Annotated in this window: 54 protein-coding genes and 1 riboswitch (1 of these 55 cut by a window edge); of the genes, 25 read left to right on the top strand and 29 right to left on the bottom strand. The window is 52.1% G+C overall.

The window, feature by feature from the left end:
* Positions 1-665, bottom strand: the 5' portion of a protein-coding gene (locus FUA23_RS14130; RefSeq protein ID WP_147931401.1) for a DHH family phosphoesterase. The gene continues 364 nt to the left of window position 1, outside the view; the window shows 665 of its 1,029 coding nt (coding positions 1-665); its start codon is at positions 663-665; the stop codon falls past the left edge of the window.
* 257 nt (positions 666-922) lie between these two features.
* Between FUA23_RS14130 and FUA23_RS14125 the strand changes: the two genes are divergently transcribed.
* Together FUA23_RS14125 and FUA23_RS14120 are read left to right on the top strand one after the other, a co-directional pair.
* Complete coding sequence (locus tag FUA23_RS14125; RefSeq protein ID WP_147931400.1) at positions 923-1,345, top strand: nucleoside-diphosphate kinase; 423 nt, start codon at positions 923-925, stop codon at positions 1,343-1,345.
* Between the two features lie 103 nt (positions 1,346-1,448).
* Positions 1,449-2,387 (top strand): bifunctional heptose 7-phosphate kinase/heptose 1-phosphate adenyltransferase, encoded by a 939-nt coding sequence (locus tag FUA23_RS14120; RefSeq protein WP_147931399.1) that lies wholly within the window; start codon positions 1,449-1,451, stop codon positions 2,385-2,387.
* Between the two features lie 135 nt (positions 2,388-2,522).
* Here the strand turns inward: FUA23_RS14120 and FUA23_RS14115 are convergent, their stop codons facing one another.
* The 4 genes from FUA23_RS14115 to FUA23_RS14100 form a co-directional block, all read right to left on the bottom strand.
* Positions 2,523-2,882, bottom strand: coding sequence for a hypothetical protein (locus FUA23_RS14115; protein WP_147931398.1), 360 nt, complete (start codon positions 2,880-2,882; stop codon positions 2,523-2,525).
* Positions 2,882-4,054, bottom strand: a complete 1,173-nt coding sequence (locus tag FUA23_RS14110; RefSeq protein WP_147931397.1) for a hypothetical protein — start codon at positions 4,052-4,054, stop codon at positions 2,882-2,884. The genes FUA23_RS14115 and FUA23_RS14110 overlap by 1 nt, the downstream gene beginning before the upstream one ends.
* A 206-nt stretch (positions 4,055-4,260) precedes the next feature.
* A complete protein-coding gene (locus tag FUA23_RS14105) occupies positions 4,261-5,538 on the bottom strand; it encodes an HlyD family efflux transporter periplasmic adaptor subunit (protein WP_147931396.1) in 1,278 nt (425 codons plus the stop codon).
* 250 nt (positions 5,539-5,788) lie between these two features.
* Complete coding sequence (locus FUA23_RS14100) at positions 5,789-7,984, bottom strand: peptidase domain-containing ABC transporter (RefSeq protein WP_147931395.1); 2,196 nt, start codon at positions 7,982-7,984, stop codon at positions 5,789-5,791.
* Positions 7,985-8,402: 418 nt separating this feature from the next.
* Between FUA23_RS14100 and FUA23_RS14095 the strand changes: the two genes are divergently transcribed.
* Positions 8,403-8,777, top strand: coding sequence for a DUF2200 domain-containing protein (locus FUA23_RS14095; protein ID WP_147931394.1), 375 nt, complete (start codon positions 8,403-8,405; stop codon positions 8,775-8,777).
* Positions 8,774-9,802: a serine hydrolase domain-containing protein gene (locus tag FUA23_RS14090; protein ID WP_147931393.1), complete on the top strand. Its 1,029-nt coding sequence runs from the start codon at positions 8,774-8,776 to the stop codon at positions 9,800-9,802. Before FUA23_RS14095 ends, FUA23_RS14090 begins: the two co-directional genes overlap by 4 nt.
* 57 nt (positions 9,803-9,859) lie before the next feature.
* On the opposite strand, the gene FUA23_RS14085 is transcribed toward FUA23_RS14090, so the two are convergent.
* From FUA23_RS14085 to FUA23_RS14075, 3 genes are all read right to left on the bottom strand, one after another.
* On the bottom strand, positions 9,860-10,660 hold the full coding sequence (locus tag FUA23_RS14085) for a shikimate dehydrogenase family protein (RefSeq protein WP_147931392.1): 801 nt from the start codon (positions 10,658-10,660) through the stop codon (positions 9,860-9,862).
* A gap of 179 nt (positions 10,661-10,839) precedes the next feature.
* The gene (locus FUA23_RS14080; RefSeq protein WP_147931391.1) at positions 10,840-11,793 is read right to left on the bottom strand and encodes a DUF368 domain-containing protein; all 954 of its coding nucleotides are present in this window, start codon (positions 11,791-11,793) and stop codon (positions 10,840-10,842) included.
* Between the two features lie 100 nt (positions 11,794-11,893).
* The gene (locus FUA23_RS14075; protein WP_147931390.1) at positions 11,894-12,373 is read right to left on the bottom strand and encodes a hypothetical protein; all 480 of its coding nucleotides are present in this window, start codon (positions 12,371-12,373) and stop codon (positions 11,894-11,896) included.
* A 296-nt stretch (positions 12,374-12,669) separates the two neighbouring features.
* Here FUA23_RS14075 and recN point away from each other — a divergent pair, with 296 nt between their 5' ends.
* On the top strand, positions 12,670-14,331 hold the full coding sequence (gene recN / locus FUA23_RS14070) for a DNA repair protein RecN (protein ID WP_147931389.1): 1,662 nt from the start codon (positions 12,670-12,672) through the stop codon (positions 14,329-14,331).
* A gap of 70 nt (positions 14,332-14,401) precedes the next feature.
* Here recN and FUA23_RS14065 read toward each other — a convergent pair whose 3' ends face one another.
* From FUA23_RS14065 to FUA23_RS14050, 4 genes are all read right to left on the bottom strand, one after another.
* Entirely contained in the window at positions 14,402-15,187 is a 786-nt protein-coding gene (locus FUA23_RS14065; RefSeq protein ID WP_147931388.1) for an OmpA/MotB family protein, read from the bottom strand.
* A gap of 120 nt (positions 15,188-15,307) precedes the next feature.
* On the bottom strand, positions 15,308-16,321 hold the full coding sequence (locus FUA23_RS14060) for a Smr/MutS family protein (protein WP_147931387.1): 1,014 nt from the start codon (positions 16,319-16,321) through the stop codon (positions 15,308-15,310).
* Positions 16,322-16,456: 135 nt separating this feature from the next.
* Positions 16,457-16,675, bottom strand: coding sequence for a PspC domain-containing protein (locus FUA23_RS14055; RefSeq protein WP_147931386.1), 219 nt, complete (start codon positions 16,673-16,675; stop codon positions 16,457-16,459).
* Between the two features lie 104 nt (positions 16,676-16,779).
* Complete coding sequence (locus tag FUA23_RS14050; protein WP_147931385.1) at positions 16,780-17,382, bottom strand: pseudouridine synthase; 603 nt, start codon at positions 17,380-17,382, stop codon at positions 16,780-16,782.
* Positions 17,383-17,510: 128 nt separating this feature from the next.
* On the opposite strand from FUA23_RS14050, the gene FUA23_RS14045 reads away from it, so the two are divergent.
* From FUA23_RS14045 to FUA23_RS14025, 5 genes are all read left to right on the top strand, one after another.
* Positions 17,511-18,497: a mechanosensitive ion channel family protein gene (locus FUA23_RS14045; RefSeq protein WP_147931384.1), complete on the top strand. Its 987-nt coding sequence runs from the start codon at positions 17,511-17,513 to the stop codon at positions 18,495-18,497.
* Between the two features lie 79 nt (positions 18,498-18,576).
* Positions 18,577-19,041: a hypothetical protein gene (locus tag FUA23_RS14040; RefSeq protein WP_147931383.1), complete on the top strand. Its 465-nt coding sequence runs from the start codon at positions 18,577-18,579 to the stop codon at positions 19,039-19,041.
* Positions 19,042-19,153: 112 nt separating this feature from the next.
* A complete protein-coding gene (locus FUA23_RS14035) occupies positions 19,154-19,846 on the top strand; it encodes a hypothetical protein (protein ID WP_147931382.1) in 693 nt (230 codons plus the stop codon).
* Between the two features lie 81 nt (positions 19,847-19,927).
* Entirely contained in the window at positions 19,928-20,443 is a 516-nt protein-coding gene (locus tag FUA23_RS14030; protein ID WP_147931381.1) for a hypothetical protein, read from the top strand.
* Positions 20,444-20,446: 3 nt separating this feature from the next.
* Positions 20,447-21,709 (top strand): AI-2E family transporter, encoded by a 1,263-nt coding sequence (locus FUA23_RS14025; RefSeq protein ID WP_147931380.1) that lies wholly within the window; start codon positions 20,447-20,449, stop codon positions 21,707-21,709.
* Here the strand turns inward: FUA23_RS14025 and FUA23_RS14020 are convergent.
* Positions 21,590-22,708, bottom strand: coding sequence for a DUF819 family protein (locus tag FUA23_RS14020; protein WP_147931379.1), 1,119 nt, complete (start codon positions 22,706-22,708; stop codon positions 21,590-21,592). The two genes, FUA23_RS14025 and FUA23_RS14020, sit on opposite strands and share 120 nt — an antisense overlap.
* 138 nt (positions 22,709-22,846) lie before the next feature.
* On the bottom strand, positions 22,847-23,377 hold the full coding sequence (locus FUA23_RS14015) for a SixA phosphatase family protein (RefSeq protein ID WP_147931378.1): 531 nt from the start codon (positions 23,375-23,377) through the stop codon (positions 22,847-22,849).
* 1,521 nt (positions 23,378-24,898) lie between these two features.
* Here FUA23_RS14015 and FUA23_RS14010 point away from each other — a divergent pair.
* The 3 genes from FUA23_RS14010 (at position 24,899) to argS (ending at position 28,457) form a co-directional block, all read left to right on the top strand.
* Entirely contained in the window at positions 24,899-25,609 is a 711-nt protein-coding gene (locus FUA23_RS14010) for an HAD family hydrolase (protein ID WP_147931377.1), read from the top strand.
* A 196-nt stretch (positions 25,610-25,805) separates the two neighbouring features.
* A complete protein-coding gene (locus FUA23_RS14005) occupies positions 25,806-26,438 on the top strand; it encodes a hypothetical protein (RefSeq protein ID WP_147931376.1) in 633 nt (210 codons plus the stop codon).
* Between the two features lie 156 nt (positions 26,439-26,594).
* Positions 26,595-28,457, top strand: a complete 1,863-nt coding sequence (argS, locus tag FUA23_RS14000; protein WP_147931375.1) for an arginine--tRNA ligase — start codon at positions 26,595-26,597, stop codon at positions 28,455-28,457.
* 173 nt (positions 28,458-28,630) lie between these two features.
* Here the strand turns inward: argS and FUA23_RS13995 are convergent, their stop codons facing one another.
* Positions 28,631-30,544, bottom strand: a complete 1,914-nt coding sequence (locus tag FUA23_RS13995) for a TonB-dependent receptor plug domain-containing protein (protein WP_187271032.1) — start codon at positions 30,542-30,544, stop codon at positions 28,631-28,633.
* Between the two features lie 308 nt (positions 30,545-30,852).
* A riboswitch (cobalamin riboswitch) is annotated at positions 30,853-31,036 on the bottom strand.
* Positions 31,037-31,280: 244 nt separating this feature from the next.
* On the opposite strand from FUA23_RS13995, the gene FUA23_RS13990 reads away from it, so the two are divergent.
* Positions 31,281-31,877: an RDD family protein gene (locus FUA23_RS13990; RefSeq protein ID WP_147931373.1), complete on the top strand. Its 597-nt coding sequence runs from the start codon at positions 31,281-31,283 to the stop codon at positions 31,875-31,877.
* A gap of 195 nt (positions 31,878-32,072) precedes the next feature.
* Here the strand turns inward: FUA23_RS13990 and FUA23_RS13985 are convergent, their stop codons facing one another.
* The 6 genes from FUA23_RS13985 to FUA23_RS13960 all read right to left on the bottom strand — a co-directional run bounded on the left by FUA23_RS13985 (position 32,073) and on the right by FUA23_RS13960 (position 37,202).
* The gene (locus FUA23_RS13985) at positions 32,073-32,756 is read right to left on the bottom strand and encodes an Ig-like domain-containing protein (RefSeq protein ID WP_147931372.1); all 684 of its coding nucleotides are present in this window, start codon (positions 32,754-32,756) and stop codon (positions 32,073-32,075) included.
* 159 nt (positions 32,757-32,915) lie between these two features.
* Complete coding sequence (locus tag FUA23_RS13980) at positions 32,916-33,584, bottom strand: DUF4159 domain-containing protein (RefSeq protein ID WP_147931371.1); 669 nt, start codon at positions 33,582-33,584, stop codon at positions 32,916-32,918.
* 42 nt (positions 33,585-33,626) lie between these two features.
* Positions 33,627-34,331, bottom strand: a complete 705-nt coding sequence (locus tag FUA23_RS13975) for an RsmE family RNA methyltransferase (RefSeq protein ID WP_187271030.1) — start codon at positions 34,329-34,331, stop codon at positions 33,627-33,629.
* A 47-nt stretch (positions 34,332-34,378) separates the two neighbouring features.
* On the bottom strand, positions 34,379-34,627 hold the full coding sequence (locus tag FUA23_RS13970; protein ID WP_147931369.1) for a NifU family protein: 249 nt from the start codon (positions 34,625-34,627) through the stop codon (positions 34,379-34,381).
* 142 nt (positions 34,628-34,769) lie between these two features.
* Positions 34,770-35,495 carry a response regulator transcription factor gene (locus tag FUA23_RS13965; protein WP_147931368.1) on the bottom strand — a complete coding sequence of 242 codons (726 nt, stop codon included), beginning with the start codon at positions 35,493-35,495 and terminating at the stop codon, positions 34,770-34,772.
* A gap of 177 nt (positions 35,496-35,672) precedes the next feature.
* Positions 35,673-37,202, bottom strand: a complete 1,530-nt coding sequence (locus FUA23_RS13960; protein WP_147931367.1) for a sensor histidine kinase — start codon at positions 37,200-37,202, stop codon at positions 35,673-35,675.
* Between the two features lie 204 nt (positions 37,203-37,406).
* Here FUA23_RS13960 and FUA23_RS13955 point away from each other — a divergent pair, with 204 nt between their 5' ends.
* From FUA23_RS13955 to FUA23_RS13935, 5 genes are all read left to right on the top strand, one after another.
* Positions 37,407-38,162, top strand: coding sequence for a GLPGLI family protein (locus FUA23_RS13955; protein ID WP_147931366.1), 756 nt, complete (start codon positions 37,407-37,409; stop codon positions 38,160-38,162).
* A gap of 152 nt (positions 38,163-38,314) precedes the next feature.
* Positions 38,315-39,058 (top strand): GLPGLI family protein, encoded by a 744-nt coding sequence (locus tag FUA23_RS13950; RefSeq protein WP_147931365.1) that lies wholly within the window; start codon positions 38,315-38,317, stop codon positions 39,056-39,058.
* A 133-nt stretch (positions 39,059-39,191) separates the two neighbouring features.
* A complete protein-coding gene (locus FUA23_RS13945) occupies positions 39,192-41,918 on the top strand; it encodes a TonB-dependent receptor (protein ID WP_147931364.1) in 2,727 nt (908 codons plus the stop codon).
* Between the two features lie 149 nt (positions 41,919-42,067).
* Positions 42,068-42,259, top strand: a complete 192-nt coding sequence (locus FUA23_RS13940; RefSeq protein WP_147931363.1) for a cold-shock protein — start codon at positions 42,068-42,070, stop codon at positions 42,257-42,259.
* A 157-nt stretch (positions 42,260-42,416) separates the two neighbouring features.
* A complete protein-coding gene (locus FUA23_RS13935; protein WP_147931362.1) occupies positions 42,417-42,632 on the top strand; it encodes a hypothetical protein in 216 nt (71 codons plus the stop codon).
* Between the two features lie 308 nt (positions 42,633-42,940).
* On the opposite strand, the gene FUA23_RS13930 is transcribed toward FUA23_RS13935, so the two are convergent.
* The 7 genes from FUA23_RS13930 to FUA23_RS13900 all read right to left on the bottom strand — a co-directional run bounded on the left by FUA23_RS13930 (position 42,941) and on the right by FUA23_RS13900 (position 49,096).
* Positions 42,941-43,540 carry a tetratricopeptide repeat protein gene (locus FUA23_RS13930; protein ID WP_147931361.1) on the bottom strand — a complete coding sequence of 200 codons (600 nt, stop codon included), beginning with the start codon at positions 43,538-43,540 and terminating at the stop codon, positions 42,941-42,943.
* 24 nt (positions 43,541-43,564) lie between these two features.
* Entirely contained in the window at positions 43,565-44,656 is a 1,092-nt protein-coding gene (locus FUA23_RS13925; protein WP_147931360.1) for an arginine-tRNA-protein transferase, read from the bottom strand.
* A gap of 85 nt (positions 44,657-44,741) precedes the next feature.
* Entirely contained in the window at positions 44,742-45,356 is a 615-nt protein-coding gene (locus FUA23_RS13920) for an ABC transporter ATP-binding protein (protein ID WP_147931359.1), read from the bottom strand.
* A 5-nt stretch (positions 45,357-45,361) separates the two neighbouring features.
* Entirely contained in the window at positions 45,362-46,156 is a 795-nt protein-coding gene (gene lpxA, locus FUA23_RS13915) for an acyl-ACP--UDP-N-acetylglucosamine O-acyltransferase (RefSeq protein ID WP_147931358.1), read from the bottom strand.
* A gap of 2 nt (positions 46,157-46,158) precedes the next feature.
* Positions 46,159-47,550 (bottom strand): bifunctional UDP-3-O-[3-hydroxymyristoyl] N-acetylglucosamine deacetylase/3-hydroxyacyl-ACP dehydratase, encoded by a 1,392-nt coding sequence (locus FUA23_RS13910; protein ID WP_147931357.1) that lies wholly within the window; start codon positions 47,548-47,550, stop codon positions 46,159-46,161.
* 184 nt (positions 47,551-47,734) lie between these two features.
* Entirely contained in the window at positions 47,735-48,781 is a 1,047-nt protein-coding gene (gene lpxD / locus FUA23_RS13905; RefSeq protein WP_147931356.1) for a UDP-3-O-(3-hydroxymyristoyl)glucosamine N-acyltransferase, read from the bottom strand.
* A 24-nt stretch (positions 48,782-48,805) separates the two neighbouring features.
* Positions 48,806-49,096, bottom strand: coding sequence for a hypothetical protein (locus FUA23_RS13900; protein ID WP_147931355.1), 291 nt, complete (start codon positions 49,094-49,096; stop codon positions 48,806-48,808).
* Positions 49,097-49,267: 171 nt separating this feature from the next.
* Here FUA23_RS13900 and FUA23_RS13895 point away from each other — a divergent pair, with 171 nt between their 5' ends.
* The 3 genes from FUA23_RS13895 (at position 49,268) to FUA23_RS13885 (ending at position 51,562) form a co-directional block, all read left to right on the top strand.
* Positions 49,268-49,933: a class I SAM-dependent methyltransferase gene (locus FUA23_RS13895; RefSeq protein WP_147931354.1), complete on the top strand. Its 666-nt coding sequence runs from the start codon at positions 49,268-49,270 to the stop codon at positions 49,931-49,933.
* A 175-nt stretch (positions 49,934-50,108) separates the two neighbouring features.
* Positions 50,109-51,041 (top strand): glycerophosphodiester phosphodiesterase family protein, encoded by a 933-nt coding sequence (locus FUA23_RS13890; protein ID WP_147931353.1) that lies wholly within the window; start codon positions 50,109-50,111, stop codon positions 51,039-51,041.
* An 80-nt stretch (positions 51,042-51,121) separates the two neighbouring features.
* A complete protein-coding gene (locus tag FUA23_RS13885) occupies positions 51,122-51,562 on the top strand; it encodes a hypothetical protein (RefSeq protein WP_147931352.1) in 441 nt (146 codons plus the stop codon).
* Positions 51,563-51,569: 7 nt separating this feature from the next.
* Here the strand turns inward: FUA23_RS13885 and FUA23_RS13880 are convergent, their stop codons facing one another.
* Complete coding sequence (locus tag FUA23_RS13880) at positions 51,570-53,162, bottom strand: amidohydrolase family protein (protein WP_222707037.1); 1,593 nt, start codon at positions 53,160-53,162, stop codon at positions 51,570-51,572.
* 360 nt (positions 53,163-53,522) lie between these two features.
* On the opposite strand from FUA23_RS13880, the gene FUA23_RS13875 reads away from it, so the two are divergent.
* The 3 genes from FUA23_RS13875 to FUA23_RS13865 all read left to right on the top strand — a co-directional run bounded on the left by FUA23_RS13875 (position 53,523) and on the right by FUA23_RS13865 (position 55,779).
* The gene (locus FUA23_RS13875) at positions 53,523-54,422 is read left to right on the top strand and encodes a YHYH protein (RefSeq protein ID WP_147931351.1); all 900 of its coding nucleotides are present in this window, start codon (positions 53,523-53,525) and stop codon (positions 54,420-54,422) included.
* An 87-nt stretch (positions 54,423-54,509) separates the two neighbouring features.
* Positions 54,510-55,136 (top strand): toxin-antitoxin system YwqK family antitoxin, encoded by a 627-nt coding sequence (locus tag FUA23_RS13870; RefSeq protein WP_147931350.1) that lies wholly within the window; start codon positions 54,510-54,512, stop codon positions 55,134-55,136.
* The gene (locus FUA23_RS13865; RefSeq protein WP_246144227.1) at positions 55,126-55,779 is read left to right on the top strand and encodes an SCO family protein; all 654 of its coding nucleotides are present in this window, start codon (positions 55,126-55,128) and stop codon (positions 55,777-55,779) included. Before FUA23_RS13870 ends, FUA23_RS13865 begins: the two co-directional genes overlap by 11 nt.
* Positions 55,780-56,047: the final 268 nt, after the last annotated feature.

The raw sequence follows: 56,047 nt of genomic DNA, 5'->3' as shown, positions 1-56,047 counted from the left end.
TTCACCAGGCAATGACCAAGAATGCGCAGCTGCTTCTCGGTCATGCTGTTCCAGATGTTGTCCTGAATCTTGTAGTCGTCGGCTCCGGCTTCCAGAAGTTTGGCGACGGTGCGGAACAGAGCGGGGGAGGTGCTGAATTTGAAACCACCCGTGTCGGTAACGATGCCGGTGTACAGGCACTCAGCGATCTCTGGTGTCACCCAGCCGGCGTGGCCAAGGTCAGCGATGAATTTGTAGACCATCTCGCAGGTTGAACTGGAGGACGGGTCAGAGAACATGAAATCGGCGATAGGCTCAGGGAAAAGGTGATGGTCGATCATGATGCGGGGACGGGAGTCTTTGTCCAGTCCGGCGGCCACTTTGTCTATTCGGTCAAATGAATTGAGATCGAGAATAAAAAAGATGCCTGCATTGTCGATCGCCTTGCGGGCCAGCTCTTCTTCATCGTCATATATGATGATGTCGCTTACATCGGGCAGGAAAGCAAGAAAGTCTGGATAATCCGAAGGAAGAACAACTTTTACCTGATGCCCCTGGCTTTGCAGGTAATGGAAGAGGCCAAGGCTCGACCCGACAGCATCGCCATCCGGATTACGGTGACTGAAGATAACAACATCTTTCGGGCTGGCGAGCAGCGCTTTGACTTCATCTATGTTTGGTTCCATACAGGGGGTTCTTTCGCAAAAGACGGGCAAAGGTAGTCATTTAGTCAGTCAGTTATGTAGTCTTTGCGGTAGCAGGAACAGGTAATCATCAGTATTGGTGGTTTCTGAAGTAGTAGTTGTTGAATTATTAAATGCGTGCGGCGATTTTACGTTGCTGTTCGAGACTGTTCAGCTTAAGCACTCCTGATATTGGGTGCCTGAGTAAAAGACTAATTAACTACCTTTGCGGCCTCAAACCATAAAAACCAAAATTAACTATGGCTACCAACCGCACTTTCACCATGATTAAGCCCGACGCAGTTCGTAACGGACACATCGGTGCTATCCTCGAGCAAATCAACGCAGGAGGCTTCAAGATCGTGGCAATGAAGTACACCAAACTCAGCGCTGAAAAGGCTGGAGAATTCTACGCCGTTCACGCTGAGCGTCCGTTCTACGGCGAACTCGTTGAGTTCATGAGCAGCGGCCCCATCGTTGCGGCTATCCTGGAAAAAGACAACGCTGTTGCCGATTTCCGTACCCTGATCGGTGCGACCAACCCCGCTGATGCTGCCGAAGGCACCATCCGTAAGCGTTTCGCTACCAGCATCGGCGAGAACGCCGTTCACGGTTCTGACAGCGACGAGAATGCAGCCATCGAAGGCAGCTTCCACTTTGCCGGCACTGACGTGTTTGCATAAACCGTAAGGATCTGAAACCAGAAGTCATGAACCAGAAGACTATATCTCTGACTTCATGACTTCTGGTCCCTTGGCCCCTAAGCCCTGTTTCCTCTTAACCATTATGGACTTTTCTTCTCTCCGGATCCTCGTCCTTGGCGACGTAATGATTGATCGGTACCTGGACGGTAAGGTCGAGCGCATCAGCCCTGAAGCGCCGGTACCCGTTATGCGGTTGAGCGATGAAGAAAACAGACTGGGAGGAGCAGCCAACGTAGCGTTGAACCTGAAGGCCCTCGGCGCCACACCGTTGTTGGCGGGCCTGGTTGGCGACGACGCCAACGGCGTCGTTTTCCGGGAACTGATGGAAGGGCTTGGCCTTTCCTCCGATTTGATCGTTACCGACCCGGATCGCTGCACGACCGTCAAGACGAGGCTGGTAGCTGGAGGACAACAGCTTATGCGGGTCGACCGCGAGGATACGCACGACGTTCAGGGCGCGGCCGCAGGTGCACTGCAAGACGCGGTGAAAGCAATGCTGGCTGAGGGCTCCGTCGACCTCCTGTTGTTTCAGGACTACAACAAAGGCGTGCTCTCCGCCGATGTGATCAGGAGCGTTATTGCGCTCACGCAGGAACACAATGTTCCGACCGCGGTAGACCCCAAAGACCGCAACTTTATGGCTTTTACGGACTGTACACTCTTCAAGCCAAACCTCCGGGAAATACAGCAGCAGGTAGACTTTCCCGTTCGTCCTGTACTGGAGGACCTGGATAAGGCCGCCAACGTACTATTTGACCGCCTGCAATGCTCGGCGGTGATGATTACGCTTAGCGAACATGGCATCTACGTCAGCGCCGGAAAAAAATCCGCTATTTACCCGACCGACGCCAAAAAAGTCCGCGACGTGAGCGGAGCCGGGGACACCGTAATTTCCGTTGCCGCTTGTGGCCTCGCCGCAGGTATGTCGTTGGAGGATATCGCAAAGCTTTCTAATAAGGCTGGTGCTCAGGTGATTGCGAAGAGCGGGGTAGTAGCTGTTGATCTGGAAGGTTTAAAGTAGCCTCTTGAAGGGAACCTCCTTTACTATTCAAAATTTGTTGTGCGCACAATGGAGTGCAAAGACGAAAATCGGAAAGCCCGATTTAACGCGGCTTTCGCCGGATTAAAAGTATTGGTCAGCTACCGCTCCTTGCCCCTAAGCAACATTCATCCGGATGATACCAAACCACACAATTGCTGCCCAGCCCCAAAGCACAAAACCGTAGATGCACCGCAAAACGATAACGGAAGAAACGTGCGCCTCGAGAAAATGCCAGGCAAAACCCGCCAGGATAAAGCCGAAGGACCACATCATGCCCGCCATAATCATAGCTGGCCAAACCCAGTCTCCTTGCCAATCGTTCAGGGCGGGGTAGGCCCGAAACAAAAAGGATACCGGGTAGTACAAAGCAGCACCTAAAATCCCCATACTCACGAAGCCAAGGATGAAACTGCCGACAAACCCAATGGCGGAAAATTTCGTGGCGTAGGTTAGGTTAGTCCAGAATTCTACCATTATTGTTCAGGCTTTAGGATCATCCATCCTCCTTTCTCTTCTTCGGTATAAAGGCGGAAGCTGTCTCCGTAGGGAGGCTGCAGGATTTCGGATCGTTGCGTGCCAAGGTAGCCAACTACGGTGACTTTTACGGGCACCTGGTCTTCCCAGTCGGGCGAGAGGTTCACCTGGCCGGCTGATGGGAGGTATATCAGGTAACTCCCTTCGCCGTCCGTAGCGGCCATGGCCGCGGTATTGTCTTCCTGTAACAATCCGGGGGCGGGCCTCAATTCGTGGAACTTAAGGTGCCGCTCCACCACTCTGATGCCCCTGATACTGGCCTGTGCCAAACCGTTCAACCCGTTCCCGTTGGGCTTGGGACGATGGAAGGCGACGCTGGCCCCCTGCAGAATGCTTTGGTTAAAGGCAGCAACACTAATGCGCCTTTGCGGCACAATCCCGGCGTTGACGTTGGCTACCCGGCCCTGCTCCCGGGCATCAGCTTCGATGTATTTGGCCCAGTAGACCATCCAGGGGATGAGCGTGTTCTCGGGTACCTGAACGTTGTAGATGACGTTATGGGCAAACAGCGTTGCGGAAAGAAGCTGGTCGACAAAAAGAGTTTGCGTCGCTATGGTTTCAACGTAAATGTCTTTATATCCCATCGAGCCGGGTACAGTTCTGAAGAAAGGGTGTTCTCCTTCCAGATAATCCTTGCCAAGATAATCGAGTGCTCCGGCCCAAATGGTACTGTCCCACATAGTACTGATGTTATCGAGGTCCCAGACTGTTATCTCGACAACGACGCCTTTGGCCTCCGCGTAGCGGACAAACTCTTCGAGTTTGCTCCAGTAATCTTTCGCTCCGGCGGATGAACTGTCGGCCGCAAAAACGGGCGGGGCCTGCGGCCCGCTGAAGGCAGGTAGCGAAATCCGGATGTAATTGCCTCCTGCTTTATGAAGGTAGTTGAGGTCTTCTTTCCAGTTGTCTTCCAGGAAAGGAGCTTCGAAACTGCTACCACCGAGGAGCAGTTCGGGGTTTTCTCCGTCCCAGCTCCACCAATTTACGTCGCCCTGCCAGGGCTGAAGCATTCGCTCCGAAGTGCTGGCGGAGGGTTCGTCGGGAATTTCCGTGGCGGAGCAAGCGGTGAACAGAAATAACGAAAGAAGGAAGAGAAAAAAGTTACGGATCATAGCAGGTTGTAGGATGCAAGGTAGGGATGATCTGGTGGGCGGTGGGGCGTAGACCAAAACTACTGGACAGGCAAAAAGTTGGAAGAGGCCGCGAGGTGGCAGAGTTTCGCTCCGGTAATCTTTATCGATTTAATTATGCTATTGGAGGTTGCTGTTTTTGCTTGTTGCCAGATTGGGTTGAGAAGGCCGGGTTCACGGTAAACAGGCTACCAGCGTTTGAAAAACCGTTGTAACAACGACCGAGACTCAGTGATGATACTGGCTTCGCCTTCCATGAGCGGGCCGGGCTCGAGGTGGTTACCGGTAGTGGTGTTCAGTTCGTTAGGGAAGGTGACTTCCACCGTGGTGATGCCGCCGGTTGGCAGGCGTCCGATGCTGATGACTTCGCCCTCAACGGAGCCGTACTCGAGGTAAGGATAGCTATCGAAGCGGACGAGGACACGCTGGCCAACGGCCACCGCTCCCGAGCCTTTATTGGGCAGGTCGATCCGGCCGATGATGCCGCCGGCGTTGGCTGGCAGGACCATGCCGATGCTTGTGCCGCGCAGGAGGGTCCGCCCCGGGCGGATGTCGCGCTGTAGGAGAACCAGCCCATCCACCGGGCTGGTGATAGTGTAATTGTTCTCCCAGCCGGCTACGGCTGCTTTCAGGCCGTCGTAAGCATTGCGGAGGTCTTCTCCGGCCTGATTGAGGCTGCTGGGCAGGCCGCCGCGGTAGCTGTCGATCTGGTTGCGCATCAACTCGATATCGAAGCTTGCAGCACGGACTTCACTGCGGCTGGCGTTGAGTTCATCTTCGGTTCGTTCAACGTTACGGCGGGCGGTGATGAGCCCGGAACGGTTGTCTACTCCGTCCGTATTGAGTTGTTCTTCCTGTTCGAGTTTGGCGCGGTTTCGTACCAGCCGGTCTTCCAGCCGGCTCTGGAGCTGGCGTTGTTCGCGGATGAAACGCTCCTGGCGGGTGATCCGGCTTTCCAGCTCTCTGGTAGTGAGTCCATCTAGCCGGCGGTCGCGCAGATTGCGGTACATCTCCTGTTTCTCCTGTAGCTCATACACCGCCTCCTGAATCTCGCCGAGGTTCCAGTTGGGGGGGATGAAGAAGTTGGAAAGGCCGGCATCGGATTGATCCTGATTGGAACTGAGGCGTTCGGAGAGTTCAAAAACATCATCGAAGGTAGCAAGGCTGCGGGCAACCATAAGAACTTCGCGCGCACGCACTGAGTCTTCGTGCGCAACGAGAAGGCGTGCAATAGGGAAGTCGTCGGGGGCTTCCAGTGGCCGTGGCGGATCAATGGTGGTGAGTACAAGGTCGCCGGTAACCGTGTCGGGGTACTCATACAGATAGCTGATCAGTGCCAGGCCAAAGATGCACACCACCATAAAGATGGTGCCGTAGAGTGTTATCCAGGACGGAGGCCTGTTGATGATTTCCTCCATGTCCTGGCTCCGGGGAGCGTACTGCCAGTCTTGTTTTGTTTCCTGCATGGCCTGGTTTTGGCTGGAGATGTAAAGTAAAGCAATTTAAGTAAAGCAAACTGCCAGCTGCGGGACGATAGAATTGTGGCCTACTGGAGCCGTATGCTAATATCTGTAAACGACGGTGTACAAAGCATGTTGCCACTTTGTCGGCAAGCAGTATGAGCAGAAGGACTTCCCTTTTTCTTACCGGACTCCTTGAACCTCTCACTGCACCTGCGTTCGCGCCAGATGAGAACCGGGGCGCCTGATCGTTGCATCAGTTTCCCAGAAGGGTTTGGTTCCTGACCAACCGGAAATAGTTAGACCGGGTAGCCATGAGTTCGCGGTGGCTGCCCTGCTCGACGATTTCGCCGTCGTTAACGACGATGATGTGATCGGCCCGCTCGAAAGTGGAGTGGCGGTGGGCAACGATAACGATCGTTGAACCCTCCATGTACTCAAAAAGCTCATCCATGATCGTTACCTCTGTGAAGGCGTTGAGCCCGGTGGTGGCTTCGTCGAGAAAGAGGTACTTCGGCTGGTGGTAGATAGCGCGGGCAATCAGCAGGCGTTGCTGCTGCCCCCGGCTGAGCCCGGCTCCGGCTTCTCCGATGATGGTTCCGTAGCCCTGCGGTAAACGATCGATGAATCGTTCTATCTGGGCAATTTTTACGGCCCGGATGAGACGTGCCTGATCGATGTATTCCTCGCCCAGGGCGATGTTTCTGGCGATAGTGTCACTGAAGATGTAGCCATCCTGTGAAACGACACCTGATATCGACCTCCAGAACGTTTTGTTGAGGGTGGAGAGATTGGTGCCGCCTACCATGATTTCTCCCTCGCTGGGCGTATAGAAGCCTTGCAACAGCTTGAGCAAGGTAGACTTTCCGCTGCCTGAGGTGCCAACGATGGCAGTTACTTTTCCCGCAGGGATGATGGCATTGATGTTGCGCAGCACCTGAGGAGCATTGGGCAGGTTGTAGTGAAAGCCAACCTCTTTGAGCTGAATGTTTCCGTTGCCGGGCACCACACTCAACCGGTGGTTCGTGTCTTGTTCGTCCGACTTATTGTGGATCTCGTTCATCCGTTCAAGACTGATCATACTTTCGCGGTAACCACGGACGAACTCGGTGAAGTCTTCGATCGGACTGTCGAGCTGGGCCAGAATGTAGTGAATAGCCACGAGTGTCCCGATGCTGAGCTGGCCCTGCAAAACAGCAGTCGCCGCTACCAGTGTGATCATTAGGTTCTTCAGCTGATTAATGGCCGTACCACCGGTGGTTTGCCACTGGTTGATATGACTGAGGCGTACTCTGGTGCGGTACTGCCCCGAACGCTTCCGTTCCCAGGCCCAGCGTTTTTGCCGCGCGGCGTTACCCTGTTTTATTTCCTGCATACCGTCGATGATCTCCATCAACTGCTCTTTACCGGCCGCGCTTTGCTCGAACAGCTTGAAGTCGAGGTCGCGCTTGCGACTTTCCTGATAGCTGACCCACAAAACATTGAGCAACGTGCCGGTAAGAAAGATGAAAAACAGCGTTGTACTCCACAGCGCGAGCACGACGGCAAAAGCCACGAAATTGATCATGCTGAAGACCCTGACAAGCGTGGGGCCCGTCAGGAAATTCTGAAGCCGCTCGTGGTCATTGATGCGTTGCAGCAGATCGCCCCGGCTGCGGCTATCGAAGAACTCGAGGGGCAATTGGGTTAGTTTCTTGATGTAATCGCTTACCAGGCCAACATTGACGCGCCCCCCGATGTGCAACATGATGTAGCGGCGCAGAGCGCCGAGCAGGGTAGTAGAAAGCAATAAAACACCCTGGGCGATGACCACGAGAACGATGAAGTTGTAATCGTCATGGACGATGCCGAAGTCTACCATGTTCTTCAGCAGGTAGGGCATCACGATCTGAAGCATGCTGGCCAGCAACAGACCGGCACCGAACTGCCAGAGCAGGCCGCTGTAGTTGCGGAAGTATTCGGCAACGTAGGTCCAGCTGCTTTTATCGATGCCTTCGCGGTCTTTGGCGAAAAAGTCAGGCGTACTTTCCAGTACGAGTACGTTACCGATCGGGCGTCCGTTAGGCTGTTGTGTGGTGGCCCAGTGCTGACGGAAATCAGAACGGCTCAACTCCATTTTTCCGAAAGCAGGATCGGGATTGGCAACAAAGTAGCGCCCGTTACGAACGCGGTGAAGAACAACAAAATGCTCTTCGTCCCAGGGAAGGATACAGGGCAGCGGAATTTCTTCTTCCAGCTGGTCTAGGGTCACGGGGAGGGCAAGGGTCTGCAGGCCAATGGCCTCAGCGCCTTCACTGATCCCCAGCAAACTGACCCCCTCGCGGCTGATGCGTGTTTTTTCGCGCAAGTGCTCCAGGCTGTAATAACGGCCGTGGTGACGTGCTACCATCCGCAGACAGGCAGCACCGCAATCCATTTCCTCGAGTTGCTGATAATAGGTAAACCCTAACATATTGATGTAAAGATAACGTGTTTTTAGCGATATGTTATTGTCTGGGTTTTAGAAGGACAAATTGCCGCTCCTGAGTAATCATATACACGGTGGTCTCTTACGCTTTCTGCGGGCGCGGCCGCGGGTGCAATAAATGCTTTTGAGGCAAGGAGGCTTTAGCTAGCTTCCCAAACGCTCGCCGGAGAGATGCCTGCCATCTATCGGTTGCATCTGTTCAGAGCTGTCTGCTTAAAGAGTGATTCGTATGTTGTTAACCTACTTTACCGTAACATCAAAGCCAGAATAACCGTAGTTTTAGGTGTATTTTGTGATCAACACGTCGCCTACTGCTTTGGGCCCTCCAGGCGGGATGCCGGGAGAGAATTTTGTATCCGTAACTCACACGAAAATTATTTAAACCGACGTAAATCAAATAGAGATGAAAGTTACCGCCGAGAAAAATGAGAAAGTAGCTGAAATGATATTTGGCTCCATTTATCCACATTACTTAAAAAGGGTGGAGAAGAATGGCAGGACAAAACAAGAAATCGATCAGGTTTTAGGATGGTTTACCGGCCTTGATGAAAAAGAATTACAGACACTTATCGACGAAAAAGTAACCTTCAGAACCTTCTTTCAAAAAGCTACAATACACCCCAACGCCGGTCTCATTAAAGGCGTGGTCTGCGGGTACCGTATTGAGGAGATCGAAGACGAGTTCGAAGTGTACAAGCAATGCAGACGTATGGAAAAGCTGATCGATGAATTGGCAAGAGGCAGAAAGATGGAAAAGATACTACGGGAAGTAAAATGATAAAGAATAAGAAAGCCAAATGGATCGTGAGGGGAATACTGCTCGTAGGGACACTAGTTTCGTTGTATTTCGTTCCGTGGATTCTGGTAAAGGTGTGGATTCTGCCAATCCCTGATACCGTTCAAGAGCAAGTAGACGAGGCAATCGGACACGGATTTGACGGGATGATTGTTTACGTAGACCAGGCCGGGAAGCCACCAGCATTTTATACCGGTGGCTGGAAGGACAGAAAAGAGAAGATACCTGCCGACCCGGAATCATTGTTCAAAATAGCCAGCATCAGCAAGCTGTACACGGCTGTGGCGGCCACTAAGTTGGTCAGGGAAAATCGTTTGGATTTTGATAAGTCACTGGCAGATTACCTTCCGGAATTAAAGGGGCGGATCGAAAATTCAGAGAAAATCACCCTAAGGATGATGATTCAGCATCGGTCCGGAATTCCAAATTTTACGGACGATCCTGCTTACTGGGTCAATGAGCAGGAAAACAGCAAAGACGCCCTGAATTTCGCTCTCGATCTGCCAGCAGAGTTTAAGCCGGATCAGGGATATGGTTATTCAAACACTAATTATCTACTCCTCAGAAGGATTATGGACAACGTTCTGGGCTACAATCATCATGAGTACATCAAGGCTGAAATCCTCGTTCTCCTTAAGTTGGAAAATACCTTCTTCTCGACTTCTGAGGTAAACTTAGACGACGTTATGAGCGGATATTACGTAGGTGACGATGATGATTTCAAGGAGAATGAAAACGGAATGCTGGCCACGGCAGAAGATGTGGGTAGGTTCTTGCGCGCCCTGAACGACGGGTCAGTATTCGAAGAAGGAGAACAGGAGATATATCCCTATGAATACAATCATGGAGGTCTGGTGGTCGGTTACCAGAGCCTCGCAGCGTACCATAAGGACATCGACGCAGTCGTTGTGCAGTTCATCAATACTACCGACTTTAATGGTTACGAATGGAACCTTTCGGAAATTGTGTTCAGTCGAATTGTAAAAATTCTACGCAGGAATAGTTAGCTGTAGCAGGATGAAAAAACTCAGCTTGGAGTGTGACGATATTTGCTGGCTGGTCCACTAGCCTTCGCCCCAGATCCGCCATCCGGCTTCTGCCTGGTGCACCAGCATTCGTATCCCGGCTCCGGTGCCTGCTCCGGCCGCTGCGGCCTTTTGCAGGAACAGGGTAGGGTTCGGGTTGTACACGAGGTCATAACAGAAATGTGCTGGCCCCAGCGCTTCGTAGGGGAGGTCCGGGCAGGCGTCTGCGTTGGGGTACATGCCCAGTGGAGTTGTATTTACGATAATGTGGTAGTCCTGAATGAGCGCGGGGCTAAGGTCGGAGTAAGTGATCCGGTTTTTGCCCGCAGAACGACTTACGGCCTGAGTGGTAACGCCCAACTCCTGCAGGGCTTCGTGTACGGCCAGAGACGCACCGCCGGTGCCAAGCACCAGCGCGTTGGTTTCTTTGAGGAAGGTTTCCAGCAGGTCTTCGTCGTGGGGGAGGCCATAAGCGTGTTCGGTCCAGTTGTACTCCCGCAGAAATTCCAGTAAGTCGGTTTGGAAGGCGAGGTAATCGGTGTTATACCCGGTCAGCGTTCCGTCTTTTTCGATGCGGATGCAGTTCACTGCCCCGATGTTCTTCGCAGCAGGATCCAGGCGATCGAGGTAAGGGATCACGTTCTGCTTATGCGGGATAGTAACATTGATGCCCTTAAGGTCGGGGTGTTGAGCCCGCAGGTCGTCGAAGCCCTTAAAGTCTTCTATGGCGAAGTTCAGGTACTGATGCGTATCCGCAAGGCCAAGCTTGGTGAACTTCTCGGTGAAATGGCCCTGGCTGAAGGAGTGGGAAAGAGGGAAGCCAATTAGTCCGTAGGTCATTGAAAGTTTAGTTCTGTGTTCTCTTTTGTTGGTGTGCTTCGGAGGTACTTCGTGCAGTCGATTGAGAGGTGCACCAAAACGAGTGCATCACAAGAAACACGATTATATTGATTCTGCCGGTGGCAATACTTCGTAGACTCCAACTTCTAAAAGCTCAGCCTGGCACCTGCGGCCGCGCCTTAAACTTCTTCCAGTACTTCAACTTCCTCTTCTACGGGAGGAGCAAAACGGTCCATCACGTAAACGATGGCGAGACCAGCGAGGAAAGCAAGAATAACACCCACGAGGAAGGTGGAGTCACCTTCGTACGATGCGGGGAGGACGGGCTTTTGCAACAACGGAACCTCTTCGCCCGAACTGTCGATGCGCGTGGAGAGCACGTTTTGCCATGGCCACAGCGTACGCAATGAACCGAGCATGAAACCAGTCAGTAAAGCCATGGTCTGGTTCGGGAATGTCTTGAATGTGTAGGTGATGACCCGGCTGAAAACAGCGAGACCCGCCAGGCAGCCAAACGCGAAGATGGCGACGGTCAGCAAGGCTCCCGTATCCCCTCCGGCCATATTCCGAACAGCTGTAAATACCGGAGTGTACATACCCAGCAAAAGAAGAATGAATGAGCCAGAAATGCCGGGTAAAATCAGTGCCGAAATAGCGATCATACCCGCAAGAAACACCAGCACAGGGCTGGTACTTCCCGCCATCGGGTTAATGGTAGTTAGCCAGAAAGCAAAGGCTGTGCCGAAGATGAGCAGCGCAATTGCCGCAAAACTCCACTGTGTGATTTGTTTACCAATGTAAACCGCCGAAGCGATGATGAGCCCGAAGAAAAAGGCCCAGACCACCGGAGGGTAAAGTTCCAGCAATTCTGTAATCGAGAATACCGCAATGCCCAGGCCGACTACCATCCCGATGCCCAGTTGCAGGATAAAACCGCCGTCGGCAGCCTTCCAGGCAGCTGCTATACCTTCTTTGCGCAATGCTCCCAATACCCTGGGACCGAGGATGCCTCCGATAGCTTCCAGTAAGCGGGCATAAATGCCGGTGATGAAGGCAATGGTACCGCCACTGACACCGGGTATGGCTTCCGCCATTCCCATGGCCATGCCTTTTAGAATTGTTGATATACTCATTTATCTTCTGGTCTTGAGGTCTGAAAAGTGCTATTGTCCGCTCGAGTTTCAGAGGGACGCAGTTTTTACGTTTCCTCCGGGCTCTGTTTGCCAGACTTTATCATTGCTTTACCGCTTCGTACATGGCTTCGATCTCAGCGAGATTGAAAGTACCGTCGAATGCATTTTGGAAAACGAACTCCTGGTCGCCCTGGTAGATAATGTACCGGAACCCGTAGAGAGAAGTGGAGTCAATCATATTCTGGAAGATAAACCCGTCCTCTTCTTCCCGGACGATGCTCTCGAAATAACGATTGTCACGGACAAGGTCCAACTGTTCGGCTTTAAGTTTGGCCATGTCGTTGGATGCCGCCCTGCTGGCAAGCACCTGGACGGAGTAACGATCGTCTGCGCTCTTGATCGTGACGTCTTGCATTATTCCGGAGAGGTTAGTGGCAGAGACTTTCGCACTGTCGGGTGCGGCAATCGTCACGGGGATGTTGTACTTCATCAGGTCAAGTGGTTTCCACTTGCCGGCATCGGAATCGGCACCGCATGAAAACAGAACGAGGGTAAGAAACATTGAGCAGAGGATGCGCATAGGTTGGTTTTTTTGCTCCGCAAAACTAGGTTACCCCGCGGCATTAACGGGCATTTCCGGAAATATTATTGGCAATGGCCACATTGTTGGACGTTTTTGGTTCTCTCTCCGCTGCGCCTCAGGCGCAGCTTGCTGGAAAGGACGGAGGCTGAGGTGGAAAATCAGAATGTGGGTAATGGCCCGACAACGAAGATTTTCCGGGCTCCGAAAAGCCGGCCCAGCCGAACAAAATCAATGCCGACTGCTAATTATTCTTTAGTTGTTTGTAAATTTGCACTTTCCCAACAAAACAGCCAATGATTCAACGCCTTCACATCCGCAATTACGCGATCATCGAAGAACTCCAGCTCGATTTTGCGGAGGGCCTGAGCATCATTACCGGCGAAACCGGTGCCGGCAAATCTATTGTTCTTGGAGCTTTGAGCCTCATTTTGGGGGGAAGGGCCGACGGCAAGACGCTTTTTGATACCGGTAAAAAGTGTATCATAGAAGGACGATTCAATATCTCTGCCTACAACCTCAAAGCTTTCTTCGAGGAGCAGGACCTGGATTACGATACCGAGTTGATCATACGTCGGGAGATTACGCCCTCGGGTAAAAGCCGTGCCTTCGTGAACGATACGCCGGCCAACCTGAAAGTGTTGCAGCAACTGGGCAATACGTTGATTGATCTGCACCAGCAGTTCGATACGCTTTATATCAACAACGCTGAGTTTCAGCTGGAACTGTTGGATGCGCTGGCTCGGCAGCGGGATGCAGTGGCCGTTTATCGGAAGCAGTACGCCACACTGCAGGCCAATCGTCGCCGTCTCAACCAGCTCAACGAGGAAGCTGCTCAGGCGCGTCGCGAGCAGGAGTTCATCGAGTTTCAGGTCAATGAGTTCGATGAAGCCGCCCTCCTCGCCGGAGAGCAGGAAGAACTGGAAGGTGAGCGCCACCGCCTGAGTAACGCCGATGAGATCAAGCAACTCACGAACGGTGTGTTTCATTATCTCTCCGAAGACGACAATGCCGTAACGGACCAACTCCTCTCCATCGGGCATAAGCTTCTGCCGCTCGCTGCCGGAGACCCTAAACTCAAAGACATCTACGACCGATTCGAGGGTATCCGCCTCGAGTTGGATGAGGTCGCATCGGACCTCGAAGCCTTCGGCGACGATACTGAGGTCAACCCGGAACGACTCGAAGAAGTGGAGGAACGTATCAATCTCATCTACCGCCTTCAGAATAAGCACTCGGTAACCTCCGTCGGGGAGTTACTGGCTATCTATGAGGAGCTTTCCGGTCGTCTGGGCCATTTCGCTGATCTTGGTGGAGAGATCGAGAAACTGACCGCGGAGCAGAAAACGATTACTGAAGCACTGCAAAAGTCAGGTCTTCAGTTGCGCAAGGGCCGCAAGAAAGTGGCTCCTCAATTCGGAAAGCAGGTTCAGGAGCAACTCGCTGAGCTCAGCATGGAAAATGCTCAGCTCGTGGTCGACTTCAAGGAACTCGCGGAGCCGGGACCACACGGTCTCGATGACGTACAATTCCTTTTCAGCGCCAACAAAGGCGGAAGACTCCAGACCATCAAAGCCGCCGCTTCGGGCGGAGAAATGAGCCGTTTGGCACTGGTGACAAAGTCCCTCGTCGCTTCAGCGATGGAACTGCCTACCCTCATTTTCGATGAAATTGACTCCGGAGTATCCGGAGACGTAGCCCAGAAAATGGGTAAGATCCTGACCGATCTCAGCCAGCATCATCAGGTCGTGGTCATCACGCACAGCCCGCAGGTGGCCAGCCGTGCCGATCGCCATTACTTCGTGTACAAGCAAGACCACGACGATGCGGCCCGGACCATCACAAAGGTGCGCGAACTCAACCAGGAAGAGCGCATCCGTAGCATCGCGGTGATGCTGTCGCAGAACCCGCCTTCAGACGGTGCCCTGGAGAACGCCCGGGAACTGGTTGAGGGATAAAAAGCGGTGGAGGAATTGTTAGCCGGTGTGCCGGCGCTGGTTTTCAGTCGCAACCCCTCCACCGGTAGGGTTACCCGGCTACGCCGTTGTCTTTTGCGAGCTGGAAGAACTCGTCGAGGTTAGGCGTGATGACGATCTCGGTGCGACGGTTTTTGGCACGGCCTTCGGCGGTGGTATTATCTCCGCGTGGGTCGAATTCAGCGCGGCCGGAGGCCGAGAGACGGGCGGGATCGACGTAAAATTTGTCGACAAGCTTGCGTACTACCGCAGTGGCGCGGCGGGTAGAAAGTTCCCAGTTGTCCTGAACACCGTTGATGTTAACGGGGACATTGTCGGTATGGCCTTCAACGATGACGTTGAGGTCGCGGTGATCGTTGAGGACCGTGCTGATGTTTTCCAGCACCCGCTCGGCGGTAGCATTTACGCGGGCGGAGCCCGAGTTGAAGAGCATTTTATCGGAGATGCTGACGTGCACCTTACCGCCACGTACTTCGACGTCGATGTCTTCGCCGCCAACATCGTCGAGTGAGCGCTTCAGGTTCATCACCAGCGCCAGGTTGAGGCTGTCTTTGCGCTGAATGGAGGTGTTGAGGTCACGGATGTAGCTCGTTTGGCCACTGATGCTCTGCAGACTTTCACGTATAGAAGTTGCGCCTTCTTTGCTGATTACGGAAAGATCTTCCATGCGGTTAAGCAGGTCTCCGTTGGTGCGTTGAACGCTTTCCAGCTGGGTGGCCAGCATCTCACGTTGCTGTTCACTGGAGCTGAGTTTTACTTCGAGCTCTTTGACCTTAGCCTGATTGCAGGACGTCAGAAACAGCAGGCTGAGCAGTGTGATGGTTAGTGTGGTTCTCATTTCAGTAGTTAGTTTGATCTGGTGAATTAACGCTTTCCGGGGTGTGGTGTTGTGTTTGCCTACCGCACCGGTGCGTCGGTAAGACATTAAAGATTCCGTTTTAGTGGGGTGAATGAGGTCTTAATCGAAGATGACTTCGGTTGCTCCGTACCCGTATTTTTTGTTGTATTCGTTCTTGAACTTACGTACGTATCGGGTTTTGCTCAGGACCTTGTGTACCTCCCGTTTCAGAATGCCGTCGCCGACGCCGTGGATGACGAAAATATTGTCGACGCCGAGCTTAAGTGCCATACTCAGGTAGTTCTCGAAGTGGCGAATCTGGGTGCTGAGCACCTGATCGCGCGGAACTTCTCCAGGGTCGCGGACGAGCGCTTCGAGGTGAAGATCGATGGTGTTTTCGAAATCCATCTTAGCCCGGAGATTGGTCCGGCCTGGCTTCTCCGCAGGTTTTGGAGGGGGATTTTTGGCCATCACTTCGCGGGTCAGTGCTTTAAGGGTGGGGCCTTTGGGCTCGGCAGCAGGTGCCGTGGTCGGTTTTTTGAGTTCCGGGAATACAACGTAGAGATGCGCTTCGCGGTAAAGCTCGGGCACCTCGGTCAGCTTATTGAAAAATTGTTTGCCTTTGATGCTTACTTTTTGAAAATGCCGTGGCCCGGTTCCTCCGGGTATGATGGTGCGCACATCGAGTTCGACGCTCAGTTTTTCGTTGAGCCAGCCGTACTCTACGGGGTCGAGGCGTTTTTTGGTGTTGGGCTCCATCTGGCCTACCTTGATCCACCTGCGGTCGGCATGGGTGAGAACCTTACACTCATAGATGATCTTATGGGGCGTACTGTTGAGCAGATAGACTTCGTAGGCGACGGGCATGGCTTCGTTGCTCAAAACGGTATCGAAAGCAATTTGAACGCCGTTGCCACCCGAGACTTCAGCATTGCTTCTTTGCTGGGGTGGGGGGCTGTGCCGGGGCGGGACGACCCTGGTTTCAGCGGGTTCCAATGCTTCAGTAGGGATAGGTATATGGCCGAGGCCTCCGTCCAGTTTTACCTGAACCAGGTCTCCGGGTAAGAGCTTGGTTACCTCGCCGTAATTCTCGGTGCGCTTCATGCGCACTTTTTGTCCGATTGTAAACTTCATGGTGCGAAGGTAGAGCCCGGGTGGACTAAAGAGGTTGTTTTAATTCACATTGCTTTTGTATGAACCTCCATTGCACCTGCGTCAGCGCCGCCTGAATCAGATTATTGAGCCAGTAACTACTGCTTATTGTCGCAATTACGGCCGGATCAATCTTCGTTTTCCTTCCCGCATATATTCACGGACGTTGAGCCAGAAGGCTGCGAAGAGGTAAAACAGGACCGATGACCCAAGGGAAAGGCAGGAAAGGTAGATGAAATACATGCGAACGCGCCTGCGCTGAATGCCCATACGGTCAGCCATCCAGGCGCACACCCCGAAGGCGACGCGTTCTACCTTATTGCGTAAAATGTCCATGTAGTTAACTTACTTATGCAACGATTTGGAGTTGGTGAATGAGGAGATTTCCTTCATCAGCTCTACGGGCAAGGTAATAATTTTTTTCTCCCGGTAGTTCAAAATCAAGGAGTTTTGAGGCCAATTTTTGGCATCAACCAGCCAGAATCCACCTCTTTTACGGTTTCTCCGGCAAGTTCGCTGAGGCTGAGCGACTCGATTCCGACCCGGATCAGGCGCAGTACCGGCAGGCCGACGGCTGCACACATTTTGCGAACTTGCCGGTTTTTCCCTTCCGTCAGCGTCAGTTCGAGCCAGGCATCGGGTACGCTTTTGCGGTAACGCACCGGCGGAACCCGTTCGGGCAGGTTTTCGGTTTCTTCATCGCTGAGTATCCGGGTTCGTAAAGGAGCGCACTGGTGGGTTTTCCCCTTAGCCCTGATGGTGACGCCGCGCTCCAGTTCCCGTAGCTTTTCGGGATCAGGCACGCCTTCTACTCTCGCCCAGTAAGTACGACCATGTTTGTTTTTAGGGTGCAGCAGGGCTTCGTTCAGCTTACGGTCGTTGGTAAGTATAAGCAGCCCCTCGCTGTCACGATCAAGACGGCCGACGGGGTAAACATCCTTCGGAAACGGGAACAGATCACCAAGCACCCGGTGCCCGGGCGCTTCGCGGGTGAACTGGCTGAGCATCCCGTAGGGCTTGTTGATAAGGTAGTAACATGGCATATGGCGAAGGTAGTTTGCGGATGATCCGAACGTAGGGTTTTAGCGGTACAAGGGGCTTTCCGCTTTCTCCTGCAAACGAACACCACATGATCGCTGGCGGTTTTATTACCAAACCACTCCTGCTAAGTATGTTATTATTTGAAATCTTCGGAATTACTTTTGACCTTGATCCACTTTTTCTTGAGATCAAGAGTTGGTGGACGAGCTTCCTCAAGCTTCTTCCTAATATGCTGCTGGCGATCATCATCGCATTGATCGGTTGGGTGGTCACCCGGTTTCTGAAGAAATACTTCGATAAACTGAGCCGGAAACTGGTGCGGGACGGCAAAATTGCTAACCTGATCAGCACCTTGCTCACTATTCTGGTGGTTGCGATGTTTGGCTTACTGGTCCTTTCGGTACTGCAGCTGGATGGCGCAGTAAACAAAATCGTTGCCGGTGCGGGGGTGGTAGGACTTGCCGTTGGTTTGGCCTTCCAGGACCCGATCCTGAACTTCTTCAGCGGTGTCATCCTTACCGTCCGTTCTTTATTTCGTGTTGGTGACCTCATCGAAGTAGACGGCCATCTCGGTAAGGTCAGAGAGATAACCCTTCGCCACACAGCACTGGAAACCCTACAAGGGCAGGAAGTGATGATTCCGAACAAAATTGTCGCTCAAAGCCCCCTTAAGAATTACGACTTGTTGAAAAAAAGAAGGGTGGATATCGCCTGTGGTGTAAGCTACGGTGACGACCTCGCCAAGGTAAAAGATGTAACCATAAAAGCCATCAAAGACAACGTAGCGCACGACGAGGCTAAAGATGTACAGCTGTTCTTCAACGAGTTCGGCGGTAGTTCGGTCAACTATACCCTGCGGTTTTGGCTCGATCAGCGTAAAACCGGACAGGCTGATTTCCTGGCCGCCCAGAGTGATGCGATCATGGCCATTATGACCGCTTATAACGACAACGATATCATGATTCCGTTCCCGATCCGTACACTCGACTTCGGTATTAAGGGAGGTGAAAAACTCTCCGGGATGTTGAAAGGCATTAATGAAAAAAATATCCAAAAAAAATCTTCAAAATCCAACGGAAGCGAACACGCAATAAACGCTTCCCGTTCTAATAAATAGACGAGGGATTGTAACCTTCGGTAGACTATCACACCTTATCGGACTAACGTCCTTTTTAACCAAAAAAAAACATTTTATTATGAAAATCCGCATTCTCACCCTCACCCTTCTTTTTGCCATTGCAGGTGCTTTTTACAGCTGTGCTGAAAATTCTGACGCCGACCGTGCAACGGATGAAATGGTAAACGAAACACAAAACGCCATGTCCGAAATGGGCGCTGAAATCAAAGACGAGAGCAATGAGCTCGACCGCGAATTCAGAGAAGCCCGTATGAACATCGATGCACGTATGGAAGCCATCGAGGCCGAAATGGAAACTGCATCGGATGATGCCAAGGAAGAGCTCAAGAAAGAATGGGAAGAGCTGGAGTCCTACAGCAATGATCTCGACGATCGCATGAACCGGGTTGGCGACAACATGGAGTCTGGCTGGAAGAACTTCAAAGGCGACGTCAAGAAAGGCTGGAAAGACTTCACCAACGAGTCCAAGCAGTTCCTCAAAGATGTGGAACGCGCCACCGATCCAGAAGGAGACCTTGACTAAAAGGTAAATCTCTTGTGGCTTTAAACCACCAGACAAGTAATTATAAGCTAGCCCGGTGATTGTGAACAACACTCACCGGGCATTTTTATTTAAAGAAAACTATATATCTACTATGAAATATCTATTCATCCTCCTTTTTACGGCATATGGCTTCATGCTTAACGCCCAGGTAAAATCGGGCATTACCGAATTCGATAAAACATCTATGTCTTCCTTATCAATGGACCTCGACGCTGACTACGAAGAAGTCGCCGATGTCTGGGAAGACTTCTGGAAAGACCGTTACGACGTCGATTTCGACAAATTGAATAAAAACCGCAGTTCTATCTCCTATGAGGCAGAACAGGCAGTCGTACCGATCATCAGCCAGAAGAACGCTGACCTTTACGCCAAATTCGGAGGTACAACGGAATCTGCCAGAGTCAGTTTCGCAATCGCTTATACCGCCAACGATGTAGTGACCGAAGAGGCTCACCCTAAACAGTACGAAGCCGCCCGTGCCATTATGCTCGAGTTCCGCACTTTCTTCTATACCCAATACTTCGACGAGAAACTCGAGAAAGCGCGAGAAGACTTAGACGATATCCGGGACGATAGTTCTGACGCAAGTAAGGATGCAGAGAAGGCCCGGTCTAAGATCGAGAAGTACGAATCGAAAATCGAAAAGTACCAGGAAAAAATCGAGAAGATGAGAAATGAAGTCGGCAGCGATCTTGAAACCGCTGAAGAAAAAGCGAAGCGAGCCCAGGAGCTGGAAAGCAAAGTCCGCGAGCTCGAACGCTTGCGGGCCCGCTACGTAGGTTAGGGCATCAGCCTTCGGCAAATGAGCAGGCCTACGAAAAGACTTCGGTCCGGATAACTTTCTAATTAACCAAAATGAACTACAATGATTACCACTAGCAAAACAAACCCACCTAAATTACATAATGACGTACTGAGCAGTTTTGACACTGCATCGGCCAGCCGCAACTACGGTATTGTCCTTGGTCTCATCACCTCCGCTTTCCTGATCGTGATAAACATGATTTACGGAGGCAACGGCGGTGACCAACTCAGCGTCCCGCTGGGGATCAGGTTCTCCAAGCACCTCCTTATCATCCCTGTGCTTTACCTGGCGCTCAGGTCTTTTGCAAGAACGATGCCCAAAGGGCATATCTTTAAGGGCGGACTGATACTCCTGTGTTACATAGCAGTATGGACCGCCGCAACGATCGGGCTGGCGAACCTTATCTTCTACCTTGCAACTTCCTCTTCTTTTGAGCAGTTTATGAACGAAGGGGCAGACTTTCTCAGCGCAACGATAAACAGTGGTCTGCTTATCTTTGAGACTGTTGTTTTCGTCATGATCATCGGCTTCGTGATTCTGCAAGGCTTGAAGGATAAAGGATCTCCAGAAGATTAATATATGAGTAACGTCCAATTCAGTATTCAAAAGCTGGCCTACGCCTTAATCTGCCTGTGTATAGCGCTTTACGTGTTGTACATAGGCAGTGGTTTTTTTGTGCCTATCACTTTTGGTGTTTTGTTTGCTTTTATGCTGAAGCCTGTCTGCGATCGTATTGAAGATGTAGTCCGCAGCCGGGTATTGGCGATCCTCCTTACGTTACTGATCGTTGGCTTGCTGATCGGCAGTATCTTTTCTTTTTTCTTTATCCGGGTAAGCGCCGTTGTTAATGAAGCTGACAACATCGTGCTGAACCTGCAGGATACTATTACTGAGGTGCTGAACAGATGCGGAGCCTGGTTCGGAATGACCTCACGTGAAACTACCCGCTATTTCGACGAAAACTTCATGAACTCAGTTCTGGAGCCCTTCCCGATTCTGACTTCGGGGCTTACGGCTTCGGGCTACGTGATCGGTAACTTTCTGCTCACAATTCTTTATACTTTCTTTTTTCTGCTGTACCGTTCTGCTTTCAAGAACTTCCTCATTGGTCAGTTCGGGGATGCTTCCCAGGCGGAGGGAGAACACACCATTAAGGAAATTCAGCACGTCGCCACTGATTACCTGAGCGGAATGCTGATTGTGATGCTCGTGCTGGGGGTACTCAACAGCCTCGGCTTATGGATAATCGGTATTCAATATCCTTTGGTCTGGGGTTTTCTCGGCGCGTTGCTCGCCATTATCCCTTATGTAGGGACTACTCTGGGGGGGCTGCTCCCTTTGCTTTATGCGATTGCAACCACCACCACGCTCTGGCAACCCGCTGCGGTAGTGGTTCTGTACACTTCCGTTCAGTTTGTAGAGGGGAACATGATTACACCCAAAATCGTAGGAAACAGCGTCAAGATTAACGCCTTGGCGGCGATCATTGCCCTTATCCTTGGCGCGGCCTTTTGGGGGCTTGCGGGCCTCGTTCTGGCCATTCCGCTTCTGGCGATGCTACGCATCATCCTTGACCATATCAAGCCCCTGAAGCCAATCGCGCTGCTGCTCAGCGACGACTTGTACGATCATTCCGATATCTTTCTTACAGAGTTCCACAAGCCAGAGTATCGGGTAACAAGTCTGTTCAATAAGAAAAATTACATCCTTACCCAGCCCCGGTTAGCTAAGAGCCGTAAGGTAGTCAATAAGGTAAGCAAGGCCAATCCCGAGGTAATTACCGATCCCAAAGCCAAAAAGCGAGACAGCAATACCAGCAGCAAGGAGCCGCTTGTTCCGTAGTGCCGCCGCTACCTGAACCACAAAAACAGGACCGTAGAAGCCCGCAACGTAGCTAAGGATCATCGTGTCGCGGTCAACGTCGAACAGCTTGCACAGAAGCAGGTGCAGAAGCGTGGTGGAAACAAGCGCAAGGGCCGAAAAGTAAAGCAGGTCCATCCCGTCCGCAGCCAGCGCTCTGAAATCGGCCATCAGGCCGAGGGCCACACAAAAGACCAGAATAAAGTACTCGCCAAGGGGGTAACTGTTCCCGATCCGGTCGGATAGGGGGCTGGTGGCAACAACCAACGACAGGGTAGTGAGCACCAGTATCAATACGGTGAGGTCTTTCATTCCTCCGGTCAGCAGGTAAGTTACACCCACACTAGCCGCGGTCACTCCCAGTGCGGTGCCGAGTTGTACCAGTTGTCGGGGCAACCCGATCTGGTCCTCTTCCTCCGTCGGTGTTTCGTGGCTTGTTGTTTCTGAAGCGCGGTAAAACCGCGCAAAAACTGCGGGTAAGAAGGTTACCAGTCCCAACAGATAGCTGCCACCCAGCAGCACGTCTGCGGCCTGAACCAGAACCAGGTATTCCGATGGAGCGTCGAGCGCCAGGCCAATCGCCTGTACGTTAGGTGTTCCGCCGGTATAAAGCCCAACGAGCATGCCGGCAATTTTCCAGGAATCCTCGATCTGGCCACTCATCAGGTAGCCAACGACGCCGGTGCAGAGTAATCCTGCAAGGCAGCAGAGTACGAAACCGAAAAGCATCTGACCCGCATACTTAAGGCTTTCCCGTATCCTGACCGCAAAGAGCAGGAGTGGTAAACCGATCAGCATACTGGCTCCGGCTACCGATTCCATCAGCTCGTTATCGACTTCCCAGAGCCGAAGGTTACTGACCAGGATCCCGACCAGGTAACAAGCGATAATAGAACTCAGCCATGCGGGAAACAGACCTTTACGGTCGGCAAAGCGGGCAAAAAAAGGAAACGCGATACAGAGAACGATCGATGCAATCATGCCGCCAAGGTAAGTGGCAGCGGCGACCCGAACGAACTGAGTGTTGTTTCGGGGCGCGGCCGCAGGATGCAAAAAATGGATGAAAGCAAGGTGCTCACGGAATACTCCGGTCGTTGGGCCCTACCCAAACCTTTGTCTTTAATAACGGAGTTTCTGCACGTCGGGTGCTCCGATTCTCGGCAGCGTAACCAGGTAAAAGTTAGTGTAATCCAGTTCGCTGAAGCGCGGGTGTACGTTAGAGTCCGTAAGGTAATTCGTCATGGCCGGCGTCGTGTTGCTGTGGCCAACAATCAGCACGACCTTACCCCGGTAGAGCGATCTGAGCTTTTCTGACAGTTCCTTGAGCAGGGTAGGACGGTAGGAAACTATCTTGAGGCCGTGGTCATCTGCCGTTGGCTTGGCTGTGAGCTGGGTTCTTTTCGTATCCGTGCTGTACACAGCTGCCAGGTCTACGTTTTTCATGATTTCCTTAAGGCGCTCAGCGCGTTCCGTTCCCTGTGGGGTCAGAATCGGATCGTCACCGAAGTCTTTTTCTGCGTGGCGAACCAGGTAAAAGGTCGTGACCTTCTCATCACCGAATTGCTCCTGGGCTGCCTTGCGGGCCGAAGTACAGGAAGAGAGAAACAGGAATGTAACGGTTAGTAGTAGTAGCGTCAAACGTTGTAGCATAGGTCGCAAAAATAGTTAACGTTCAGTTTATGTCGGGTACATAACTTTTCAGGGTATAGGGCAAACGCATCAAAACAAAAAGTTGCTTAATCTTAAACAGCTAATGGCAGTGTCAAATATTCTGAACACCCTGCATCGGAGGTGTGATGAACAATACGATGCGTTTGCCCTGTTTATGGGTGTGTAAGAATGGTCCGCTACGATATTAGGTAACTCTGGCCCCACACGCTGTAGACGCGAAGCGAAAGAAGGCCGCCAGCAGGCAAGGTGAGAGGGGCGGTAAAGCGTGCTTGCTACCAGTGCCCGAGGACTGCGCTTGTTCCCGTTTTGTCCGTTCATTTTTTCTTGATAAAAAACGAACCAAAAAATCAAGGCTGTGCCACCGGCTGATCGTGGAATCCAATTTTTGACGCCTAAAATGGAAAAACTCGCGTCGGCATTGGTTGGGTTGCTTCGAGGCTCGTGAGTTGGTCGAAGTCTCTGATGTTGATTTCGGGGCTGAAGGAACGCTCAGACAGTTTCCATTTTTAAACGGCTTCAAAAATCGGATTCCACTGCCGGTGCCAAGGCCGAAGCCGGAACGTCTCAGTTCCGTGCTTTGCTGCCAATTTCAGAGCTTTGGAGCATTTAGGATAAGCTTTTGTTCGGCCGTCAGCTGTTCTCCTCTGCGCAACAATTTCGGCCTTAGCCTGGCTGCCTTCACCTCCGGAGAATAGCGGGGATGAGCGACCTCCGGTCGCGCAATTGGCAAGAAAAGGTTCAGTCGGAGTAGAACTTCTCCAGCGGTGCCTTTAGTTATTTTCATTGCGAAGCAGCTTCGGCCTTGGCTCCGGCCACTAATCCGGTTGCTGGTGGCCGTAAAAAAATTAAGCTGTATGAGTCAAAACGGAGCGGCTGCATTTCCGAAAGGCTATTAAATTCGACGGTTCCAAGACTTCGAAGGGCAAGGTTGATGGCGAGTTTTTGCTTTTTAGGCCAGCAGTGGCCGAATTAGTGATCAGCCGGAGACACAGCCCGAGGGGTTTGCTTCTTTGCCCCGTCACCTCGCAGAAGCCGCGCAGCGAAAGAAGGCCGCCAGCAGGCAAGGTGAGACGGGCGGTAAAGCGTGCCTGCTACCGGTGCCTGAGGACTGCGCTTCTTCCCGTTTTGTCCGTTCATTTTTTTCTTGATAAAAAACGAACCAAAAATTCAGGGCTGTGCCACCGGCTGATCGTGGAATCCAATTTTTGACGCCTAAAATGGAAAAACTCGCGTCGGCGCTCTCTTAATTGCCTTAAAGCTGGTCGGTTCGTTGAAATTGGCGAGCTACGTCTTGCCCCCCCCACGTTTTCGTTGTGCATTTGGTGATTCACACCTTTTCTGGCGCAGAGCCAGCGATGCATACACATCCCTCTCAGTATAAACCAATCCCCATAAATCCTTCATCCCAGGAGCCCTGAAAGCTCAATGCTTCAAATAAACATTCTCTCCCTTCATTCCCCGTTCCTTGCCGATATTGTGCGCTCAATTATACCTCCGTAGATGATCAAGCTCGACAATATTACCCACATCGCTTTTGATGCCGATGACACCTTATGGGGGCACGAACACGTTTTCGTAGACGCAAAAGCCCGCTGCCTCGAATTACTCCAACCCTACATCAAACCGGGAATGGATCTTGAGCAGGAGCTCTACGCTTTTGAACGGAAAAATCTCAAAATATTCGGTTATGGTGTGAAAGGCTTCTCTCTTTCCATGATCGAAACCGCCATCGAGCTCTCCGAAGGAAAGGTCCGGGGAGCAGAGATTCAGCAAATCATCGACCTGGGTAAAGAAATGCTGATGCACGAAATAGACTTGTTGCCCGGTATCCCGGAGGCGATAGCTGCTTTCCAACCTCACTTCAAGCTGATGATCATCACGAAGGGAGATCTCTTTGCTCAGGAGAATAAAATAGCCCGCAGCGGGCTGGGGCCTGAGTTCGACATCGTTGAAATAGTTTCCGAGAAAGACCCCGATACCTACCGGAACCTGCTCAGACGGCACGGAATTGCTCCGGAGAGCTTCCTGATGCTCGGCAACAGCCTGAAGTCCGATGTATTTCCAATCGTGGAGATCGGGGGGCAGGCCGTTCATATTCCCTATAAGTACACCTGGCACCACGAAGCGGCCCCGGATGAAGACCGACCAAGCTACTGGGCTCCGGATGGAGGGGTTAAAGAATTAACCCGGTTTGTGCTGAATAACCTCTGAGTGTAAAACTGGCGCAAATCAGGTTGTCGCGGTTGCTCCGCCCCAGCGTGGCGATGTGGGAAGACTAGGGAGCGATAATCTGGTTTGCGCTCTGTAAAACCTGCTTTTCTGGTGCGGAATTTAACTATATCCGAACAACTTTTACTGCGGGAGGAAGCGTTTGCTACACAGACTATTGACTGATAATCGAACAGCTGTGCAAACATTCACATCCAACCTTCCCGCTCAAACCGCTCTTGGTAAATTTTACCTGCATCCCTGGGATAGCCAGGTACTTGTAGACTGGGCCAAATCTTTGGTGCAGCAGGGTAAGAGTGAGAAAGAATTGACCGTACTTTCGGGTATGGATCGTTCAGGCCGGGAAGATATCCTTAATCAATTCGGCACGGTCGTTTTGGTGAATAACATTGCGGTCAGCTTCGATGAATTCACCGCGGTTTCTGCGTACCTCAACGATCTTCGCACCCGCGTTCTCGCCGACAAGATTACTCCGGAAGCAGCGTTCGCACAGGTTCGTCCGCTTGCTTACGACCTCAATGGCATTCAGCTCACCGGGCTCAGCGAACTGGATGAAGACCTCAACCTTCTGGATTCCGGCGAACTACCTTTTTACAACAAGGAAATTAACGCGTCGAACAAGAAGATTTTTATCCGCCGCTTCTTCAGTGAAATGGACATCCTCCCTCCCCTCAATTCGGAGGCTGTGCTTTTTGATCGGAACGAGCCCGCCGGAGCTGAGCTCCGGGCTCAGCTCGAGAGTAGCATCATTTTCATCTTCGTTCTTGCGTTTTTCCTCTACCTGCTGATCCTTCTGATGGCAGTTGGATAGGCGTCTTCATTCTCCGTTTTCGTACCTGATGCCGGTACCTGATTTGGGGTTCTGGCTGATTCCCGGCGTTTACTCCGGAAAATGCACCTTCCCCGAATATTCAGGTCGGATTAGGAAAGTCTAAACGGCTTGAATTACGTACTTTTGCCGCCCGCTATGAAAGATTCTCTTCCCCAAATTATCGAAGCCGGCGTCCAGGCCGCAATTTCTGATCTCTACGGCGCCGACGGCGCCGCTCAGACCATCACCCTGCAAGCTACCCGCAAGGAGTTTGAAGGAGAGTTCACAGTGGTGACTTTCCCCCTTACCCGGGTAGCAAAAAAGAAACCGGACGAAATTGCCAATGACCTGGGCGAGTACCTCAAAGAAAAGGTCGACGAGGTAGCCGATTTCAACGTCATTAAGGGGTTCCTTAACCTTGTTATTCAGGATAATTACTGGAAGGAGTTTCTGCTGAGCAGCGCCGTAGCCGATGATTTCGGTAAGGCTTCCGCTAACGGTGAAACCGTAGTGGTTGAGTTCTCCAGCCCGAATACCAACAAGCCGCTCCACCTCGGGCACGTCCGGAACATTCTCCTGGGATGGTCCGCCAGCCAGTTGCTCGAAATGGCTGGCTACGACGTAAAGAAAGTACAGATCATCAACGATCGCGGTATTGCGATCTGCAAATCGATGCTGGCCTGGCAACTCTTCGGCGACGGCGCAACGCCCGAAAGCACAGGTAAAAAATCTGACCATTTCGTTGGTGATTTTTACGTGTTGTTCGAGCAAAAATTTCAGGAGGAATACAAGCTCTGGCAGCAGAGCGAGGAAGCTCAGGCAATCTTCGGGAAGTCTGCCAAAGAAGGCCTCAGCGCTGAAGCTTTCTTCAAGAGCTACAGCAAAAAATACTTCAACGACTACAGCAAGTTGGGCGAGCAAGCCCGCGAAATGCTGCTGAGGTGGGAAGCGAACGACCCCGAAGTTCGTGCGCTGTGGGAAAAAATGAACAACTGGGTGTATGCTGGTTTCGAAGAAACCTACGCCGCGCTCGGTGTTACCTTCGATAAACTTTACTACGAGTCTAACACCTACGTACTCGGTAAGGATATGGTCGATAAAGGTCTCGAAATGGACGTCTTCCACACCCGCGAGGATGGTTCTGTTTATGCTGACCTGACCGACGCCAAGCTTTCGGAAAAGACCCTGATGCGGGCCGATGGTACCAGCATCTACATCACTCAGGATCTCGGCACTGCACGCCTGCGCTACGATGATTTCGGAGCGAAGCGGATGCTCTACACCGTGGCCGATGAGCAAAACCATCACTTTGCTACGCTCTTCGAGTTGCTCAAGCGCCTCGAGGAACCCTACGCAGACGGCCTGTACCACCTAAGCTACGGCATGGTGGATCTGCCCAGCGGAAGAATGAAATCACGCGAAGGAACCGTCGTCGATGCCGATGACCTGATGAAGGAGGTCATTCATGAAGCACGGCTGGTAAGCCAGGAGCGCGCTGCAACCGAAGGTCTCAGCCAGGAAGATCAGGACGCGATCATCCGGCAGATTGGTCTGGCAGCTCTGAAGTTCCACATCATCAAGGTCGGACCACAAAAGCGGATGACTTTCGACCCCAAAGAATCGGTTGATATGCAGGGCCAGACCGGCCCCTACGTGCAGAATGCCTACGTCCGTACGCGTGCTGTTTGGAGGAAAGCCGATGAAACCGGTGCCAGCGCTGATCTCGACCTGGCTAAAGATTACACCGATCTCGCTCCCGCTGAGCGGGAACTTGTTCACCAGCTCTATGGCTTTCCGGAACTCGTTAAGACCGCCGCCGAAAGCTACGATCCGAGTCTTATCGCGATGTTCTGCTACGAACTGGCAAAGAACCTGCATAAGTTCTGGCACGACCATAGCATCCTGAGCGCCGAAACTCCGGCGGCCATTGCCTTCCGCCTGCAGTTGTGTAAAGCGGTTGGGAATACCTTACAGTCAGGCATGAACCTGCTCGGCATTCAGGTGCCGGAGCGGATGTAAGCCGTCGGCAAACGTCGAAATCCGGTTCCTGCGGTCGTCCGGATACAAGACATTTTTATGGTTTGTTATATTCCCCTCATGTGACCGGGGAGGTATAGAACGGAAAACCTCCCGGTCCGGCGCCAGAGCGGTATGCGCTGGGTGTCGGGACCGGGAGGCTCGTTGCCGTTGACCTAAAGCGTCAGCGATGCGCCAATTCTGGCGGTAGTACCCAGCACTCCGAAGCCGGTAACTTCTACGAAATCGGTATTTGTCAGGTTTTTTACATCGACAAACAAGCGGAGGTTTTCGCGTTTCAGGAGGCGGTATTCAGCGTAGGCATTCACGATCAGGTAAGGATCCAATTCTACTTCGAAGGAAGAAAAATTCTCGTCAAAGTAAATGTCGGGGCGTTCACCGGTGTAGTGAGCGGAGAGACGTACCAGGAAAGGAGCGTAACCAGTGTAGGTAAGCCCCAGCATACCGGTAGTGCGGGGTCGGCGGTAAAAATCATCCGTTTCCGTTGTCCCTCCGTTTCCATCGGGTTGGCTCAGCTTGCCCTTCACGTAGCTCACGTTGCCGTTTACGGCCAGACGTGGAGAAATAGTGCCGGTTCCGGAGAGTTCGAAGCCTATATCTGACAACTCATCCCGGTTCTGGTATCCGAGGGCGAAATCGTAGGTGACCACGTCTTTAATGATTCGGCGGAACACGTTGAAATTCAGACTGTAATCGCCATCGGGTTCGCGCAATACTACGCCCGCATCTACGGAGGTAGCTACCTGTGGTTGCAGGTCGGGGTTAGCTCCGAAGGGGCCTTCAAGTTGGTCGATGGTTGGGTTTTGGTAAGCGCTGGAAAGACTGGCCCTTGCACTGAAAGTTTCGGATGCCTGCAGCATCAGCGCCAGAGAGTAGTTGCTCTGGGCGTCGTAGCCGGAACGGCTGTTGAAGCGGTAGCCTGCTTCGGTGAGCAGAATTGGCGTAAGCTGGACTCCCAATTGCAGATAGGGGCTGGTGGTGGCCATGCCCGGTTGGCCGTTGGTGCCGGGATCTTCGGGACGGAGGCGTTCGTCGCGATGTTGTACTCCAGCCGTTAAATAGGTTTTTTCGGTAGGGAGCCAGGTCCCGAAGACGTCGGTTTGCTGAGAGCTTGCGTTGAAATTAGAAGTTCCAAATACTGCATCGTTAAAGGCACGATCCGATTTTGTGTAACTGTACCTTCCGCCCAGGCTGAGCTTGTTTTTCGAGTAGTCGACGGCTATGCTGGGCATCAGCATTTCATTGGTGTAGGTGTTCGCTCCGTCCTGGAAAGAACCGGCGTCATAATCTCCGTCAAAGGTTGCGTAGCGCAGTGCGGGCCGAAGGCTCAGGTTTGGGGTGGGGCGGTAGGTAACGCTACCGTTCACGGTTTGGCGCTTTGCGCCGTCTTCGTTGTATTCGGCGGTGCTGCCTTCGGGCTCCACAGCTTCGCTGATGCCGTCGGTTTTGAAGTAGTCGTAGCCTACCTGGTAGTCTAGTTTTTGGCTGTGGCCGGAGACGCTGATTCCGCCGTCCAGAGTACCGTAGTTTTGGGCGGCGGCGCGCAGGTGCAGAGCTGGTCTTTTCGGAGAAGCAGGGTTCTCGGCACCCTTCTTCGAGATGAGATTGATCACTCCGGCTACGGCATCTGAACCGTAAAGCAAAGACTGAGGGCCGCGCAGAATCTCGATCCGTTCGATTCCGTCCAGAGAGAGTAAGCGCAAGTCAACCGCTCCGCCAAGGGAGCTGGGGTCGAGCAGGGGCTGCCCGTCGAGCAAAATAAGGGTGTACTGGTTAGCGCCGTTGCGCAGGAAGACGGACTTGTCTTTACCCGGGTTACTGTAAGCGCCGTTGATGACAATACCGGCCTGCTCGTTGAGCAACTGACCCAGGTCCGTAGACCGCGCGACGGTAGCGGAATCGATCACGCTCACGTTTTGCGGGCTGTCGCTTTGCAGTTGGGCAAATTTAGCGCCGGTGACAACAACCTCCTCAGCGGAGGTGGAAATGAGTTGTTCCCCTTCTGTTTGGGCCAGTAGGCTACCAGTTACGAAAAGGAGTAATAATGTAGATAAGTGAATACGGTTCATAAACAAAAGGGCAAAAATGACCTGAAGCCAGGTCACCAACCTACACCAAACGCTCATCCGCTATACCAGTGAAGGATTGGGAGGAGCGTACGATTTGATGTACGTCGTCAGTGAAGCACCGCGCTGAAGAGTAGAGAGAAAAGCAGGGTAGGGCCCGCAGCAGGAAGTGTTGGAGTGAAGAGCATTGCCCTTTAACCATCGTTGCACCTGCGTTCGCGCCGCATAAGCAATGTCTTGGCTGCACAGAATGATCTGAGCAGCAAGCCATATGTTCGCTTTCATCCCGCCTCTTCCACCGAGGGGCAAAATAAGTATGACGCCGCCGGGCAGGTCTTCTGGCTCCTTCGCTCATCGGGTACCTGCCTTCCCGGAAGTCGATTCCAGTGACGTTGTTTGGTACCCGCTTCAACACGGATTTACAGCTACGGGGATAGCTCCGGATTTTCACCGGATTCCCATTTTAAAGTTTTCAGCAGTTGCTGCTCAGTAGTCGGCGCAGAGGCCGACCGATGAACTACGGGCGCTGAATACTACCCTTTGGCGGCGCAAACATAGTGCTTTTGTCGATAGGGCATCTGCATTTGTCTACAATAATATACCAGCCCGTTTTGCGCGGCTATACTTATTGCAGAAAGGTAGCGGGCCTGATTGATCCACTCTGGCACGAACCTGCTTATTTCTTCACACACGTTGTCATGGCTATACTTATATTCGTGGCAAGCAAAAACACTACATTATGTACTCTTCCGACGAAACAATCGACTCCGATTTCCTAAGCCCCGATGAGGTGCAGCCCACTTTTGTCGGCTTTGGCCCGCGCTTTGGCGCGGCACTACTCGATGTGCTGATCATGATTCCGGTTACAGGAGCAGCAATTTACTTCTCGGCCATTTCTATGAACGTAAATGTTTACTTCCTGCTGATCTTAGTCAGTATACTGTACAAGCCGGTTTGCGAAAAAGTACTGGGAGGTACGCCCGGCAAACTGATCCTGAAAATGAAAGTAGTCGGTAAAGGAGGCGTTGCCCTGAGTTGGGGGCAGGCAATTATGCGCTACCTGCCGTGGTTGGTTGGGGCACTTTTCAATGTGTACATGCAGTATAATGCATTTCAGATTCCCGGCATCGAAGACAATGATGGCTTTGCCGACTATTCGCGCATGGTACAGGAATACCAAATTGAGAACGGAGGGATAATGCTCTCTATCGTTCAGAGTCTCATCGGGTTACTTCCTCTTGTTTCGACCCTGTTCGTTTTGGGTAACAAAAAGAAGCAGGCTGCACACGATATCCTTGCCGAGACCTACGTGGTAAGTACCAAACCAAAGTATTAACCCATACTACTGGACATTTCGCTTTGCGGCTTCTTCGAGGTTTGGTCCCCTCTCCGCTGAGCCTAAAGTGGCTGTAAATTCAGCCATCAAGACTTTCGGTAAAACAAGATGCCCCGGGCGTTACCACCAGTGTACTTGCAGAAAGAAGTTTATTGGTTGTAACGTCCGGGGCGTTTTACTCAAGTTTTTGAGCGCTTATTCTATAGCGCCGTGCCCCACTTTCACGTTGAAGGGCTTACAGAAGTAAAGCACGTAAGCGTAAGACTCGAGGTCTGCTCCTGAAATTGTGTACTCGTGCGCACCGCTGAAAACCTGTACGGCTCCGATCTCCAAAGCACCGCTGCTGCTGTTGGGGTTGTTGCTGAGGTAAACGTAGAGGCCTGGGAGCCCGTCGTCAGCAATGTAGTCACCTCCGAAGGTGAGCTGGAGATCTTCAGAATCGGGGATTTCCGACAGAGTGAACTGCCCAGTCAGGTCATAACTACTGGTAGTACTTACTGTTCCTGACTTCATCATGGGCTCTTCGATTATTACGGTGGAAGGACCTACCTCAACGGCTTCGGAAGCCGAAGCAGTCTCACCAAATTCATCGGTATAAGAGAGCGTGATGGTCGTTTGGCCTTCGGCCAGCCCGGTAGCCAATCCAGTTTCCGAAATGCTCAGTATTTCCGGATCGGCTGAGCTCCAGTTTCCCGCAACCTCTTCCATTTGGCCTACATTATTGATGAACTGCTGGCCGAACTGATGGGAGGTTCCCTGCTCTATCGAAGATGCGATGTTCTGAATGCGGATAACCGGCTGGACATAGTCATCCACAATATCCTCACCGATACAGGCTGTGAAGAGGATGACAGGCAGGAGAGAAAGCAGAAATTTCATAAACGTTGGGTGGTTTAGACCGCTAAGATAAGGGCCGCATTAAGACAACGAACGGCAGAAACGCCCAGGTGTCGTTAATGCGATAGATGACTGCTGTCTTGTCAAGTAGATTCCTGCACCTCAGGCGCTGTTGCTTTAGAGCATCACTCCTGGCTTTGGTTACTGCTCAAAGGCGTATTGAATCAGATTTGCGCCCATTCTGAGGGCGGCTTGTCTGATTTCGGGAGGATCATTGTGAACCGATTCGTCCTCCCAGCCATCACCGAGGTCACTCTGGAAGGAATAGTAAACAACCAGACGGTTTTCATAAAAAATACCATAACCGACGGGGGCTTCGCCGTCGTGCTCATGGATTTTCGGGAGGCCATTGGTGAAGTCGAAAGACTGATGGTAGACGGGATGGCTGTAGGGTAGTTCGACAAGGGCGAGGTCCGGAAATACTTGTTCCATTGCCAACCTCACGTAGGGGTCCATGCCGTAATTATCGTCGATGTGTAAAAAGCCTCCGCCCATGAGGTAGTTGCGCAGGTTTTCTGCTTCAACGGCGCTGAAGACAACGTTGCCGTGGCCGGTCATGTGCACCCACGGGTAATTGTAGAGCTCGGCGCTTCCCACTTCTACGGTGCCGTAATCAATATCGAAGTCGGTTCCCAGCTGGTCGTTGCAAAACGCCGCCAGGTTGGGCAGGGCGGTGGGGTTGGAGTACCAGTCTCCGCCGCCGTTGTACTTCAGGAGGCCAAGGCGAAGAGGCGATGTCGTTGCCGGTGCCGAAACTGAAGAAAGACAGAGGACGGAAAACAGGGCAATAAGAGAGAATAACTTTTTCATAAATATTTTATTTCCTCCAGCTTGCGGAGCGGTACGTTCCTTTTACCAATTCAGTTGTTCGATGGTGTGAACCGCGGCGATGGCCGCAGTTTCGGTACGTAAACGATTCGGACCCAGGCTGGCGTATTTATAGCCGTGAGACCGTGCCATTTCGGCTTCGGCCGGGCTGAAACCTCCTTCGGGGCCGATGGCGATGGTTACAGACGTATTTTTCCGACAGGATTCGTGGAGGAGCGGCGTACCGTCGGCACCGAGGTAAGCGAGGAAGCGGTCGTGATCGGGGTTGGTTAATTCCATTGCTCTTTCGAAGGGGAGCAATTCGCCGAGTTCAGGTTTCCAGGCCCGGAGGCTTTGCTTCATAGCTGCTTCGAGGACCCGCTCCAGACGGTCGGTACGGATGCGTTTTCGTTCGGAGTGTTCGGTCAGGATCGGCTGGATAAAATCGATTCCGATCTCGGTTGCTTTTTCCAGTATCCACTCGAACCTGTCAATGTTCTTGGTAGGGGCAACCAGCAGGTGAAGCTGGTGTTTTGCCCTGGGTTGTGGTTCACGAACGAGAGAAACATCGAGGAGACATTCTCTTTTCGATATAGCTGCCACTTCAGCGGAAAACCAACTCCCACGGCCATTTACCAGATTGATGCGGTCCCCGACTTTTTTTCTAAGGACCTGAAAGGCATGTCTTGCTTCGACTTCCCGCAGCGGATGGGTTCCTGGCTGCAGATCGGGATCATAGAATAATTGCACGGACGTAAATTCTGAAAATGAGTAAAACGGACCACCGATCCGGCGTACTAATTAACGGCAACAACTCCCGCAATTTCGGGTACTCTACGTCTTAGTGCTTCTTCAACACCGGCCTTCATTGTCATAGCGGTCATGGAGCATCCGTTACAGGCTCCGAGCCATTTTATTTCTACGATTTTTCCTTCGGAAATATTGACTACTTCAATGTTCCCGCCGTCGATGGCGAGGTGAGGACGAACGTCGTCGAGGGCTATATCTACTTTGGCTATCCAGTCTTGTTTTTCGTCCGGCGTCATGGGGATGATTTGTTCAGGATAAAGGTAACGTTTTTTATGACTGGGTAGTTGGCCTGAGACGATTCTGTGCGAAAGAGTACTGCGACTTTTCCCGCTGGCGGGGCAGAGATGACGCTCCGCGGACAGTTGACTTCAATGAGCCTCATTCCACGACGAACCGGTACCCGACACCCCGCAGCGTTATAATTCTTACCCGTGGGTCATTCTCCAGCATCGCCCGCAGCTTACGTACGTACACATCGAGGTTACGGGAATTAAAGAACCCGTCATCGTTCCAGAGTTCAAGGAGAATTTGTTTGCGATCAATCACCGTTTGCCCCTGGGCGCGGACGAAGAGGCGGAGCAGCTCGGCTTCCCGGTGACTGAGCTCGTACCGTTTTTCGTTCCGAAAGCTAAGACGAAGGTTAGGGTAGTCGAAGAAGAAATCGCCGAATTCGTAAAGTTCAGAAGCCGTTTCGGGGCGACGGTGCGCAGGTGCCGTTTCGGTTGATGGAGCAGGGCCGCCTTCACTCAACGAGACCAGGTTTTTCATTCTTACCAGTAATTCCTCCATGCTGAATGGCTTACGGACATAATCGTTACCTCCGGCATCGAATCCGGCAAGGACATCCTTCGCCTGGGTCCTGGCCGTGAGGTAAAGAATGGGCAAACGGGGGAATTGCTCGTGCAGGCGCGTCCCGATCGTAAAGCCGTCTTCCCCCGGCAGCTGAACATCGAGTACGGCAATGTCGTATTCGTCCGCTTCGGCGAGCGCCTTGCTGGCGCTTTTGCCGTCGGTAAACCAGTCGATCTCACAGTCTCGGCTTTCCAGCGATTCTTTGACGATGCGGGCCAATAAGGGCTCGTCTTCCAGGTAAAGGACTTTCATAAAGTGTGTGGTATTGGGTGAACGACAGGGTAGAAGAACCGGAAATGCGCCGGCCTGACGGGGACTGAAAGGTCGCTCGCAAATGAAAGACCGACCAAAACGATAAACTTAAGAAATCAAATACAGAAGTTTGGATTTAATTTACTCATCCGATATTTTCTTAGATTGGGAATATTGCTAATTTCGCGGAATTTTGACCGTAAAGCGAGCTCCGCCAGCAGAGGTGTTATCTACCTTGACCGAGCCTCCGTGGGCCTCGGCCACCTGACGGACAAAAGTGAGCCCCAGGCCGTGCCCCTTAACCGCATGTCCTTCGCCGGGGCGGGTAATCCGGTAGAAGCGTTTAAAAATGTTTTCCCGTTCGCAGCTCGCTATGCCGGGCCCATTGTCAGAAATGGTAAGCACTGTGTCGTGCGCCTGACCGGAGACCGCCACCTCAATTTTTGCGGGTGAACCTCCGTATTTGCAAGCATTGTCTAACAGGTTATATACAAGGTGGTGCCAGTAGTGGGGGTCTACGTCAGCGTCTACGTCTCCGTGGATGTGCAGCGTTAAGGCTTCTTCGGGCAAATTGTACCGTAAGGACAGGCCCCGCCAGGCATCGACCACTGCATTTGTGAGGTTGGTTTTCTGGAAGCGAAGCCGTTGGCTCAGGTCTCCGGCCTGGAGAGAGTCTATGGCGCGGTCGGCCATTTGGTCCAGCCTCTTCAGTTCGGACTGGCCGATGGCCAGGTACTCCTGCCGTCGGGCGGGGTCTTCGTCTGCTCCGAACAGGTTGAGAGCCTCCAGGGCAACGCCTACGGTTGCAATGGGGGTTTTTAGTTCGTGGGCAACGTTGGCCACCAGGGCGTCCTTTTGTTTTAGTTGCTTTTCCTGTTCGTGGAGGTTTCGGTAGGCGGTGAAAAAAGCAAAGCCCGTTGCACCAAAAAGAAGGAAACCAAAGAAAAATTCCGGCAATAAGCCCAGAAGTACCGTTGACCGGTAATTCGTGATCTCGAAGTAGGACGGATCTTTGTGCAGGCCGGTATTGATGAGTTCCGTTTTAACCCGCATATCGGCGCTGTTGGTTAGAAGTCTTCCGGTTTTATCGCTGAAGCGCAAAGGAGTGAGGTTGACCTTGTGTCGGTAGCGGAGGGTGTCAAGCACTTCAGCGGGCATACTGCCGAGGGTGAACCCATCGTCCTGAAAGTGAAAAGTGAAGGTCTGGGAGTCAGCCCGGAAAGGATTATCCTTGATGGTGATGTGCCGTGGGAATTCGTAACTGTAATCTCTGTTATTTTTCTCCGGGAAAGTGAAGGTTTCCCCCTTGCCGCCAGAGAGCATTTTCTCAAGACGTTTATGGTCGTTTTTTTTATCCGTGTGATCATCCGGAAACCTGAGGATGATCGGTGACTGTCTCTGACTCTCGGGCATTGCCTCCACGATGATGCGTGCGTTTTTACGCATCGAGCTGATGCTATACTCGAGGTAAGCCTCGTTACGCTGGAGGCGCTCGATGGGGTCTCCGCCTTCCCATACCGGGCCACCGCGCATGAAGAAGGGGACTGCTTTGCGGAAGACGTTGTTGACCAGCAGGTCATCGAGATCACGTTCGACCTGTTTTCGGAGCTCACTTCTATCGTGTTCATAGGACTGGTACCACCAGGTGCCCAGCAAACAGGACATCAGGAGCATGATGAAAGAGAATACGTACAGTAAATGCTTCATTGGTAATACAAAGAACGTTCGGTAAGCCACAGTGTACAAGCTGCTTAACCTTAATTAACCATCATTAGCCGGGGCTAACAACAGGGCGGGATAGCGCTCCTATCTTTGCATTACCCCCGAAGGAGCACTGCTGCTTAACCACCCCGGCACCTGCGTCAGCGCCGCCTGAAGAGAAGGGTATTTTGTAATCAACTACACTACGCAATGAAATACTTTACTTTCTTACTTTTTATATGTTTCTCGATCGGTCTGCAGGCGCAGGTACAATACGGCACCATAGACTACGTGCGCACGACCGAGATGTCTTTGCCAAAGGGAGACTTCCCCGATAAGGTCGCGGAAAGTCTGCACGAACAAATGGCCGCTGCGGGGGCCTTCAGCGCTAACTTCAAAGCAACTTTCTCTCCCGATGCTTTCAGTTTCGTGGAAGTTCCTAAAGAAGTGGTTTCCGTCCAGACCGAACTTGCGGGTGGTGGGATAATGATCATGGAGACCGGAGGTGAAGAACCTTCCTCATACTATACAGATACGAAGGCAGGTAAAGTCGTCAATCATGATTTCATTTTCGATAAAGGATTTCTGGTGGAAGGAGACGCCGAACAACTCAACTGGACCCTGACCGACGAGACCATCCCGCCGAGCGAGGCAACTGCGGGCCTGGACCTCAGAGTTGCTACCGCAATTACCGCTGCGGGTGATACCGTTACGGCTGGTTATGCGCCTTCTTTGCCTATCGAAGTGGGCCCGCTAAACTATTACGGACTGCCGGGCGCAATCATAACGCTCCGCATACCGGGGGCAAATGGGGCTTCGGTTTACCGTGCTACGTCGCTATCCGTAAGCAGCGAGCCCTTAAAGATCGCGAAGCCTGCTGAAGGGAAAAAGATATCGCTCACGAAGTTCCGTTCGGAAAAGGCGAAAAAGCAAAAGATGATGAAGCGAAGGTTCAACATCGATTAGTGAAAAAATCAGGAGGGCGTTTTAAACCTTTAGAATCCCAATCTGTCGAAAGAATAAGGGCATCTGTCGATGCGGGCGGGTTAAATATCCTATGAATTACAACAATTGTCGTACTTCGTGGTAATAAAACCAAAACAACCTTAAAACATACTATGCAATTTCAGTTCCGATTCCTCTTCGCCCTCCTCTTTTTGGGATTCACGGGTGTACTCTCCGCTCAGATTACCAGCGGTACCATCGATTACAACGAAAGCTTCACCTTCGATTTCGGGGACTGGATGCCAAAAGACCGTAAGGAAGAAATGAAAAAGCGGATGGCCAGCGGTGAATTCGACCGGACGGGACGCCTTCAGTTCACCGCTGATGCTTTCAGCTACTCTCAGGTAGTTGACGAAAACAGTTCCGGAGGCGGGCGCTGGGGGCGATTCAACGAAAACCCGGACATCTTCTTCACCAGCATAAAGGATAGTACGGTCACCGATCGCCGGCAGGTGATGGACCAATCGTTCATCATGGAAGACAAGTGGGTTGCTCCGAAGTGGAACATCGCCAATATGAAAGTAGGGATGAAAGAGATTCCGTTACCCACCCAGCTGGCTACCTCGGTATCCATTGAGGGAGACACGCTTACGGCATACTTTACGCCCAGCATTCCGCTTGGTATTGGCCCCCGTGGCTACGGAGGACTGCCTGGAGCTATCGTTTACCTGAAAGTTCAGCGCGATGGCCGCACGACCGAATACAAAATGACAACCATGCAGCCCAACGCCGAGCTGGACATGGAAAAACCCGCCGATGAAAAGGTAATCACTCGTAAAGAGTTCGACAAACATATGAAACGTGCAACTGAAATGATGGAGCGCCGTCGTCGCGGTTGGGAACGCTCAAGAGGATAGTCATTAAGCAGGAGCCGGAAGTAGCGCAAAACCCTGGCATAAGACCGGGATCCCGTACGCTCGATTTTTCAGTTTCCGGCTCCTGACTTTCTCGATCTTTAACCATAGTCTATCCATTAATCCATAGAACCAAATGAAATACCTGTACATATTAGTTTTCTGCCTGTTTATCAGCGGAGTAGTCTCCGCTCAGGCTGAAATAGTTGCTACCGTAACGGACTCCACCGGTACTACTTTACCAGGAGCCAACGCAGTGCTTTTGCGCTCGGCGGACAGCCTGCTCACCAGTTTCGGTACCACCGATAATAACGGTGTGTTCAGGATGCAGAACGTTCCTTCGGGAGATTACCTCCTGCGGATCACTTTCCTGGGCTACGAACGTCCCGATCAAACCATCAAGATTACTAAAGACGACCAGTACCTTGGCCTCGGTGATCTGAAGATGTACCCTGCCGGTTTCTTCCTCAACGGGATAGAAGTGAAGGCAGATCGGATTCCCATCCGCATGAAAGGGGATACGATGCTCTACGACGCTGACGCTTTTGCCGTTGGCGAAAACGCAGTAGTCGAAGACCTTATTCGTCGCCTGCCGGGGATGAGCGTTGACGCCAGCGGACAAATCACCTGGCGTGGTAAGGCCATCAACGAAGTAATGATCAACGGTAAACCGTTCTTTGCCGGCAACTCAACCCTGCTCACGCAGAACCTCGATGCAAAGGCCATCACGAACGTTGAAGTCTTTGACCAAAAGACCGACTCTGAAGAAATCAGCGGGGTAGACGACGGAACCGAAAACATGACCGTTAACCTCGAGATGAAAGACGAGTTTAAGGCCAAAGTTTTCGGCGAAGTTTATGCCGGCTATGGTACCAACGACCGGTACCAGGGCGGGGGAAAGGTCTTCCGGATCAGTGATGAAACTCAGATTGGCCTTTTGGGCACGATCAACAACGTAAATAAAGTCGGTTTCTCCGGCAATGAAATTTCGGGATTCAACGGCAGTTCCGGCCGGGGCGGAGGTTTCCGTTACGGAGGCAACGACGGAAGCCTGCCTTTTGACAGTGGCAACGCTACGGGGCAAAACCGAAGCATCGCCACCGGACTTAACTTCGGACAAAGCATCGGTAAGAACGGGCAGTTGACGGCCGACTACGCCCTCTTCGATCGAAACCAGGTACAGCAGTCTACCTCATTGGAAGCTTACAACCGTGCTGCCGACCAGCGGGTGGTGGAAACCCTGGAAGGCAACGCAACCAGCCAGTATAGCCATAAACTCGGCTTCGAGTTCCGCCAAAAGGTAGATTCTACCTCACGCATCCGGATTAACGGTTCAGCTTACATCGTTGGCGGAGATAACGAAACCCAGGCCTTCACCACCGTGAAGAACGACGGTGAATTTGTGGACGATTACAACGTCCGGGAACTGAACACCAACGAACAACCCGGAGGAGAGATCTCCCTGAGCTACAACCGCGGCGAGAGCGGCGGACGCAGAGGCCCGGGCGGCCCGCCTCAGGGCGGCCCACGGCGCACTTTCGAAGCCAGTGCCAATGCCTCTTATGAAAAGAACCAAACTGATCTGGATTTACTCACCGAAGGTCTGGACGAGACCTCCAACAGCGAGCTCCTCGGCGCTTTGATCAACGGTACGCAGTTGCAGAACCGGGTAACTAATTCTACCAACCTTTCCGGAAACCTGCGGTACACCGAACCGCTCGGACAAAACTGGCGTCTCCGCCTGGGTGGTGGTTACGGCCTCGACCGTGATGAAGGAGACTACCGCTTCCTTTTCCAGGAAGACGAGACCATCAACCTGCTCGACCGTGACTGGTCTACCCTGGAAGGGGATGTTTCATTGATTCGTACTTTGGGGAAGGGCGGCAACATTTCCGTCGGTACAACTTACGAGGCGAACAACCTCAAAGTTGAAGGCGATGATTCGCTGGACGATAATTACAACTACCTCCTCCCGTACATCCGCCTGCGTAGCCGGTTCAAGAAAGGCTTCTTCAGTGCCAATATCACCACGAGCTCCAGTGCTCCCAGCATCAGCCAGCTTCAGACCATCGTTGAGCCTTCGGCCAACGGTCGCTCCTCGGTAGGTAATCCTGATCTCGAACCCGCAAGAAACACCCGTTTCAATACCTTCTTGTGGTTCAACGATCAGTTCCGTGCTATCAGTGCGAACGTAAACTTCAACGTTACGTACACCGACAATGCATTCGGTAACGCAGTGACGTTCACCGACGGTCAGCAGATTTACCGCCCCGTCAACGTAGGCCACGCGTGGCAGGGGAGTGTGTTCTCGGGCGTCACGCTCGGCATCAACGCCATCAACGGTGAACTCAGACTGGAAGGTAGTGTGAACGGTAGCCGGGGTACCGGATTCGTTGACGCGGTAGAACAACTCAATACCTCCCTCAGCACAACGGTTGGTGCCAACATCACCACGGAACTGAACGAAGACAGCTACCTGAAGCTAGGCTACGACCTGAATAACTACATCAACTCCTTCGAAGGGGAAGACGGTGGTGTCAGTACCGATGTAACGCAGCTTACGCACAACCTGCTGGCGCAGTTTGAACTTGAAGTAAGCCCTAAATGGCGCTTCGAAAGCCGCTTCCTGTACAGCATCTACGCCGCTTCTGATTTCTCGGCCGAGGAGAACATCCCCGACCTGCGCCTCAGCCTGGAGCTACGCCCGTTCCGTAAGAAGCGTCACTTCTTCCGTATCTCTGCTTCAGACTTGTTCGATCAGAACACGATCATCAACCGTTCGGTCAACAGCTTCCTGACGCGTGAGACCACCAGTGATGGCCTCGGGCGCTACTTCCTGGGAACTTTCCACTACAAAATATAGAAAACCAGTTAGATGGCAGCGCTGGCACGAAACGCTGGCCGGACGCTGAAATCTATAATCAATTTCTACATTTGTGAAATAAACGCGCCGGGGGAACTAATTGGAACTACCTTTGTCCATTATTTCATCTCCTTAAAAATCGCAAGACAATGATTGAAGGAACAGTTAAATTCTTCAACGATACGAAGGGTTTCGGATTTATCGCCCCGGAAGACGGTAGCAAAGACGTGTTCGTACACGTTAGTGGACTTATCGACGACATCCAGGAAGGCGACAAAGTGAGCTTTGAAGTCGAAGATACCAAGAAAGGCCCAGCGGCCATCGAGGTACGCGTACTCTAGATATAAATTTTTAGACTACCCCACTATCGGTAAAGCCCCGTCGGATTCATTTCCTGACGGGGCTTTCCGTTTTGTCGTGAGACTGCCGCGAAAGCTTGTTGCTTAACAACTTTGCCGGTATTAAACTGTTATCTTTGTGCCTTCAAAATGATGCCAAATGTCAAATTTCCTATACCTCTTTACTGTAATCTTCGCCGTTTTCGGTGCTGCTTTTGTGCTGATCAACATCCGTCATCTTGTAACGGGCAATGAATTCAGAGGTACTTGCGCGAGCAATAACCCTATGCTGACCAATAAAGTTGGTACATGTGAGGTTTGCGGTAAGAACCCGAACGAAGAATGTAAGATGCCCGATATGCCGCAGGTGAAGTAAACAAAGCTTTCGCTTTAATTCCGGTTTTATCAAACCGCTCCATTGCACCTGCGCTCCGGCGCCCGGATAGAATGGATCGGTAAAATTATATTGACTTCTGCTTCGGACTCCTGTGTCGCTTAGCGGCCTGATATGCCCTGGAGAACTGAAAGTCCGTAGCAGTTGCAGGAGCATGCGTACCCGGCGCGCACGCAGGTGCAAAACGGGTTAAGCGGCACATCTCTCTACCGGTCACATTGTACCCAAACGGGCAAGGCTCACCCAAAAGAGCCGAAACACTCCGCTTACGATAAAAGGGCTCCGGATTGCTATTCCCCGGTCTTGGCTTCCAGCTCTTTGAGAATTTCCTCGTCGGATTTTCCCAGGTTTTTGAGTAACATTTCCGTATCGTCTGCGAAGGAGTGGGTTGGGTAACTTTCCAGGAAATCATTATATGCCGAACGGGCAGCGTCGAGATCCTTCAGGTCTTCATCGTACGTGAACGCGAGCATAAATAATGCTTCCGGGCTTTTGCTGAAAGCAGGGTAGCGCTCGTAGACGTCACGGTAAATGGCTGCAGCTCTTTTAGGGTCGTTCATTGCGCGTACGACTTCGGCGGAACGGTAGAAGGGCATGGCAGCCATCGTGTCTTCGGGGAACTTATCGGCCAGTTCCCGGGCAATTCTCGAAAAATCCTGGCTGGCCTGCATATTGAGTTTCCCGGTATTGGAATCGCTTACCGCTTCAAAATTATCCATCAGTAATTTACTGACCGTTGCGGCGTTTTTTCCGTTTTCGAGGGCATCCTCTGCGGCCTGGTAAGTATTTTCAACCACTGGCGTTTGTTCGGCAGGCGGCGCATCGTTGCCCGCACATCCCGATAAAACAATTGCAAATAGAGCTGAGTAGAATGGAGTCGTGATACGCATACGAATGAAATTGAATATTACTGATTAAGAATTGGCCTTCTGCGAAGCCTGAAGTAACAGCCCGTAAATGGCCTCAATTGATTTGCCACGTAACAGTAGCTTCTCAACCTGTAAAAGGTCGGTAAAGTAGTTGGATTCCGTCGACTCGTTCAGGTGAGATAATTTGAAGGATAGCATGGCATTACGCACCAGCGAACAGTGCAGAACGAGGAAGACCTCTTCCGACGGATCATAGGTCACCAGCACCAGGGTGTTCTCCGAATCACGGCCAAGCGGCACGAAGTACGGGTAAGCGAGGTAGTTGTCGGTACTGGGGTCGTAGAGCTTTGCCTCGAAGAGCGGGTAAATGTACAATCCGGTACCCGCGGGGCCTTCGGGATGGAGCAGGGAAGCGAGGTCTTTGAGCTTTCTTTGCTGAGATTCCACGGGGCCATACACGTCTATTTCTTCCCGGTTGTAAGGAAGCCAGCTCTCTGAGCGCAGGTCATAGTATTCGTTAAAGCCCAACCGGAGCTTATAGTCGAAACGTTTGTAGCCGGGCACTACGTAGCCGGGGTAGTAATAGTCTACTCCGCGGGAACGGCAGAAATCCATCTCCAGCAGCATCGTATAGTAGCCGAGGCTGAATGAGCTGAGCAACGGATCGTAGATGCCGAGGATACTGGCTGCGGAGTCATCCCCCAGGTCGAAGTAGCTTATTCCGACCAGCTTGCCACTCACTTTGTCACGGATAGTGGTCTCCCAGGTATTGAAAATACTGGTGGAGTCGCCGAAGTCTTCGAGGCTTTCCGCGATCGTTGGCGAGAGGCGGCCGTCGAAGTTATCGGCATAGCGCAGGTAGAGTTCTTCCCGCTCTTCATCGATGACCCTGGGACCAGTTGCAATCTCGAACAGCTTGGCGTTCTTGCGCATCAGTTTACGCTGGCTGCGGGAGAATGTATGAACGGTCAGGTCCTGCCGAATCCAGACGGCAGAATAGGGCGAATCATTGAAAAAGAGGAAGTGCGTCGTGAAGATATGCCCTCCCATGCGGTACCAGCCCCTACTGAGGTACCAGTCCAGGCTTTCAGGACTGAGGACGAAGGGGGTTTCTTTATCTACGTAGGGGAACAGCATGGGGTTTCTCAGGGCGATAGTTTGCTTTTGACGTAAAGGTAGTCAGATTAGATGGCTTGATCTTCCCGGCCAGGCATGAAGATTGTCAGAGTGTTACCATCCGGGTACAATCTCTGAGGTCATCGGGGTCGTTGCTGGCGATGAATACAAGACGCTCATGGCGGAATTTACGTAATTCGGAGTGAAACCATTCGGCTGCTTCTTCATCGAGGGTTACGGTGGGTTCATCGAGGAGCAGGATTTCAGTGGCAGCGTACAGCGCGCTGCCCAGTAAAACCCGTTGCCGCATACCGGAGGAGCAGTCCGTTATTTTTCGGTTACGCACATGGTCGAGTTCCAAACGCTGAGGAATGTCCGTCAGGGTTAAGCCGGGCAACATCGGTTTGAGCGCAAAGTGGAATTGCAGAAACTCCACTATGGTGAGTTCTTCCACAATTTCGAGGTACGGCCCGGTCCACGCAACGTGCTTGTACCGTACTGCGGGAGCAACTTCTTTTCCCCCAATGGTGCAAACTGAACTGCCACGCGACGGCGTCAGCTGGCCGCACAAAAGGCGCAGTAAAGTTGATTTGCCCGAGCCGTTACGCCCTTTTATCCCGATCAACTCACCACCGGAGAACGTATCCGTGAAGTCCCTGATAATCCAGTGACGTCCGAAACGTTTGCCCGCTTTATCGAGTTTGAGGGTGACCGGGTGCATAGCTGTTAGTCATTCAGGCCCTGGAAGCTGCGAATGATTCCGGTACGCTCGGTTTCTGCGATAAACTTCACGACTTCATCCCGTTCGTCACACACCGGAACGGTAGTCTCGATTTCAGTGATGGCATTGGTGAGGTTCAGACCTTTAACGAAAAGGATTCTGTAAATCTCGTGAATGTTATTGATCCGTTCGATGGCAAAGCCACGGCGTTGCAGGCCGATGCGGTTAACACCAATATAGCTCAGGGGCTCGCGGGCTGCACGGATATAAGGCGGTACGCTTTTACGCACCAGGCTTCCTCCGGCAATAAAACTGTGCTTACCGATGCGGACAAACTGCTGGACACCCACCTGACCTTCGATGATCACAAAGTCTTCGAGCTCAACGTGCCCGGCAAGGTTGACGTTGTTGGCCAGGATAATGTTATCACCGAGGATACAATCGTGCGCAACGTGCACGTAGGCCATCAGCAGGCAGTTCTTGCCAACAACGGTTTTGCCTGCGGCAACCGTACCACGGTTGATGGTCACGTACTCACGAACGGTGGTATTGTCACCAACGTGGGTAGTGGTGTACTCTCCGGCAAACTTCAGGTCCTGCGGTTTACCACCAATAACCGCTCCCGGGAATACTTCGACGTTCTTGCCGATTCGTGATCCTGAGAAGATGGTTACGTTGGAACCAATAATTGAACCTTCTCCGATTTCCACATCATCTTCGATAGTGGTAAAAGGGCCGACCGTTACGCCCGGAGCAATTTTTGCGTTCGGATGAACGACACTTAAGGAATGCATGGACATAATCAGGGGCGCTTTACAATCTGAGCTACAAGGTCGGCTTCGGAAACAATCTTATTGCCAACGTAAGCGGTTCCCCGCATTTGGCACAAGCCCCGACGGATGGGGGCAACAAGCTCCATCTTGAAGAGGACAGTATCTCCGGGAACAACGAAATTCTTGAATTTTGCGTTATCAATTTTGAGAAAATAGGTATCCCAGCCGATCGGGTCCTCCTGCATCGTCAGGACCAGCAATCCGCCGGTTTGTGCCATGGCTTCCATTTGCAGGACGCCGGGCATCACGTAGTTTCCGGGGAAGTGACCCTGGAAAAAGTCTTCGTTAATGGTGAGGTTCTTAAGGCCGACAATGTAGCCTTCTCCCATTTCAATGATCTTATCGATCAGGAGCATCGGATAGCGGTGAGGCATGATCTCCTGAATCTGTTCGGTATTGAATACCGGCGTATCGTTGGGGTTGTAACGGGGCCGGCCCTTAAGCCGGCGCTGTTCGAGGTAAGCCTTTTTGAGCAACTTAGTGAAGGCTACGTTGCTGCCGTGACCGGGCTTGGTGGCGAGAATCCGCCCACGGATGGGAACACCCAGAAGGCTGATGTCTCCAATCACGTCGAGTAATTTGTGGCGGGCAGGCTCGTTGTGAAACTTGAGGTCGAGCGTATTCAGGATACCGGCTTTGGTAACCTCTACGGTCTCTTTGCCCATACGCTTTGCGAGTTTGTCGAGGCGTTCCTGAGGAACGACCCGGTCGGCAATCACGATAGCATTCGTAAGGTCCCCTCCCTTGATGAGGTCATGCTCGAAGAGCAACTCGAGTTCGTGGAGGAAGACAAACGTCCGGCAGGGAGCAATCTCCGTTGCGTAGTCTTCGTAGCCACGCAGCGTAGCATATTGCTGACCGAGTACGGGGCTGTCGAAGTCGATCATACTTACCACCTCGAAGCCGTCGTAAGGCAGAGCTACCAGTTCGGAGCCGGTTTCTTCGTCGCGGTAGGTAATCGGTTCTTCCACGATGAAGTACTCCCGGTTGGCGTCCTGGTCTGTAACTCCTGCCTCCAGCAAGGGCTCAATGAAGGGGCTGGCGCTGCCGTCGAGGATCGGAATTTCCGGCCCGTCGATCTCCACGAGGAGGTTGTCTATTTGTAGCCCGGATACAGCCGAAAGCAGGTGTTCTACGGTAGATACAGTAGCGTCGCCGGTCCCGATGGTCGTAGAGCGGTCGGTACTGATTACCCGGTTGACATCAGCATTGATCACCGGTTGGCCTTCAAGGTCAATCCGCTGAAATTTTACGCCGTGGCCTTCCGAGGCCGGCTTGAAGTTCAGCTTTACTTCCGCGCCGCTGTGCAGGCCCACCCCTTTAAGGGAAAAGGGATTCGCTATAGTGCGTTGGTTTGTCATTATGATTACTTGGCTGTGTTGGAGGGGCTAAATTGAGCGCAAAGGTAAGTTAAATAGTCAAATAGACAATTCGTCACCATACCCGGCGCGCGAGTCCCGGCTTTCACCATCCTGGCTCATCCGGGTAGCACGGGTGGTTGGTCGGTCGCTTTCTTTAGCAGGTTTAGTTGAGGAGTTCGGTTGATTATTGACCTATCTGGCGGCGAAGTTCCGCAATGTCTTTCCGGAGTTTATTTACTACCGAAGGCAGATTTTTGAAAACGGCATAGCTACGAAGATAGTCGGGGTAATGCATGTGGGGAGATCCGCCCAACTTGGCACCACTTTTGGTGATGTTGTTGATCACTCCCGACTGGGCCTGGACCTGGGTTCCATCGGCAAGGGTACAATGACCGCCAATGCCGGCTTGTCCGCCAATCCGGCAATTTTTCCCGATTTTAGCGGATCCGGCAATGCCCGCCTGTGCGGCGATTACGGTGTTCTCGCCGATTTCGACGTTGTGAGCAACCTGAATGAGGTTGTCCAGTTTTACCCCCGAATGTATGACCGTGGAACCCATCGTGGCGCGGTCGATAGTGGTGGAGGCGCCAATCTCGACCCGGTCATGGAGTACGACATTGCCAATTTGCGGCACCTTGTTATAGCGACCGGTTTCGGGATCGGGGGCAAATCCGAAGCCATCACCGCCGATGACCACATTGGCGTGCAAAACACAGTTGTCTCCCAGTACACAGTCACGAAGCACGCGCACACCGGGGTACAAAACGCAGTCTTTACCGATGGTCACGTTAGGCCCGATGTAGACCTGATCGAGGATAACCGTTCCTTCACCAATTACCGCTCCCTGCTCAACGACGGAGAACTTGCCAATGCGGACGTTATCGCCAAGGGTTGCCGTATCCTCAACAGCTGCGTGGGCCGAGACGGCACGACGGGTTTGGGCGGCTTCATCCTGTTTGTATACCGCCAGCAGGTTACTTACCGTACCGTAAACATCGGCTACACGGAGCAGGGTAGGCTTCACGGGTTCGCGGGGAGCGAAATCAAGGCTGACCAAAACGGCGGAGGCACCAGTATTGTACAGGTGATGCTCGTAGGCTGGGTTGGCCAGAAAAGTAATGGAACCAGGGCCGGCTTCTTCAATTTTAGCGGGCGAAGATATGATCACGTCGGGGTTGCCCTCAACGGTGGCGCCGATCATTTCTGCTAGTTTAACGGCAGTGATTTTCATAAAGGTGAAGGGTGGTTAAAACACTCAGATAATATCGGGTAGCCCGTCGGTATCACCAACAGACTCCGGAGGGGCAAAAGTATTCAAGGCACGCGAATGTGCGGCCTGCATCACAGAAAATTGCTCAAGAACGGTCTTTATCAGGTCCGCATTGATCAGTTTCTTTACGTCGGTAAGGCTTTTGAGACCTTCACTTTTACGGAAACGGTAGATTTGGCTAAGGCCGTTCGTCTCAAACTGTATAGGGAAACGGCCGTCGTTTTCAAAGACTGTAATCTGAAGTGTAGGGTGGGGGATTCGGCCGATTATCCTCATTTTGCTTTGCTGGACTTTTTTAAGGGAGAACTCTTTTTGTCCGGCCAAAGATAGCTACGATCAGGATAAGGGCGCAGACGCAGGTGCAAAAACGGTTCCGAACTCCGGTTGGGCCAGCTTTGAAGCCGGAAAAGGGAAGCCGGTTCCCGTGATAGAAGTATCTTCGCCGCGATGTCTGAAACACAAAGCAAACCGACCCTGCGCTGGCGGGTGGCACAGTTCCTTGAGCGCCAGTGGTGGCAACGCTACCTGCGTGGTAAATCGCCCGAGGAATATCTCCGCAACAAAAAGGCTTACTGGCAACGTACCCTCGAACAACTCGAATGGACCCCCGTACCGGGGCGCAAAGTCCTGGACGCCGGGTGCGGACCTGCCGGCGTTTATATCTATCTCGAAAAAATAGAATCGGTTTCCGCGCTGGACCCTCTGCTGGACAGCTACGAGTCGGAACTGTCCATTTTCGACCGCAACGATTACCCCGGTGTCCGCTTCCTGGCCCAACCCCTCGAACAGGCTTTCGACGGAGAAGGAACCTTTGAGGCGATTTATTGCTTCAACGCTATCAACCACGTATCTGACTGGGCGGCTGCACTGGATGCCCTGACGGCTCACGCCCAACAGGGCACCCAGCTGTTGATGACCTCCGATGTTCACCGCCATAAATTGCTGCTGCCGATTTTCCAGGCTTTGCCGGGAGATGTGCTTCACCCGCAGCAACACGGCCCCGAAGCTTACCGCATGGCCCTGCAGCAGCGGGGTTGGCGCATTGAGAAAGAAGAAGTGCTCCGCCGTGAGGCAATCTTCGATTATACCGCCTGGGTCGCTACCTTTAAGTAGCGTGCGCGGAAACGGGTAAACCGAAAAGGCTATGCGTATTCCTGCAAATGATATACGGGTAACAGCGAACCTGTTCCCGTATTTCTCCTTGTACTTACTACTGCGGGCGCTGAACAAATAAAGCCACCCTTTCTGCTTTCTGAACGCGCGCCGCTGGTAATAACCCTAATCACCCATGAAACCACAATTTCTGCTCTCATTGCTCTTTCTAACGGCGCTTTGCACCTGCGGCCGCGCCCCCGAAAACAAAACGAACCGTGCCGAAAACGAAACCATCATGACTAAAGAAATTGACTGGCAGGGCCACCGCGGATGCCGCGGACTTTTGCCGGAAAACACCATCCCGGCCTTTCTCCGCGCGCTCGATTACCCCACCGTAAAAACACTGGAGTTGGACGTCGTGATCTCCGCAGACGACCGCGTAATCGTCAGCCATGAGCCCTGGCTCTCCCCGGAAATCTGCCAAACAAAAGACGGCCAACGCTTAACCGAAGGGGACGACAACCGAATCAGCCTCAGGAGTCTCACCGCTGCTGAAATCGCCACTTACGACTGCGGAAAACTGCCCCATCCGCGGTTTCCGGAACAGGACAATCGCCCGGCCGTTAAGCCGACTCTGTTACAGGTTTTCGAAGCCGTCGATCGCTACTGTGTTCAGCACGGACGCCCATCACCGCGCTACAATATCGAGTTGAAATACGAGGAAGACCTCGAGCCGGAGTTCGTGCCTGATCGCAATACCTTTGTGGACCTCGTCCTAACCGACCTCGATGCCTGGGGGAAGCCGGAACTGGTTACCCTGCAGTGTTTCGACCCGCCGGTGCTGGCCGTTATCCGGCAACAGCGCCCCGAGATTCAACTTGCCTACCTCGATGAATTCCCCGGAGACCTCAAATCAAAAATGGATTCGATCGGTTTCGTGCCGCCGATTTACAGCCCTTACGAAATCCACACCGATGCCGGACTCATCGCCGAGGCCAGCGCGCTCGGTATGCGCGTTGTGCCCTGGACGGTGAATACCACCGAACGGATGAATGAATTACTGGAACTCGGGGTAGATGGAATCATAACGGATTACCCGGACCGGATTCCGGAGGGCTTTGAGTAGGTATATTCATACTTCGCGTAGCGGTTCCTTAGCGGGTAACCACCAAATTATTAACTTTAGCTTTACAATACTTATTCTCCATGAAAATTAACCACCTGCGGGGCCTGCTGGCCCTTTCACTATTCTGCATCGTTTCCGTTACGCTGTCTGCTCAGCCGGCCCGGGCGACCCTGGTCAACAGCCAGTCTGTTTTAAAGTCGGAATCATTTAAGTATTCCAACTTCGAACTGAGCGATCCGGCGATCTACGCCGATGAAGAATTCAGCATCTCCCTTACGGTTGAAAACACCGAGAAAAACGAAATAACAGAAGAGGTCGTCCTGATGCTGAAGGATGAATCCGCAGCACAGATCAAACGCCCGCAAGTGGGTACTTCCCTTACCCTTGCGGGAGGAGCTACTGAAACCGTTACGTTCACTTTTACGGCTCAAGACCTGGTGAAGCCCGGAGAGGCGGTCCCGGATACCTTCGTATTCTACCTCGGCGATACGGAAATCGGGGTTTCGTACGTAAAGGAATAAGCTTTTTTTAGCGTCGCTTTGCCTCCCGTACCATTTCCTTGACGGCTTCACGGAGTTTTACCGCATCGTACACGATACCGTCTTTGACGGTATAAATGATGCCCTTGGTTGTGGTTACTTCTCCGTCGTCGTCGAGGCGTGTGGCGCCGGTGCCGTAGAGCACCTTCAGGTCGGCCAGCGGGTTTTCACCGACAATGACGATATCGGCCAGTTTGCCGGGTTCGATGGTGCCTATTTCGTTGTCCATCCCGAGTGCTTCGGCTCCGTACAGGGTGGCTGAGCGAATGACTTCGAGCGGGTGGAACCCTGCTTCGCGCAGTAATTCGAGTTCGCGGATGTAGCCGAATCCGTAGGTCTGGTAGATGTAGCCGGAGTCGGACCCCGCCGTAACCCGGCCGCCCCGGTTTTTGTATTCCTGGATGAATGCCATCCACAACTGGTAGTTTTTCTTCCAGTCCACTTCCTGTTCCGTACCCCATTTGTGCCAGTAGCTCCCGTGGCTGACGCGGCTGGGCTGAAAGAATTTCCACAGCGAAGGCAGGGTGTACTCTTCGTGCCAGTCGGCGTTGCGTGCCCGCATCACGTCGCGGTTAGCGTCGTAGATGTTGAAGGTAGGGTTGATGGTGAAGTCGAGCTCCAGGAGTTCGTTCATCACGGCATTCCACTTTTCGGAGCCTGGTTTAGCGGCCTGGTCCCACAGGCGTCCGGCTTCGCCGAAGCGGTCCTGCTCGTTTTGGTAGTTGTAATCAACGGGATAATCCTGAACTGTTTGATTTTCGAACATTGCTTCTGGAAGTCCGTACCAGTGTTCCATACTGGTGAGTCCGGCGCGGGCTGATTTGAGGACGTTCCAACGGCCGACATCCATTTGGGCGTGGTGGCAGGCGGAACGGAGGCCGATTTCCTTATTGGTTTCGAGCGCCGCCTGCATAAGCATTGGGCTGGCGCCGAACAGTTTGATGCCATCGGCGCCTTTGGCCTTGTTGGCGATGATCCATTCTTTTACTTCGGCCGGCGAAGTGAAGGGCTCTTCGCGGCCCATCCCGAAGCCTGTGTAGGCCCGGATTCGGGGAGCGGCTATTTCGTTGGTCGCCGATCGTTTTTTGTGGTCGAGTGTCCACTCGAGGCCGTTGAAGCTTCCTGGCTCACGAATAGTCGTTATTCCGTGACCCAGCCATAGTTTTAGTACATAATCTGCCGTGGTGCCCTGGGCCCGTCCGCCCATGTGCCCGTGCATATCCACGAAGCCGGGCATGGCGTACATGCCGCTGCAGTCGATCTCTTTGCCACCGGCCTTCAGTTTTGGTCGGCGTCTTTCGTTGATTTCAACGCCGGGAACACCAACGGTACTTGCGCTGACAATCTTGTTTCCTTCAATTACAATGTCCACCGGTCCGGTGGGCGGAGCGCAGTTCCCATTGATCAGAATCAATCCGCGCAGGATCAACTGACTGTGTGGGCCGTCGCCAAAATCTGTTCCGCGGGGCGCTGCTTTTTCTGGCTGCGCGAGCAACAGCAACGGAAGAAACATAAGCAGGAACATAAGGGCGGGCACGTGGGTGCAAAGGTGCGTTGAAAGGCAGCGTAGAGGTGTGGGCATTGAGTCTTTTGTTGATTTACTGATGGCAATGTACGTAACCGGAATTAAATCTGCCGGCAGCGACGGTTCGTGTGTATCACGAGATGCACTACTATCACGAACTTGTCGCTCGTCACGTCTCCCCTCTCCCGAGGAGATGGGCCGGGGGAGAGGGGGATCCGTTTATCTCGTGATACACACGACGGTTCTTCGAGGGGCACAGAGAAAAGCTGTCTTTCCTGTTTCAGGCGATTGTGATTTGGGAGACGAGATGACCCGCTTCCCTGCCTGCGGTAAAAGAAAGCTTGAGAATGATCGGAGGAAATCGTCAGGAGAAGTGTCCAATCCGTAAACCTGCTTTCTAATAACAAAAAACAAAGAATGAAGTACTTAATATTTTCCTTTCTGCTCCTTCTGGGAGTGGTCTTTCTTGTTTCGTCCTGTGAGGACGACGAGGGACTTTGCGTTGAAACCACCTGGTACGAAGATGCTGACGGCGATGGGTTAGGAAATCCTGCTGTGAGCCAATCCGCATGTGACCAACCGGAAGGCTACGTTGCAGACAACTCGGATAGCGATGATACGGGCGGATCATCAGCAACAGGTAGTACGCCGGTGTCTGCATTTGACGATTTCAACGCTGACGCAGTGACGGTATCTTTCGATGGAGATGAGATTACCATCGAGTCAAATGCGCTGCCTCACCACACTTCGCCTTACTGGGATGCCAGTAATAGCCTGTACATCGACCCTGTGGTTGCTGTAGAGTCGGAAATGTCTCCGGGTAGAATCAATGAAGGCAGTTATACCGTTACCGTTCCGGCTTCACCGCAAAAAGCTTCGAACACTTCTGCGACGGGGCTGGGGGCTATCGGTATTTCAATTACGGGCGCCCCTATTTTCAACGATGAAGAGGGGCCTAACGTAGCCTTATCGGAAAACGTGGCGTCGGGCTTTGACTATGCTGGCGGCCACATGGGGCCTACGGGTTACCACTACCACCTGGAAGCGGCGGACGTAAGTGAAAACACCCTCCTCTCTCATGATGACGATGCCCTGGTTGGTATTCTTCAGGATGGTTTTTTGATTTATGGCAGGAGATGCAATTCCACAGGAGACCACCCGACTGATCTGGATGAATCTGGCGGACATACTTCTTCAACGCAACACAGTGATGGAGAAGAGTTCTATCACTGCCACATTATCAATGAATTCTACATTGGTTCTTACATTCTCTTATTCGGAGTCGACCTGCAGGGTACGCCAAATGCGATCATGTAATCAGCCAATCGGTACTTATGCCGGAAGGAATCACCAGGAGTCGGATTACGCTGACTTCTGGTGATTTCTCTCTGTAAAATTGACACTATGAAGTCAGTTATTTTCCTATTATTATCGCTTAGTTTGCTGCTCGTAAGTTGTGCGGAACAGACTGCCACAAAAAGCCTGCCTCCCCCCGATCCGGTCGAGGTGACAATGGATATACCCGATAAATGGGTTGCGGAGTCAGCTCTTCTCTACGACAACAAGACTTCGCTTTGGACCCTAGGTGACGAACTGTATTCAGGTTACGCAGTTAGTTTTTATCCAGACAGTACCCTAAAGGACAGAGTAGGCATCCTTAACGGGAAAAAAGAGAATCAATCCATTCAATGGTATCCGGACGGGCACTACAAACAATTGGCCAACTACCATGAAGGAAAACTTCATGGGGAGAAGAAAATGTGGTCTCCGGGAGCAGACCATACTTTAGTCGCTCAATTGAATTTTTATTCGGGTAAGGCACACGGAGAACAAAAGAAGTGGTATCCGACCGGCGAACTGTTTAAAAAACTGAACCTGAAAATGGGACGAGAAGAGGGGATTCAACAGGCGTTCAGAAAGAACGGCAATTTATTCGCCAATTATGAAGCCAGAGAGGGGAGGATTTTTGGCTTGAAAAAAGCAGCACTTTGTTATGGTCTGGAAGATGAAAACGTTCAGTATGAGAATTAATATCCTTCTTATCCTGTCAGTAATCTGCTTGGTGTCCTGCAGCGAGTCTTTGCCAAATGAAAGCAGGGTAGAAACGCTTCCTTTTTACAACGAAGCAACCTTTACCCCCCGTTGGATATCCCCTGGTGCTGAAGTATTGGATACTTTTCATCGCATTTCGCCATTCAGCTTTATCAATCAGGAAGGAGAGGTCATTACCGAAGAGAGTTTTAGGGGCAAAATTTACATAGTAGACTTTTTCTTCACCATCTGCCCGGGGATCTGCCCCAGGATGACTGCCAATATGATGGAATTACAGGAGGAATTTTTGGAGGATGATGATGTTTTGTTAATGTCACACTCTGTTACCCCCGAGAGAGACTCTGTGCCCGTTCTCAAGCAATACGCCGCAGACAAAGGTATTTCTTCAGGTAAGTGGCACCTGGTTACCGGGGAGCAACGTGATATTTACAAGCTGGGAAGAAAAGACTACTTTGTAGAAGAAGACTTGGGGTTAAACAAAGATGAAGATGAATTTCTCCACACCGAGAATTTTGTGCTGATCGATAAAGACCGACACATTAGAGGCATTTACAATGGCTTGAACAAGACCTCAGTCAATCAATTGATTGCTGATATAAGAACACTGAAAGGCGAAAAATGATGGTTATTTGTATTGTCGAGAAATACCGGTTCTATACCTAAGTCGGAGTGGTTTAGAGCGTGTCTAAAATTATGAAAATTTAGATATAAAGGCTGCCAGTCGTATCTTGTAAGTCGCTAAACACTACAAATATGACCAAGCAGTGGACTCGGTTGACTGACAGCCAGTGGAACGAAGTTAAAGATTATCTACCAATCAACCGCAAGACAAAACATCAACTCCGGGATGTACTTGACGCCATTCTGTGGCTGGTGCGTACCGGTACTCA

It is taken from the genome of Neolewinella aurantiaca, from assembly GCF_008014675.1.
Lineage (GTDB): Bacteria > Bacteroidota > Bacteroidia > Chitinophagales > Saprospiraceae > Neolewinella > Neolewinella aurantiaca.
Note: the sequence above shows the minus strand (reverse complement) of the source record. Positions and strands in the feature narration are given on the sequence as shown.

Bases quoted from the DNA above. Each gene is read 5' to 3' on its own strand.
- FUA23_RS14125 (WP_147931400.1), top strand. From the start codon at position 923: ATGGCTACCAACCGCACTTTCACCATGATTAAGCCCGACGCAGTTCGT.
- FUA23_RS13955 (WP_147931366.1), top strand. From the start codon at position 37,407: ATGAAATACTTTACTTTCTTACTTTTTATATGTTTCTCGATCGGTCTG.
- FUA23_RS13945 (WP_147931364.1), top strand. From the start codon at position 39,192: ATGAAATACCTGTACATATTAGTTTTCTGCCTGTTTATCAGCGGAGTA.
- FUA23_RS14060 (WP_147931387.1), bottom strand. From the start codon at position 16,321: ATGAAGTTTACAATCGGACAAAAAGTGCGCATGAAGCGCACCGAGAAT.
- FUA23_RS13895 (WP_147931354.1), top strand. From the start codon at position 49,268: ATGTCTGAAACACAAAGCAAACCGACCCTGCGCTGGCGGGTGGCACAG.
- argS (WP_147931375.1), top strand. From the start codon at position 26,595: ATGAAAGATTCTCTTCCCCAAATTATCGAAGCCGGCGTCCAGGCCGCA.
- FUA23_RS13980 (WP_147931371.1), bottom strand. From the start codon at position 33,584: ATGAAAAAGTTATTCTCTCTTATTGCCCTGTTTTCCGTCCTCTGTCTT.
- FUA23_RS13920 (WP_147931359.1), bottom strand. From the start codon at position 45,356: ATGCACCCGGTCACCCTCAAACTCGATAAAGCGGGCAAACGTTTCGGA.
- FUA23_RS13995 (WP_187271032.1), bottom strand. From the start codon at position 30,544: ATGAACCGTATTCACTTATCTACATTATTACTCCTTTTCGTAACTGGT.
- FUA23_RS14035 (WP_147931382.1), top strand. From the start codon at position 19,154: ATGAAATATCTATTCATCCTCCTTTTTACGGCATATGGCTTCATGCTT.
- FUA23_RS14075 (WP_147931390.1), bottom strand. From the start codon at position 12,373: ATGCGCATCCTCTGCTCAATGTTTCTTACCCTCGTTCTGTTTTCATGC.
- FUA23_RS14080 (WP_147931391.1), bottom strand. From the start codon at position 11,793: ATGAGTATATCAACAATTCTAAAAGGCATGGCCATGGGAATGGCGGAA.
- FUA23_RS13990 (WP_147931373.1), top strand. From the start codon at position 31,281: ATGTACTCTTCCGACGAAACAATCGACTCCGATTTCCTAAGCCCCGAT.
- FUA23_RS13960 (WP_147931367.1), bottom strand. From the start codon at position 37,202: ATGAAGCATTTACTGTACGTATTCTCTTTCATCATGCTCCTGATGTCC.
- FUA23_RS14085 (WP_147931392.1), bottom strand. From the start codon at position 10,660: ATGACCTACGGACTAATTGGCTTCCCTCTTTCCCACTCCTTCAGCCAG.
- FUA23_RS14040 (WP_147931383.1), top strand. From the start codon at position 18,577: ATGAAAATCCGCATTCTCACCCTCACCCTTCTTTTTGCCATTGCAGGT.
- FUA23_RS13950 (WP_147931365.1), top strand. From the start codon at position 38,315: ATGCAATTTCAGTTCCGATTCCTCTTCGCCCTCCTCTTTTTGGGATTC.
- FUA23_RS13925 (WP_147931360.1), bottom strand. From the start codon at position 44,656: ATGCTGTTCCCCTACGTAGATAAAGAAACCCCCTTCGTCCTCAGTCCT.
- FUA23_RS14110 (WP_147931397.1), bottom strand. From the start codon at position 4,054: ATGATCCGTAACTTTTTTCTCTTCCTTCTTTCGTTATTTCTGTTCACC.
- FUA23_RS14015 (WP_147931378.1), bottom strand. From the start codon at position 23,377: ATGCTACAACGTTTGACGCTACTACTACTAACCGTTACATTCCTGTTT.
- lpxA (WP_147931358.1), bottom strand. From the start codon at position 46,156: ATGTCCATGCATTCCTTAAGTGTCGTTCATCCGAACGCAAAAATTGCT.
- FUA23_RS13890 (WP_147931353.1), top strand. From the start codon at position 50,109: ATGAAACCACAATTTCTGCTCTCATTGCTCTTTCTAACGGCGCTTTGC.
- FUA23_RS14065 (WP_147931388.1), bottom strand. From the start codon at position 15,187: ATGAGAACCACACTAACCATCACACTGCTCAGCCTGCTGTTTCTGACG.
- FUA23_RS14055 (WP_147931386.1), bottom strand. From the start codon at position 16,675: ATGGACATTTTACGCAATAAGGTAGAACGCGTCGCCTTCGGGGTGTGC.
- FUA23_RS14095 (WP_147931394.1), top strand. From the start codon at position 8,403: ATGAAAGTTACCGCCGAGAAAAATGAGAAAGTAGCTGAAATGATATTT.
- recN (WP_147931389.1), top strand. From the start codon at position 12,670: ATGATTCAACGCCTTCACATCCGCAATTACGCGATCATCGAAGAACTC.
- FUA23_RS14050 (WP_147931385.1), bottom strand. From the start codon at position 17,382: ATGCCATGTTACTACCTTATCAACAAGCCCTACGGGATGCTCAGCCAG.
- FUA23_RS13970 (WP_147931369.1), bottom strand. From the start codon at position 34,627: ATGACGCCGGACGAAAAACAAGACTGGATAGCCAAAGTAGATATAGCC.
- FUA23_RS14045 (WP_147931384.1), top strand. From the start codon at position 17,511: ATGTTATTATTTGAAATCTTCGGAATTACTTTTGACCTTGATCCACTT.
- FUA23_RS14025 (WP_147931380.1), top strand. From the start codon at position 20,447: ATGAGTAACGTCCAATTCAGTATTCAAAAGCTGGCCTACGCCTTAATC.
- FUA23_RS13985 (WP_147931372.1), bottom strand. From the start codon at position 32,756: ATGAAATTTCTGCTTTCTCTCCTGCCTGTCATCCTCTTCACAGCCTGT.
- FUA23_RS14030 (WP_147931381.1), top strand. From the start codon at position 19,928: ATGATTACCACTAGCAAAACAAACCCACCTAAATTACATAATGACGTA.
- FUA23_RS13870 (WP_147931350.1), top strand. From the start codon at position 54,510: ATGAAGTCAGTTATTTTCCTATTATTATCGCTTAGTTTGCTGCTCGTA.
- FUA23_RS14120 (WP_147931399.1), top strand. From the start codon at position 1,449: ATGGACTTTTCTTCTCTCCGGATCCTCGTCCTTGGCGACGTAATGATT.
- FUA23_RS13900 (WP_147931355.1), bottom strand. From the start codon at position 49,096: ATGAGGATAATCGGCCGAATCCCCCACCCTACACTTCAGATTACAGTC.
- lpxD (WP_147931356.1), bottom strand. From the start codon at position 48,781: ATGAAAATCACTGCCGTTAAACTAGCAGAAATGATCGGCGCCACCGTT.
- FUA23_RS14010 (WP_147931377.1), top strand. From the start codon at position 24,899: ATGATCAAGCTCGACAATATTACCCACATCGCTTTTGATGCCGATGAC.
- FUA23_RS14090 (WP_147931393.1), top strand. From the start codon at position 8,774: ATGATAAAGAATAAGAAAGCCAAATGGATCGTGAGGGGAATACTGCTC.
- FUA23_RS14105 (WP_147931396.1), bottom strand. From the start codon at position 5,538: ATGCAGGAAACAAAACAAGACTGGCAGTACGCTCCCCGGAGCCAGGAC.
- FUA23_RS13885 (WP_147931352.1), top strand. From the start codon at position 51,122: ATGAAAATTAACCACCTGCGGGGCCTGCTGGCCCTTTCACTATTCTGC.
- FUA23_RS14115 (WP_147931398.1), bottom strand. From the start codon at position 2,882: ATGGTAGAATTCTGGACTAACCTAACCTACGCCACGAAATTTTCCGCC.
- FUA23_RS13910 (WP_147931357.1), bottom strand. From the start codon at position 47,550: ATGACAAACCAACGCACTATAGCGAATCCCTTTTCCCTTAAAGGGGTG.
- FUA23_RS14100 (WP_147931395.1), bottom strand. From the start codon at position 7,984: ATGTTAGGGTTTACCTATTATCAGCAACTCGAGGAAATGGATTGCGGT.
- FUA23_RS13880 (WP_222707037.1), bottom strand. From the start codon at position 53,162: ATGCCCACACCTCTACGCTGCCTTTCAACGCACCTTTGCACCCACGTG.
- FUA23_RS13935 (WP_147931362.1), top strand. From the start codon at position 42,417: ATGTCAAATTTCCTATACCTCTTTACTGTAATCTTCGCCGTTTTCGGT.
- FUA23_RS13940 (WP_147931363.1), top strand. From the start codon at position 42,068: ATGATTGAAGGAACAGTTAAATTCTTCAACGATACGAAGGGTTTCGGA.
- FUA23_RS13865 (WP_246144227.1), top strand. From the start codon at position 55,126: ATGAGAATTAATATCCTTCTTATCCTGTCAGTAATCTGCTTGGTGTCC.
- FUA23_RS13875 (WP_147931351.1), top strand. From the start codon at position 53,523: ATGAAGTACTTAATATTTTCCTTTCTGCTCCTTCTGGGAGTGGTCTTT.
- FUA23_RS13965 (WP_147931368.1), bottom strand. From the start codon at position 35,495: ATGAAAGTCCTTTACCTGGAAGACGAGCCCTTATTGGCCCGCATCGTC.
- FUA23_RS13930 (WP_147931361.1), bottom strand. From the start codon at position 43,540: ATGCGTATCACGACTCCATTCTACTCAGCTCTATTTGCAATTGTTTTA.
- FUA23_RS14020 (WP_147931379.1), bottom strand. From the start codon at position 22,708: ATGATTGCATCGATCGTTCTCTGTATCGCGTTTCCTTTTTTTGCCCGC.